The sequence below is a fragment of the Hydrogenovibrio crunogenus genome (genome assembly GCF_004786015.1).
GTDB classification, from domain to species: Bacteria; Pseudomonadota; Gammaproteobacteria; order Thiomicrospirales; family Thiomicrospiraceae; genus Hydrogenovibrio; species Hydrogenovibrio crunogenus.
This window is the reverse complement of record NZ_CP032096.1, coordinates 1,728,759-1,785,972: the sequence shown is the minus strand read 5'-3', so window position 1 is coordinate 1,785,972 and position 57,214 is coordinate 1,728,759. Positions and strand designations below refer to the sequence as shown.

Here is a 57,214-nt window from a genome sequence, read left to right as displayed (position 1 = left end):
TTCAGGCTTAGGTTCAGGTTGTGCAACGAACATGGCCGTGGTTACAGCAACGGGCATCAATTGGCTGCTTTGTTGTTGTGACTGAAACGTATGCCAAAGAAAAAAACCGATGATACTGTAAATACTTGCCGTAATGCCGAAAGCCAGCACGCCTGGTTTATCCATTCTGCTTCCTTGTCAGAATGTTTAAGTTGCTTAAATGGTGTTTTTTCATTAGGTCTATGAGATTGGTGAAGTGTCCAAATTCGGCTTTTTGATCCACACGTATTTCGATGGCGTCATCTGGGTTTAGGTGTCGAAGTTCAAGATTGAGTGCTTCAAGTGTTGTTGTTTGATCGTTCAGAAACAGTTGGTTGTCTGCATTGATAGCAATGCGAAGCGAGACGTCATTGTCTGGCTTATAGGTGCTGGTTTGTTTGGTTTCAGGTAATTCTATATTCAGTTTGTCTTGAACGATGAAGCTAGCAGAGGTCAACACGATGGCTAATAAAACCAGCATGACATCAATCATCGGAATAACATTGATTTGATCAAATCGTTTCATAAGACTGTGGTTCCAGGAAAAAGCATTTTAAGAGTGCGAAGAGGCCGATTTTTTTTGATGTGCTTGATATTCAAGTTCAATCACATCGACTTTTCGTAACAAGCCGTTGTAGATAATAATGCTTGGAATTGCCAGTGCAATGCCTCCTGCGGTTGCTTTTAGGGCGAGTGCTAATCCCATCATGATTTGTCCAGTCTCAATCTGGTTGTTAAGCCCTAATTCATAAAAGGTTACCAAAATACCAAGTACGGTTCCTAATAAGCCCACATAAGGAGCATTGGAGCCAATGCTGGCTATGGTTGTTAAGTTGTTTGTGCTGGCCACTTTCAGCGCTTCCAAACTGTCATATTGATTGAGTTCTATGCGTGAGAAAAACAGCTTACGCTCAATGGCTAGCCAAACCATAATAAAGCTCATCAAGCCTAATAGGCTGAAAACGGTGATGTCTAAGTACAGTTTTAAAAATTCCATAATGTTTGCCAATTTGCCATGTAAGGTACGTGAATTAAGCCCATCATTATAAAGTAAATTACTGGGCATATTTTTGAGAAAACTTGAAGTTTACAAACACTGTTATTTTAATGAAAAACACTAATGGCAGTGTAAAGGGGCTTTGACTATAATAGTGCCCCACTAGATTATTTAAAATGATGGGTGCAGATTTTGGCTTGTTTTTGTGTGTGATTGAAAACAGCGTATCGAGCAGTACGAAGGATAAAAGGAAAATATTATGAGTGCAATGGGACGTCGTGACTTGTTAAAAGGGATGTTTGGGGTGTCGGTCGGGATGGTCGGAATGTCGGCTTTAAATCCTTTATATGCTAATGGACTGGCTGAGTTTAAAGGCCCTGCAGTACCGGATGTAGATGCAGTAAAGGTCAGTGACCGCTGTTATTATATTCCAGCAATGGGATCCGAGCCGACACCGGATAATTTCGGTATGTTTAGTAACCCTGGGTTTGTTGTGACATCTGAAGGTGTGGTTGTCATTGATACGGGTAGTTCTGTTCAAATCGGTGAAATGGTTTTGCGCCAAATCAAAAAAGTAACAGATAAACCGGTTATTAAAGTAATTAACACGCATTATCATGGGGATCACTGGTTAGGAAACCATGCGTTTGTTGCGGCCAATCCTGATGTTGATATTTACTCGCATCCGGCTTGTCAGAAAGTGCTGAAATCAGGTCAGGATAAGTTTTGGTTTAACTTTATGCAGACCAATACCGATAATAAAATTACCGGAACGGTTATTACCCTACCAACTAAATCATTAAGCGGAGGGGAAACCATTAAAGTGGGGGATACGACGTTAAAGATTCACCACTTTGGTAAAGTGCATACCGAGTCGGATATTGCGATTGAAGTTGTTGACGACAAGACGATGTATATGGGGGACATGGTAATGCGCCGTGTTGCTAATATGGCCGATGGCTCTTTTGTTGGGTCGATTAAAGCGTTAAGTGCCGTTGAAAAAATGCCAATTGACAACTTTATTCCGATGCATGGTAAGCATGAAGATGTTCAGCTGATTAAAGATGGTAAAGACTTTATGGATATCATTTATACAAAAGCCGGTGAATATTATGAAGAAGGGCTGTCTGATTTTGAAATGAAACCTAAGATTATGGCAGAACCATTTATGAAAGAAGTTGCGAGTCAATGGCCAGGCTATGAATCCACAATTGGTAAGTTTGTGGTGGTCGCTATTCAAGAATATGAAAAGAATTTATTTTAAAACTTGAGTAAATTGGCTTGAATATTAAAAAACCGACTTTATTCAGTCGGTTTTTTTATGTCTTGAGTTTGATTTTTACGCTAAAAAATCCAATACTTTATCTAGTCCGCCACGATTGATGGCGACATCTGATTGCGTCTGTACTTTCGGTTTGGCATGGTAAGCGATGCTTAAGCCCGCCTCATTCATCATCAGCAAGTCATTGGCACCATCTCCAATGGCGATGGTTTGATTCAAGCTGATGCCTAGTTCGTTGCAAATTTCTTGTAAAAAAGCCGCCTTGGCTTCAGCACCAACAATGTCACCTTGGATTTTTCCTGTTAAACATCCTTCTGCTTCATCAAGAATGTTGGCTCTTGCATAGTCGAGTTCCAGTTGTTTTTTCAAACGATCGGTGAAAAAAGTGAACCCTCCAGAAACCAAAGCAAAGGCAATATTTTTTTCTTTCAACCCTGCAATCCAAGTTTCGGCCCCTGGGTTTAGAAATAGCCGTTCATCAAACACTTTTTGCAATGCTGAGGTATTCAAGCCTTTGAGTAAGGCAACGCGTTTAGTCAAAGAAGATTCAAAATTAAGCTCTCCCCGCATCGCTGCTTCGGTAATTTCCGATACCTGAGGTTTTAAATCCATCATGTCGGCGATTTCGTCAACACACTCAATGCCGATAAGGGTTGAATCCATATCGCTGATGAGGAGCTTAATGTCGCCAGCATTAAAATGCTCAGGTAGGATATTCATGTCGATGGACAACTTTTCCGACAACTCAGCAATTTTTTCGGCAGAACATTCGTCTACGGTCACGCGAAAATGGTTGTCTACTTTTTCGGGAACCGCTAGGGCACGCTTGATTTGATTGCTTTGTTCGAAGGTTAAAGCGTTTTCATGAATAATAATTGTCGTCATTGAGCGGATTCCATTTTTTGAGAGGGCACTATTTTAGTCTTTGAAATCAAATCCTGCAAAGTTTGCTTTTGTGGGGAGAGAAAAAGTCCAATCCAGCCAATAGGGAAAAGTAAGATTCCTGTAATAAATCTCAGGTTGGCATTATGTCGTGTCATGATGTAATTGTCTTGACGAATCAATCTTAAATGCCACACTCTTAAGCCTGGTGTTTGTCCATTTAAAACCCAGAAATAGGTGAGGTAAACATAAGTGATGGCCAATAAATACACTTGGAATGCCAATAACGCAGTCGGTCTTTCTTGGAAACCTGGGCCTTGCCATAGGACGAACGGCAGGGTTGCAATGAACCAGACAGCGCATAGTAATAATAGATCGTAAAGGAACGCAAAGAGGATTTTAAAAGCTTGCATAGAACTAAATTGAAAACTCTGTTTTGGGTAAAGGTAGAATAATAATCTATTTGAGTGGTTTTCTCAGTAAGATATAAAGAATTTCGTAATGAATTGAGGTGTGTTATGAATCTTCAAGATGACGGACTTTCATGGATTTGGCTCTTGAGTGGAGGGGTGCTCTATTTTCTGGCTATGGTTTGGAGTTTAAAAACGGCACCTTGGCATAAAGTTCTGGATAAAGAGTCGCAACATGTTTTTCTTGGCGCAACCGTCATTGTCTTTCTTTTATGGAATTCTGGCGCTTCTATTGGTAGCGGATTAACGTTTCATTTGTTGATGGCCGCTCTAATCACCTTAATGTTTGGCGCACAATTTGCGATGATTTCGATGAGTTTTGCCTTGTTGGGCGTAACCGTTTTAGGGAATGCTGGGGAGTTGGCTTTTGGGCTTAATGCTGTTTTGATGGGAGTGATTCCGATACTTGTTGTTTGGTGGATTGCCATTTGGTCCTATCGTTATCTGGAGCGCAATTTCTTTGTCTTTATCCTGTTAAATGGATTTTTGGCTGCCGGTATCGCGTCGATTGTGACGTTGGCATTGTCAGCTGTTGTGATGACATGGAGCGGTGTTCAGTCGATTGAAACGCTTGAACAGTCTTTTATTCCTTATATTCCTTTGATGGCTATACCGGAAGGCTTTGTGAATGCAATGTTGCTGTTGGCTTTAGTGTTGATGAAGCCGGAATGGGTCAGCTGTTTTACCGATGAACAGTACTTAAACGGAAAGTGAAACGATAGACATAAAAAAACCGCCAGGCCTGGCGGTTTTTTCAGCAATGATGAATAGAATTATTTAATCCAAGCAGGTTTTAAGTCTGCATATTCTTTCATTTGGTGAACTTCTGCTTTAGCTGTCTTAAGGGCTTCATTCGCATATTTCATAGCGGCTTTGTCATCCCCTTTTTTCTTAGCTGCTTCAGCTTTAGCGATGTAGTGGTCAACATAAGCTTTTTTCATTTTCTTCTGTTTCCAAACATAACCATTTTTCTTAGCAATAGCATGGGTAGAAGTTGCTTCAGAAATAACGCTATCATAAGATGAAGCGGATTTTGATTGGTTACTTGAACATGCGCCTAAAGACAAAGTTGCAATAACAGCAGCACTCACTAGTAATTTTTTCATGTATATCCTCCAAGTTGAATAAGCTTATTTTATTAAAATTCTTAAGCCTGGACTTATTCTAATCATATTCTCGCACGAATAAAAGTTAAAAAACGTAGTTTTTATATCGTTTTTTTACAAATTTCGTATGGGTGTATAACTTATTAAGTTTACCCAGACGCTGTCAATCCTTATAATGTACACTATCAAGTTAAAAATCGTATTTTATTTAGGTTTTTTATTTAAAAAACGTTTCTAACACAATGTTTTTATTTAAAAAGTTAGAAATTTATTTGTTTTGACCTCAGGCGAACAAAAAATACTAATTGACCTATAAATTTTATAAAAGGTAGAAGAATATGCGCATCCTGCAAGAAGCCCTTACTTTTGATGATGTTTTATTGGTGCCAGCACACTCGAATGTGTTGCCATCAGATGTTTCATTAAAAACTCGTCTGACTCGTAATATTGAATTGAATATCCCATTTGTATCGGCTGCCATGGACACGGTGACAGAAGCGCGCTTAGCCATCTCAATGGCACAGGAAGGTGGTATCGGTATTGTTCATAAGAATATGACAATCGATGAACAAGCAGATGTGGTGACTAAAGTTAAAAAATATGAGCACGGCGTGGTTTTAGAACCGATTACAGTTCAAGTGAACGACACGGTTCAAGAAGTATTGGAAAAAACCAAGCAAAATCGAGTGTCTTCTGCGCCAGTCATGGACGGCGATGATCTGGTCGGAATCGTGACCAGTCGTGATTTAAGATATTTGGTTGACTTAGCACAGCCTGTTTCTCAGATTATGACGCCGAAAGACCGTTTAGTGACGGTTAAGGAAAAGGTAAAGCGTGAAGAAGTTTTAGAGTTATTACATCAACATCGTTTAGAGCGTTTATTAGTGGTGGATGATAACTTTAAGTTAAAAGGCATGATTACTGTTAAAGACATGGAAAAATCATCTGAGCATCCTTATGCGGCTAAAGATTCTAATGGCCGTTTGCGTGTGGGTGCTGCAGTTGGAACAGGTGCTGAAACGTATGATCGTGTGGCGGCTTTAGTGAAGGCTGGTGTTGATGTCATTATTGTCGATACAGCCCATGGTCACTCACAAGGCGTACTCGATAAAGTGAAATGGGTGAAAGACAATTATCCTCAAATTGATGTTGTTGGCGGGAACATTGCGACAGCAGAAGCTGCTTTAGATTTGGTTAAAGCGGGTGCGGATGCGGTTAAAGTCGGGATTGGGCCTGGGTCGATCTGTACAACGCGTATTGTTTCGGGGGTTGGGGTTCCTCAATTGACTGCCATTTCCAACGTTGCAGAAGCATTGAAAGACAAAGGCATTCCATTAATTGCAGATGGCGGGATTCGTTTCTCAGGTGATGTGGCAAAAGCCCTTGTATCTGGTGCATCAGCCGTGATGTTAGGCAGTATGTTCGCAGGAACTGAAGAGTCTCCAGGTGAGGTGGAATACTACCAAGGTCGTGCCTATAAGTCATACCGTGGTATGGGATCTTTAGGTGCTATGTCACAGAAACAAGGGTCTTCAGATCGTTATTTCCAATCATCCAACGCGGCAGATAAACTGGTTCCAGAAGGTATTGAAGGGCGAGTCGCTTATAAAGGACCTTTGGCACCTATTATTCACCAGTTGGTAGGTGGTATCCGATCCAGTATGGGGTATACCGGTTGTAAGGACATTAAAGAGTTTAATACCAAACCTTCTTTTGTTCGTGTATCCGGAGCGGGCATGGCAGAAAGTCATGTACACAATGTTCAGATTGTTAAGGAAGCACCTAACTACCGAGTCTAATAGATTATTCGACTCAAATTTTTACGACAAGAAACACGATTACTTTATTTTTACTGGATAACTTATGTCACAAAACAACATTCATGAACATCGCATTTTAATTCTAGACTTTGGATCTCAATACACACAGTTGATCGCTCGACGTATTCGAGAAATCGGGGTGTATTGTGAAGTAGAGCCATGGGATATTGATGTTGAGGATATTGTCAAGTTTGGCGCAAGAGGTATTATTTTATCTGGTGGTCCAGAAACCGTCACAGGTAACGATGCTCCAGTTGCGCCCACAGAAGTGTTTGAGTTAGGTGTACCTGTCCTAGGGATTTGCTACGGTATGCAAACCATGGCTGAGCAGTTAGGCGGGAAAGTGATTAATGCTACTGAACATGAATATGGTTATGCTCAAGTTCGAGCTCACGGACATACTAAGTTATTAAAAGATATTGAAGACCATGTTACACCGGAAGGTTATGGCATGTTGGATGTTTGGATGTCTCATGGTGACCGTGTGGATGTACTGCCAGAAGGGTTTAAATTGATGGCTTCAACAGGCAATTGCCCGATTGCCGGTATGGCTAATGAAGAAAAAGACTTTTATGGTATTCAATTTCATCCGGAAGTCACTCATACCACACAAGGCCAACGCATGATTGAACGTTTTGTGGTTGACCTGTGTGGTTGTGAAAAACTTTGGACAACTGAAAACATCATTGATGACAGCATTGCGCGTATTCGCCAACAAGTGGGGTCTGATGAAGTGTTGCTAGGACTGTCTGGTGGCGTGGACTCTTCGGTGGTGGCCGCCTTGTTGCATAAGGCGATTGGTAAGCAATTGACGTGTGTTTTTGTCGATCACGGTCTGTTACGTCATAAAGAGGGCGATCAGGTGATGTCCATGTTTGCTGAGAATATGGGGATTAAGGTGATTCGTGTGGATGCGGAAGATTATTTTATGAACGCATTGGCCGGAGAAGCGGATCCTGAGAAGAAGCGTAAGATTATTGGGCATGCATTTATTGAAATGTTTGATCAAGAATCGGCTAAATTGACTGGTGTGAAATGGTTGGCTCAAGGAACGATTTATCCGGATGTTATCGAATCGGCTGGCTCGAAGACTGGAAAAGCCAAAGTCATCAAATCGCATCACAATGTGGGTGGTTTGCCAGAGGATATGAAACTGGAGTTACTGGAGCCTTTGAGAGAATTGTTTAAAGATGAGGTTCGTAAGTTGGGGGTTGCGTTAGGCTTACCTTCAGATATGGTTTACCGCCATCCATTCCCTGGTCCAGGTCTTGGGGTTCGAATTTTAGGTGAAGTTAAAAAAGAATATGCTGACATTCTGCGTTTAGCGGATCATATCTTTATTGAAGAGCTCAGAGCCGCTGACTTGTATGATAAAACTTCTCAAGCATTTACCGTTTTCTTGCCTGTTAAATCTGTTGGCGTGGTTGGAGATGCCCGTCGCTATGATTATGTGGTATCGCTAAGAGCTGTTGAAACAATTGATTTCATGACCGCTCGTTGGGCTCACCTTCCTTACGATTTCCTGGAAAAGGTTTCTAACCGTATCATTAACGAAATTCCTCGTATTACACGAGTAACGTATGATATTTCCAGTAAACCGCCTGCCACGATTGAGTGGGAATAATCTTGAAAACGCCTCTTAGAACACTTGTTTTAAGAGGCGTTTTTTTTAAACACCGACTTTATTATTCTTATGTTAACCGTTTCTGAGACACTTTCTGCTTCTGAACAAGATGTTTTCTGGATGACTCATGCGATGTCATTAGCTAAAAAAGCCGAACAACAAGGTGAAATCCCTGTAGGTGCGGTATTGGTTAAAGATTTTGAGTTGATTGCTGAGGGATGGAATCAAACCATTCAAACTCATGACCCGACAGCGCACGCTGAAGTGGTCGCTTTACGGAAGGCTGGAGCAGAAGAAGAAAACTATCGTTTAAATGATTTAACCTTATATGTAACATTAGAGCCGTGTCCGATGTGTGCCGGCGCAATGGTTCATGCTCGATTAAAAAGGTTGGTCATTGCGGCTAAGGATTTCAGGACAGGGGCGGCGGGTTCTTTGATCAATTTGGTGCAAGAACCAAGGCTAAATCACCAAGTTAAAACAGACTTTGGCGTTTTAGAATCCGAAGCCAGTGAAATGCTGAGTGGATTCTTTCGTAGAAGGCGTCTAGAAAAGAAAAAAGCTCGCTAATTTTCGTAAAAGTCGTGAAACAAATACTTGCCACTTATGGGAATAAATGCGAGTATAACTGTTATAAAAAGAATAAAGATAAAAGCAAAAATTAATCGCAGATAGGTTTTGCCGAATTATGCAAAAAAGTGTGGATCCAGCTGAAGGAATAACAACATATAAGATTTTGCCGGGTGAATTTTACGTTACCAAAGATAATGAACGTATAGAAACGGTGCTGGGTTCCTGTATTTCTGCTTGTGTCAGAGACCCCGTCACAGGCGTCGGTGGAATGAATCATTTTATGTTGCCTGTTGATAAAAACTCCACAGGTGCTTCTGAACTATCTGATGCGAACCGTTATGGCAACTATGCCATGGAAAATTTAGTCAACGCGTTGCTTAACGCAGGCGCTAGAAGAGAACGGCTTGAATTTAAATTATTTGGTGGGGGACGCATCATGAGCTCCACTACCAATATCGGTTGGTACAATATTGGCTTTGCTTTTGATTATATCTATACCGAAGGGTTTAAAATTGTTTCGCAGGATATCGGAGATGTTTATCCTCGAAAAATTTTATATTATCCAAACTCGGGTAGAGTTAGAGTTCGGCGTTTGAATGCGATGCACAATCAATCATTAGCTGCTGAAGAAAGCCGTTATATTAATAATATTGGATCAAAACCTGTTGAGGGTGATGTAGAACTTTTCTGAGGAAACCATACTATGGACATGATGGAAACTTTTCGCCAGACTTACCTAGAAGAAAGTTTTGAAGGACTGGATGTGATGGAAGCCGGCCTTCTGGACTTGTCGCCAGGAACGCCTGATAATGAAAAAATTAACGAAATTTTCCGTGCAGCGCACTCAATAAAGGGTGGAAGTGGTACCTTTGGATTCACTGAAATTATCGACTTCACGCATGTTTTAGAAACGCTCTTAGATGAAATGCGTGACGGCCGTAGGGATGTTACTCAGGAAGCAACAGATACGATGTTACAAGCAGTCGATGTACTTAGAGACATGATGACGCGCTTGCAGAACCATGAAGAAATTGATGAAGCCCGAGCCAGTGAAGTCCAAAAAGACATGGAAGCCATTTTAAATGGCGGAAGTGTCGATGCTGGTTCAGAGCCGTCGTCTCCTGAAGCGCAATCGCCTGAAGAAAACCAAACGAATGCCTCTACAGGTACCGGTTCTTGGGTCATTGATTTGGTTCCAGAAAAAGAATTGTTGCAGACAGGAAATGAACCGATTCGTATTTTCCGAGAACTGGAAACGTTAGGTGATATCTCGGTTACTGTCGATGATTCTGCATTGCCTGATGTAAATGAATTAAACCCTGAAGATTTGCACTTGAAGTGGCAAGTTACCTTAACAGGTGAGGGCATTGATGAAGAAGATGTCAAAGAAGTATTTGAGTGGATTGACGGGGATGGTGCTGAAGTCAGAATTACGGCTCCTTCTATAACCGCATCCGAGTCAACGACGGCTAATGCAGAACCTGCAACGCAAGCTACCCAACAAAATGTTGCCACCGAAACGGCAGCTTCTGCAACACCGAAAACAGAAGTTAAGAAACCCGCATCAGCGGCCAAGCCTGCTCAAGCGGCGAGTGCGCCTAAGCAAGACAGTTCGATTCGTGTCGATTTAAGTAAAATTGATCAACTAGTGAACTTGGTTGGTGAGCTGGTTATTACACAATCAATGCTAAGTCAGTTTGGAGAGCAAGCTGAACAAAATGAAGATTCTGATTGGGCCGATAAGCTTAAAGAAGGGTTGACCCACCTCGAACGACATACGCGAGACCTCCAAGAAAGTGTGATGAATATTCGTATGTTACCAGTGAGCTTTGCGTTCAACCGTATGCCTCGTATTGTGCATGATGTCAGCAAGAAGCTAGGAAAGTCAATTAACTTGGTGATGGAAGGGGAAAATACCGAACTGGATAAAACCATGTTGGAAGCCTTGACGGACCCTTTAGTACATATCGTCCGTAATTCGATTGACCATGGTGTGGAGTCCCCAGAAGTTCGATTGGAAGCCGGTAAAGCTGAAACTGGCACTGTAAAAATGGCCGCTTTCCATCAAGGTGGCAACATCCTGATTCAAATAACAGATGACGGTGCCGGGATCAATGCTGATAAGGTTCGCCAAAAAGCGATTGAAAAAGGGGTGATTGAAGAAGATCACAAGATGTCGGAAGAAGAGATTATTGATTTGATCTTCCATCCTGGTTTTTCAACTGCAGATGTCATCAGTGATGTATCCGGGCGTGGTGTTGGTATGGATGTGGTTCGTCGAAATATCCGAGGGCTAGGCGGCTCAGTTGAAGTGAAAACAGAAAGAGGACATGGAAGTGTCTTTACGATTCGTTTACCTCTAACACTGGCCATTTTGGATGGGCAGTTAGCGAAAGTTGGATCAGAGACTTATGTCTTCCCGCTGGTTTCTATTGTTGAATCGATCCAGGTTGATAAATCTTTGGTGAAAGGTATTGCTGGTCAGACTGAGCTTTATAAGTTAAGAGATAGCTATATTCCGGTTATTCGTCTGCACCAAAAGCTTGGTATTAAAGATGCCAGAACAGATTTAGAAGAAGGACTGCTTGTTGTGGTTGAAGATGGCGGCAAACGTGCCGGTATTTTTGTGGATGATTTGCTTGGACAACAACAAGTCGTGATTAAAAGTTTAGAAAGTAACTTTATGAAAATCAGCAGCATTGCCGGTGCCACTATCTTAGGGGATGGAACGGTTTCATTGATTTTGGATGTCACTGAGACACTGGCTTCCCACAAGGGTGGCAATCTACAATCAAATGCTGCATAAAGTTAACGATAATAAAAAGAATAAGAGAGTTTAGAGAGTTTTATGCCATTCGCATTAGGTGCAAAAGAAGTTCAAGAAACCATTATGGTTTTAAATTTATCGGTTGCTCAGATAGAGTTGTCCATTTCAGAGGGAGATAACTCGGTTAATACCTTGATTGATTCTTTTACATATATGTCTGAACACATCGAGGCGATTGAGTTATCGAGCCAAAAAATTGCCGAGATGTCGAATGATGTTGCGGGTATTGCAGAGCACAACCAGTCTTTATTGGTTCAAACCGGTGACTTGGCGCAAAAAATGCAACAAGCGATTATTGCCTTTCAATTTTACGATAAATTAAGCCAACGATTGAATCATGTGTCGCATGGCTTATCAGGCCTGGCTGAAATTGTATCGCACGAAATGCATGCTAAAGATGAAGCGCAGTGGGAAGCGTTTAAGTCAGAAGTTCGTAAAGGCACCACGATGCGTGAGGAAGAAGAGTTGTTTGAATTGATTTTTGATGAAGAAAAACCTGCGGAAGAAGCGATTGAAATCATGAAGACGCGAATGCGCGATAGAATGAATGTCGCAGAAGAAGTTGAAGAAGAAATTGAGTTTTTCTAAGCATTAAACAATTTTGCATTATTTTACGTAAAGCGCCTTATTAGGCGCTTTTTTTATTCATTCAGAAAAATATATTAGCATTTTACGATTTTCTTAATTTGACCATAAATAAATTGAATTTTTAATCCATCAAAAAATTTATAAAAATAGAGACCCTTTTAAAAGATAAATGGATACTCTACATGAAAATTAAGTCTTTTTGGTTAGCAGGTTTGCTAACGGCTTCTTTAATGGCAAGTTCAGCATCGGCCTTTGCTGCAAATTATATGCCTTTTGTTCTAGGGACAACCTCCTCTGACTCTGTTTCAGTGGTCGCTGATAAAACAAAATCCGCGTTGACAGAAAATGGATTTGAAGTGGTCGGAACCTATAAACCAAATGCTGATACCGAAGTGATTGTGGTCACTAACGAAACCTTAAAGCAATTGGCGGCACAGTCTAAAAATGGTGGCTTCGGTGCCATGGAGCGTGTTTCGATTGTAAAACGTGGTGGTCAAACAGAAGTGTCTTACACCAACCCAGTTTATATGTGGAATGTTTATCGAATGGAAGGGAACATTGAACCTGTTCAAGCAGCAATGGAAAAAGCACTAGGTAAACAAAAAGAATTCGGTGCAGAGTCTGCATTAAGTGCTGAAGAATTAAGAGAATATCATTATAAGTTTATGATGCCTTATTTTGATGACATCGATGAGCTGGCTGAATATGGTTCTTATGATGAAGCGATCAGCACGATTGAATCCGGTCTATCAGCAGGTAAAGGTGGTGTTACAAAAGTTTACCGTATTGATATTCCAGGTAAAGAAATGTCTGTTTTTGGTGTGACGTTTGCAAAAGGCGAAGGCTCTGATAAAAATATCCTAACGCAAATCGATCAGAATGGAACTTCTCATGCTGCGCACTTGCCTTATGAAATCTTAGTGAATGAAGATGAAGCGATTGCTTTGAATGGTAAGTTTCGCATCGCGATTAATTGGCCGAGCCTTTCTATGATGGGGTCAGGTAGTTTTATGTCAATTGCTAATGCCCCAGATGAAATTAAAGCGGCTTTAGAAACGGTAACGGAAAAATAAGCCCCCATTTTTTCTTGTTATGTCGAAAAGCACCTTTTTAGGTGCTTTTTTGTTTTCAGGCAAATTAAACGAAAAAAAATGACCGTTTATACTTGAAAATACTCCTTCCTGTCCCCATTTATATCCTAAATTTTCAATCAATGGTTATATTCAAATAACCGTCTTATTCATTCATGATTTATGCTTAAACGTTAAGTTAAGGAGAAATATTCAATGAGCCATACGGAAACTCATGCGTTTCAAACTGAAGTGAATCAGTTGCTAAAACTGATGATTCATGCCCTGTACAGTAATAAAGAGATCTTTTTACGAGAGTTGGTTTCAAATGCCTCTGATGCATTGGATAAATTGCGTTTTGAATCAGTGTCAAATGATGCCTTATCAGAAGGGGAGTCAGAGCTTGCAATCCAGGTAGGGTTTGATAAGGAAGCTAGAACCGTATCGATTATTGACAATGGGATTGGGATGACGCGTGATGAAGTCATTGCTAACATCGGTACCATCGCAAACTCCGGAACAAAAAAGTTTCTTGAAAATATGACGGGCGACCAAGCCAAAGACAGTCACTTGATTGGGCAATTTGGGGTTGGTTTCTATGCGTCATTCATTGTTGCAGATAAAGTGACGTTGACCACGCGTAAAGCAGGGGATGAAAAATCAGAAGGAACCCGTTGGGAATCGACAGGCGAAGGGGAGTATACGCTTGAAACTGTTGAAAAAGAAACCAAAGGAACCGAGATCACGCTTCACTTGAAAGAAGACATGGATGAGTTCTTAGATGACTTCAGATTAAAGAACATTATCACGACGTATTCTGACCACATTAATTTCCCAATTAAAATGTGGCAAGTTAAGTTGGATGATGAAGGTAAAGAAACCGAAGAGAAAACATTAGAGCAGGTCAACAAAGCAACTGCGATTTGGACGCAGCCTAAATCTGAATTATCGGATGAAGACTACAATAACTTCTATCAAACCGTTTCGCATGATTATGAAAACCCTTTAGCTCATATTCATAATAAAGTGGAAGGAACGCTGGAATATACTTCATTGCTTTATCTTCCTAAAAAAGCACCGTTTGATTTGTATGATAGAGATCGCCGCTACGGACTAAAACTGTATGTGAAACGTGTCTTTATCATGGATGATGCCGAACACCTGATGCCGACGTACTTGCGTTTTGTTCGTGGGGTTATTGATTCAAATGACTTACCGTTGAACGTTTCACGAGAGATTCTACAAAGTAATCGTGTGGTGGATAAAATTCGTTCAGCATCGGTTAAGCGTGTCCTTGACCAGTTAGCCAAAATGGCAAAAGCGGAAGATCAATCTGATTATGAAACGTTCTGGGATCAGTTTGGTAATGTCATGAAGGAAGGGATTATTGAAGACTTTGCGAATAAAGATAAAATCGCGAAATTGCTTCGTTTTTCTTCAACGCATGAATTTTCTGGACCGGCTCAACGAGTGTCTTTACAAGATTATATTGATCGAATGGGAGAAGACCAAGAGGCCATTTACTACATTACAGCAGATACGTATGCTGCCGCAACCGGTAGCCCTCACTTAGAAATGTTCCGTAAGAAAGGCATTGAAGTCTTGTTGTTGACGGATCGTATTGATGAGTGGTTGGTTTCTCACCTGACAGAGTTTGAAGGCAAGCAGCTGAAATCCGTGACTTCTGCAGACTTAAAAGAGTTTGATGAAGAAGCAGAAAAGGAGTTGTCTGAAGAAGATAAAAAAGCGCGTGAAGCTTTAACAGAGAAAGTGAAAAAAGCGATTGAAGATCAAGTTTCCGATGTCAAAATCACACACCGCTTAACCGATTCACCGGCTTGTGTGGTGTCTGCGGAAGGTGATATCTCAGCGCATATGGCGCGCATGATGGAGCAAATGGGACAAGCGATGCCGAAGCAAAAGCCGGTGTTGGAATTGAATCCCGAACACGCATTGGTGAAAAAGCTGGACAGCTTAGAAGATGAACCGAAAGTGAAAGAGTGGTCTTTGTTCTTATTGGAGCAAGCGCAATTAGCGGAAGGGGATCAGTTGGAAAAACCAGCGGACTTCATTAAACGAATGAATGCGTTGTTAAGTGAAGTGATTTAAAACTATCCATCCGATCAAAAATAAAAAAAGCCCCAACTTGTTGGGGCTTTTTTTTAGAAAGTCGTTTTAAATTGCAGTGCGATATTTTGATCAAATTTATCTGAATAGGCGCTGACTTTGAAATGAGGAAGATTCAGATAAACCCCTTTGGCAAAGTTATCTTGTGATTCTTTGAGCGTTTGACTTTGATAATACAACCGGCCATCTCCTATGGAACGAGGAAGCGTCATATCAATGTTTAAGTCAGAAATGGTGTACTTTCCAATTACCCCAGCCTGTATGCTGGGAGCATGTAAAAAGTCCAGTTTTAAAAAAGCCGCTTTTTGATTGAGGGACATGGTATCCAATAAACCGCTCCCTTGATATTTTTCGATAGAATACTCAATTCCCGTTTTGACAAAGTCCGATTGCAGAGTGGCTTTGACGCCATGAGCAGTACGGTTGTTGGCACCATAAAAAGCGTTTGTCTGGTCCTCGCTGGAGGCAAAGTACGTCAGCGCAATGTTTTTATATTGTAATGACGTGATATACCCAGCAGCATCGTCTAACGTTGAGTTGACCTTTTGGCTATTATATTGATTCATTACATTGGTACTGAACCCAATTTGATAAGTATCTGTTGTCAACAGAATGGTTTCTAGTGTTCTATTTTGTGAAAATAAATTATGAGCAAACCCGTTAAATCCGAGTATGGGACTGTCGACATTATAACGAGAGGTTTGTTGCTTGAAACCAAGCTGCATGCCGTTTTTTAAATGCATAATACTGAGAGGTGGTGGTGACACCATTTCAATTAGTTTTTGAGAAAAGTCTGTTTCAGGTCGAGCTGTTTGGGTTGAAAAAGTGGCTTCAAAATCTCGATGATATTGATCGACAAAGGCGGCATTAAACTGTAGCGTTGAAAACCCAGCAGGTAAAGTGATTGCCGCTGCCTCTAACGGTAACGACGCAGTGCTGGTGTCAAAGCTGGCTGTACCAACCGGAGAGTAGGCGGCCTCTAAATCAACCATGCCTTGCCCATGTGTGGCTGGAGAATAATCGGGAATGTTTTTATTGGCAGTGTCCAGTAATATTTGTGCTAAGTCATTGACGCCAGTCGTAGACCATCTTTGTTTCATCAAAGCCAAAGCGCCTGATACGTTGGCAGTCGCACCAGAGGTACCTATAGAAAGCCCTCCGACAATAGTGCTGTCACCTGGCGCCACTAAAAACCGATTTTGATATTCGATGCTACTCCCTGGTGTATTGGAATAAGAAGCCAACGTGGCATCTAGATTGACAGCACCGACAAATAGAATGTTATCTGGTTGTAAGACAACGATGTCGGCATAAGTGCTTTCATTAATCGGGGCATCGAAGTCAAGGCCTTCATTACCGGCAGCATGCACAATCACCGTATTGGTGGCATCAATCTTATCAATGACGGCTTTTAATGTATTACTGAATGTGTCTGAGCTGTAGTTTTTGGGGAAGATAATTGGGGATTGGGAGAAAGAAAGATTAACAATCCGGGCATTATGATCAATGGCCCAATCAGTTGCCATGACCTGATCACCCATGTCGGTATAGCCATCTTTTGAAATCACGCCATGTACCATCGTGGCACCTGGGGCAATTCCGACAGACTGAGAGCCGATGATTTCAGCCATATCCTGACCGTGATTATTTCCTCCGGTGTCATAGGTATAAGTATCCGAAGTTTTTGCCAGCTGGTCATCATAGCGCTGGTTTTCAAGTACAGAGACATCAAAATCGACCGAACTGGGATCCGCAATCCCCGTATCGAGTACCGCAACAGTGACGCCAGAGCCATCATAACCATTATCCGACCAAACAGCGGATTTAATGAGTTCTTTGTTATCTGCAGCAACCGGGTAAGATATTGGTGTGGTTGGAATGGTGCTGGAAGACCCGCCACTGCTACAGGCTGTTAATAAACTCAAGCTGCTGAAGCAGACAAGAAGCAGGGAGTAAGCTCTGTTTGGATAGGTGTTCATAGAAACCTTTTAATACTAACAAAAACCATTAATCTATTATTGTATCGGGTTTTGAGGATGTGAATATTAAGCTTTATTTATCCTCACACAATACACAACGATCATGTTTAATGTTCTGTTGCTGATAATCCAGAATATTCTCAATGGTGGTTCGGGTAATATTCGTTAAGGCTTCCTGAGTAAAAAATGCCTGATGCCCCGTGATTAATACATTCGGAAAAGTGACTAAGCGTTCAAAAGCATCATCTTGAATGATTTCCTCAGAATGATCTTCAAAAAACAGGTTTTCTTCCTGTTCATATACATCAATCCCCAAATAACCAATTTTTTCGGATTTAAGCCCTGCGATTAAAGCATCGGCATCCATTAAAGCGCCGCGACTGGTGTTGATGAGCATCACGCCAGATTTCATTTGATTAATGGCCTCAGCATCAATGATATGGTGCGTTTCAGAAAGTAATGGCATATGCAAAGAAATAATGTCACTTTGCTGGTATAAAGTTGCCAAGGAAACATATTCGGCGCCATATTCAATCGCCTGCTGGTTTGGGAAAGGGTCATAAACCAATACATTTAACCCTAAGCCCGTTAAGATGCGAGTCATTTCCAAGCCAATTCGCCCAGTGCCCATAATGCCTGCGGTTTTTTGAAATATATCAAAGCCTAACAAGCCTTCTAAGGTAAAGTTGCCGTCTCGAATACGATTGTAAGCACGATAGGTTTTTCGGTTCAAGCTCATTATGAGCGCTAAAGCATGTTCTGCGACAGCCATCGGTGAATAGGCCGGAACGCGTAATATGGTGAGCTTGTGTAAGCGTGCGGCTTCAATATCTACATTGTTAAAGCCTGCGCATCTCAAAGCAATCAGTTTGACGCCATAAGAGGCCAGCTGTTGAATCACTGCTTCTGAAAGATCATCATTCACAAACACGCAAATGGCTTCAAATCCTTGCGCAAGCGGTGCAGTTCTTTCTGATAAATGTGCTTCCAAAAATACAAATTCAAGCGGGGCAGCTTGACTGTTGTTGGCAAAGAAATTCTTATCAGTTTTGGTTGCACTGAAGAAGGCTACTTTCATTGGCTTTCCTTTCTGACTTAACAGGCTGTTTGACGGTTTAAGGATGTTTGGCATTGCTTAAACCGTCCGTAAAGGTTTGATAGAAGCTATCGCCTTGTTTTTAATCTCAAAAAACAGCCAGGCCTGGTCGTTTTTTACCACGATTTATGCCACAATAGCGCTCAATTTTATCTCGCTGTCTTTTCTATTGGCACAGCACTTTATATCTTTAAGGATTTTGTTTTGATTTCAACTGCAAATATTACCATGCAATTTGGCGAAAAGCCGCTTTTCGAAAACATCAATATTAAGTTTGGTAACGGTAATCGTTATGGTCTGATTGGGGCGAATGGTTGTGGGAAATCAACCTTTATGAAAATTTTAGGGGGGGATTTAACGCCCAGCTCTGGTCAGGTGATGTTGGATCCGACCGATGTTTTAGGGAAGTTGAAGCAGGATCAGTTTGCTTATGAAAACTACTCCGTCGTGGATACCGTGATTATGGGAGACACGGAACTTTGGGAAGTTAAAAAAGAACGTGATCGTATCTACAGCTTGCCGGAAATGTCTGAAGAAGATGGTATCAAAGTCGCTGAGCTGGAAGTCGCTTTCGGTGAAATGGATGGGTATACCGCGGAATCTCGCGCAGGGGAACTTTTACTAGGATTAGAAATTCCGGTAGAGCAACATTTTGGGCTGATGTCCGAAATAGCCCCTGGTTGGAAGCTGCGTGTTCTATTAGCACAAGCATTATTTGCCAACCCGGATATTTTGTTGCTTGATGAGCCGACCAACAACTTAGATATTAATACCATCCGTTGGCTGGAAGGAGTGCTGAATGAACGTAAAAGCACCATGATTATTATTTCGCATGATCGTCATTTCTTGAACTCAGTATGTACGCATATGGCTGATTTGGATTATGGTGAGCTGAATATCTATCCAGGTAATTACGATGAATACATGTTTGCTTCGACCCAAGCGCGTGAACGTTTGTTAGCCGATAATGCGAAAAAACAGGCTCAGATCAATGACCTTAAAAGCTTCGTGAGTCGTTTCTCTGCAAATGCCTCAAAAGCCAAACAAGCCACATCGCGCCAAAAACAACTGGATAAGATTGAACTGGAAGAAGTGAAGCCTTCTAGCCGGGTCAATCCTTTTATTCGCTTTGAGCAGGATAAGAAATTATTCCGTTTGGCTTTAGAAATTGAGCACTTAACTAAATCTTATGATGAACTGACCATTTTCAAAGATATGAATATGATGCTTGAAGCGGGTGAGAAACTTGCTGTATTAGGTCCTAACGGGATTGGTAAAACGACTTTCTTGAAAACCTTGGTGGGGGACACTGATATTGATTCAGGCAAAGTGAAATGGTCAGAGAATACACAGATTGGTTATTATGCCCAGGATCACGCCCATGATTTTGAGGAAGATTTAACCTTGTTAGATTGGATGTCACAATGGAAAGCTGAAAGTGATGACGAACAAGCTGTGCGAGCGGTTCTAGGTAAGATGCTATTCTCCCAAAAAGAAATTGATAAGTCTGTGAAAGTGCTTTCAGGGGGCGAGCAAGGTCGCATGCTGTTTGGTAAGTTGATGCTACAAAAACCTAATGTGTTGATTATGGATGAGCCAACCAACCATTTGGATATGGAATCGATTGAGTCTTTGAACCAAGCTTTGGAAGAGTTCGAAGGGACGGTTATTTTTGTATCTCATGACCGTGAGTTTGTTTCCTCTCTGGCGACCCGTTTATTAGTGATGTCTCCAGATGGGATAGACATTTATCAAGGCAACTATGAAGCGTATTTAGAAGAAAATACTTAATATCCTGTGAATAGAGGCAGGGACTGCTTGCTTCTTAATAAAAAAGCCGCGAACATGAGTTTTATGAACGCGGCTTTTTTGCGTTTGAAACAGAAAGATTCTTTTCTTACTTTGTCGTTGAAGGTGGATATTGCTCTAATAATTTTTGTACCACTTTATTAACCAACTCAGTGGTTTCTTCTGAATTCAGATGGTCTTCAATATAAGTTGTGCTGGTTCCTCGCCACAGCAATTTTTGATTGGTATCTAGGATATCAATCACCAACCGGCCTTCTTCATATTGCTCGACATCGGGTGAAGTCTGAATCCCTATTCCTCCATAGCTGCCACCGCCGAAGGTGCCAAAACCAATTGAAGTGGTAACCGGCTGTGAACGAATTTTTGATTTTGTACCGACGTGATAGGTAATAAAAGCATCCGGATTTTCAGTGACAAACTGATGGCCTTTCGCTTGCATTTCAGTCGTAATGGCTTTATCAATGCGTTTTGCAATTAAAGGGTTTTTCTTAGCAAATTCTGAAGCTTTCGGATCAATCTGTTTGTCCTTAGGCACCCACTGCAATGTTTTGATGGCTGTAAAGTTAGCGTTATCATCATAGTCCTGGCTTACTTGAATGCCGGAACAGGCACTCAGTAGTCCTAGAAAAGATAATATCCATACGGTGTTTAATATTTGTTTTTTCATGCTCGAAAGTCCTTTAGTGTCTTTTTTATTTTAATCCAACTGTCGGCCTAAGCAAATAGGGGCAGACTTAAAATACCCTGAAGGTCTGTTTATCGATTTATTGGAAGCTGTTTTTGGGTAATAAAATAGCTGCCAATAACGATAGGCAGTCCTCCTAATATCTGCGTCCAAGTCGGTGCGTCATCCAAATACCAATAAGCCAGTAATAACGTTAATAAAGGGGAAAAGGCATACAGTGCATTTACCTTGGTGATAGGAAGGAGGTGCAACGCTTCAACCCAAAGCATCTTAGAAATAAAGAAGACCAAACCGCCGGTTAAAACAATCCACAGCCATTGCGCTTGAATCATCTCCCAACTAGGGGCAGGTTCAAAATATAGTGCCAGTAAGTAAATGAAAGGCAACGCGATTAAGGTTCGAATCATTAAAATGGTTTCGCTAGAGACGAATGATCGGGCACGTTTTTGGTATAAGTTGGCAAACGGCGCAATGATGGCGGCCAATAATGCCAATCCATCCCCTAAATTGAGGGTGAGCTTGTTAGGGAATAAAATGACGACCGCCCCTAAAGTCATTAATACCACACCAACCAAATGACCTTTGCCCAGGGTTTCTCCCGGTTTTCGACCTAGAAATAAATAACTGAACAGCACCTGTAAAAAAAGAATAATTGCCACGTGACTGGGAGAGGTCGTTTGTAAAGCGAGAAAAATCAAACTGAATAAACTGGTGATGAATAAACTGGTGAGCGCTAAGTTTTTATAGGCCTCGGTGCGTTTTAACTCGCTGAGTTTTCCACGTATCAAAAACCAGCTCACTAACAACACGGCGGCGACAATTAAGCTATAAAAGTAGGCGTGTAATGCGCCTAATGCCACAACCGTAAAAAAGGCAAAAATTGGAAAGTGTGCTTCAATGATTGAGAGTAAAAGGGTGTATGCTTCCCCTTTAACTTGGGATTTATTGTGCGGTAGTGAGATGTTGGAATGAGACATTAAAGTATTTCTGTTAAGTGTTGATGCCGGAATTGTTGGAAAGACTTAACAATATCATATTGCTCCGCATTCGGTCGACTGTTGTTTGTCCAAAGGTGGCGAATTTCCTCCTGGGTTATCACCTTTTGAAGTGCATTCACCCAGGCCTGGGTATTATTGGCTTCAATAACTTGACCACTGTTCTCATGAAGAAGGCTTTGTGGCCCACCTTTATCCGAAACCAAACACCCAATTCCACTGGCCTGCGCTTCCATAATAACCTGCCCTAGCGTGTCTGTGGTGGAAGGAAAAATAAAGCAATCAGAAGATGCGTAAAGTTCTGAGAGCGCTTGACCTTGAATGGGGCCGAGAAAGTGGATATGAAAAGGGCGCATTTTATTAGCCCATTTTCGGTAACGACCTTCTCCTACCAGAATTAAGTCGGCTTTTAAGTCAGGGTTCTTTTGATAGAGCGTTTGCCAAACTTCCAGTAAAAAAGGGATGTTTTTTTCGATATTGATTCGACCAACATACAGTATTTTTAAGCGTTGGGGAGATAAATTAAATTTTTTCCAAATAGAAGGGGTTTGATAATCTGGATGGAACCGTTGTAAATGAGTGCCAGGAAAAAGGGTGGATGTTTTATTTTTAGACAGTTTAAGATCTTTTTGCAGGATGTCGAGATAGGTATCCGATCGAGAGAAGATGTGTTCAAAGTTCTGATAAAACCGGGTCATGGTTTTATCAGTCTGTTTTTTGACCCAGTTTGACCGGGTTAAATCGTATAGATAGGCTGGAAAATCGGTGTGATAGGTGCCAAACAATGGAATTGACAGTTTTTCAGCCTCTTTTTTGGCTGCCCAACCAAAAGGACCGGGAGTTGAAATGTGAACATGATCGGGTTGTTGGTCGATTAAGAATTGACGAATGGCTTTGCGACAGGGCAATACCAGATCTAGCTCTTGATAGAAAGGCATCGCCACTTTAAAGCGATAGGGCAAATTATGGATGTAAGAGGTATCCGGAATGGGTTTTGAGGTTGATGTGGCGATGTGTAGTTGAAAATTAAATTCTGGATGTTGATTTGCTTGCTCCCCCATGTCTTGAATGAAACGGGAAACACCATTCAAATCGCCGAGCGTATCGGTAAATAAACACACCTTCATGCTTTCATGTCCTTCCAAAATCAACTCGAAAGGCTTTATTTTAGAAGGTTTTAAAAAAACAATATGACAGCTTGTTGAAAGCTTTTTGACAGAAAAATCACCAGGCTTCGTTTATGGAGACCTTTCTTTTTAGATTAAAAGGGGAAGATTAAGTCACCAAATCCCCAGATAAAAGTACCTAAAATGACGGTGACATGCGTCATTTGAAATTTTTTACGATGCCATCTTGAGGGGCTTAAATCGGGGATATCATCCTCTGCAGAAATTTGATCCAATTTGGTATAAAGCCGAGCAAGTTCACCATGCAGTAAAGTGTACTCACTCATAACAGCCAATAGCACCACCAGACTGCCAAAACGACTGAACCAGGTGGGGTCAAACAGTAGTCCTAACAAGGCACCGATAAATCCAACGACCCAAGCGGCAACTAACAGAAGTAAGGCTTTATTCTTTGGCATTGTCATCTCTTTAGATAATGGTGAGAGCTTTATTCTAAAGAAATGTCGTACCGTTTTGTAATAATTTAAGTTTCTTTAGTAATGATGGCCAAGTGGTTCAGAAACTGCTGCGTCGCGGCTTGCCAGGTATAGTCGGGAATGGAGTTGGCAATGCTGTTGGGAGTCTTCAATAAACTCGCTTTTTCAATAGCGGTTTTCAAATCGTGATCTAGAACTCCGTTGACACCTTGAGTAATGATGTCTTTTGGCCCTGTTACCGGGAAAGCAGCTACAGGCGTTCCTGAGGCAATCGCTTCTAAGTTAACCACGCCGAAGGTATCCGTCAAAGACGGGAATACAAACACGCTGGCATTGGCGTAATATTCTGCCAGTTCCGATCCTTCTTTTGGGCCAACGAAATCAACATCAGGATAAGTCTTTTTCAGGTTTTCCAGATCGGGGCCTTTTCCTACCACAATTTTTTGTCCAGGAAGCTCAAGGTCTAAAAAGGCCGTGATGTTTTTTTCCGGTGCCACGCGTCCTACATATAAATAGCAAGGTGTTTGCTGTGATTGCTTCTGGTTAAGCGCTCGGTTCGGATTGAATAGTTCAGTATTGACTCCGCGGGTCATTAATACAAGATGAGGAAACCCTTTGCGTTTTAATTCATTCAAGATCGAAGGGGCGGGTACAAACGTGTTATAAGCAGGTCGATGAAACCATTTTAAAATATGGTATATCCAACGAGCTGGGATAGGAAATCGTTCGTGGATATACTCCGGATATTTGGTGTGATAGGCCGTAGTAAAAGGTAGCCGGTTTTTTAAGGCAATGCGCCTGGCTCTCCAGCCTAAAGCGCCTTCTGTGGCAATATGTATTGCGTCTGGATTAAAGCGTGTCATTCGTTTTTCCAAGTCTTTTGCTCGCCATACAAACGGAATTTCAGGGTAGGTGGGTAAGGGCATTGTGGCGTAATCGTTTGGGTGAATGACATCAACTTCAACCCCCGATTTATGCAGTTGTTGAACAAGTTGAGTCAGCGTGGTCACCACCCCATTCATTTGCGGCTGCCAGGCATCAGACACCAGAGTAAGTCGCTGAATACCTCTGGCATTTAATGAACTTGTTTGTTGAGTGTTTTGGTTGTGCGTATTGATCATAAAGCCACTTTTAAGAATCGTTGAATTAGTATGTTGATGGACGATTGCATTTCCTTTTACCGTAATGTGAGTATTTGAATGTAAGATGAATAAAATATGAAAAATACTTTATTTTCAGTCATTTAATTGTCACTAAAGCGTCATTTTTAAATAGATCGGCCTCGCTAAACTTGCCCAGAATTATCAAAAGTAGATGGGTTGTTTATGAAAGAGATGCCTTTGTCAAGCATGCCAGACTGGATGGAGAATATAGAAACTGATGATTTAATTGTTGCAGAAAACAATCATCAAACCTCTCACTATCGCAGTATTTTTATTTCCGATGTCCATTTAGGGTCGCGTGGTGCCAAAGCCGATTTCTTATCGGAATTTTTAAAATACAATCAATGTGAAAAACTGTATCTGGTGGGCGATATTATTGATGGCTGGCGTCTGAAAAAACGAATCTATTGGCCACAGGAACATACCAATGTGATCCGTCGCATTCTCACCAAAGCCAAGCGTGGCACGGAAGTGGTGTTTGTGACAGGAAATCATGATGATTTTCTGCGCCGTTATTCAGGGGTCGATTTTGGTAATATCTTGTTAACCGACGAAGCCGTGCATCAAACGGTTACTGGAGATAGCATTCTGGTGATTCACGGCGATAAATATGACAGTGTCATTCAAACCCAAAAATGGCTCGCGGTAATTGGGGACTGGGGGTACGAAAGTCTGGTTGTTTTGAATCGTTATTTCAACCGTATTCGACATAAGTGTGGTTTGGGCTATTGGTCTTTATCAGCATTTATTAAACAAAAGGTCAAATCGGCAGTTTCTTTCATTACCGCCTATGAAGAGGTCGTGGTGCAAGACTGTAAAAAACGAGGCTATAAGGGCGTGATCTGTGGTCATATCCATCATCCAGAAATTCGTGATATTGAAGGGATTGAATACTTAAATTGCGGTGATTGGGTCGAGTCTTGCACTGCCATTGTCGAAACTCAGGACGGTGATATGAAATTATTGCAATGGGTCGAAATTGGTCACCAGACGAACTCTTGATAGGGTTGATAATTGATTAAGGAGTATTGAATGAAACCTGGTCACAGGGGATTGGTTCGAATTTTTAAAGCCGCGGGCTATTCATGGCAAGGTATAAAAGCGTGTTATCAAAATGAAGCAGCCTTTCGCCAGGAGCTTTTATTATTGTTGGTACTAACGCCAGTAGCCATGTGGCTGTCGAATGAAGCGATTGAATTTATTCTGCTCATTGGGTCGGTCATTTTATTACTGGTGGTGGAATTATTGAATACAGCGATTGAAATGGTGGTGGATCGGCATGGTCAGGAGTGGCATGAACTTTCTGGACTGGCGAAAGATATGGGGTCTGCCGCTGTTTTTGTGATGATGGGATTTTGTTTACTGGTATGGGGAACTTTAATTCTGTCTCATTTACACTGGAGTTTATTTTAAAAGGGGGTCCCCCCAGGTTATTTTCGGTCGGTAATCCAAATTAAGTGGTAGCCAAACTGAGTTGGTATCGGTCCGTGTACTTCACCAATGGTTTCATTAAAGACGATTTGATCAAATTCGGGTACCATTTTTCCGGGACCAAAAATACCTAAGTCGCCACCCACTCGTCCGGAAGGGCATAAAGAATACTCTCTGGCAAGTTGGTCAAACGTTTCAAAATCGTTGATCTGTTGTTTGAGTGCCAGGCATTCCGCTTCGGTTTCCACGAGGATATGGCGTGCTTTTGCTTTTGTCATTGAGGTTCCCAAATCTAATGCAATTCAAGCCTCATGCCGGTTAAAAAATAACCAGGCCTGGGCAAAAATGACTGTTATTCCTCACCGTAAGTTTCAGCGTGTCTGAATTCACTGATACGTTTTAATAGGAATTCCAGCTCGGCATGTTTTTCTTCTTTTTCATTCACTTTTTCTTCGATAAAGTCGACGACATTTTTATGAAGCTTAACTTTGTTCAAGGCATTCACATTCGTAATCCCCCCTGGATTCAATACGTTTACTTCCAGGATTTTGTCGCCAATCATGTCGACACCGACAAAATATAATCCGTCCGCTGCCAGCTTGGGGCCGATTTTTCGACAAATCGCCATTTGAGAGTCGGTCATTTTATATTTGTGAGCGGTGCCACCAATCTGAATGTTGGCCCGCACGTCGCCTTCTGGAGGCTTACGATTATAAGCACCAATGAACTTACCATTCAGCATTAAAACTCGAACGTCGCCTTCTTCTGCGCCTTCAATATACTCTTGAACAATCACATAACTTTTATTCTGGCTGTCGATATAGAAGTCCAGAATCGAGTTGATACTGGTTTGAGCATTTTTTTCCAATACAATCACGCCATGCCCGCCAGAGGCATTTAACGGTTTTAGAATGACCTTGTCCCCAGGCATGTCATCAATGCGTTGGCGAATATATTCCTTGCTTTTAGAAACATGGGTAATCGGTAAAAAGTTGTTATTCGGATCATTGAATGTCGTGGTGTATAGTTTGTTGTTCGCTTTACGCATTCCGTCCACATCATTGATGATGACCACTTCATTTTTAACCGAATCCAAGAAGTTGAACACCATTGGATCAATTGGTGGATCACGACGAAACATAATGCAATCCAAGCCGTGTAGCGGCATCATTTTTTGTTCGAATTTTACTTTCTTGTAAAACTGTAAGATATTGTCTGGAATTTTTTCCATTGGCAAAATACGTTTCACATAACCATGAGTGACATTGTTGCGAACGGTTAGATTGCTCGGATAAAGAATCGAAACCTTATGACCGCGTTCTAAACATTCTTTAATAATGCGTAATGTTGAATTTTTGGCTGGGGTAATTGTTTCCCATTCTTCAAAAATGAAACCAAGATTCATAAAAATGTCCTTACAGTTAGGTTAAGTCTGAACTTGAAAAGGTTCGACTTGATTGAAAATGATTCGCCTTTTTGCCAAAAAGCTGTTTTGTGGTGGTTGGATAAAAGCCGGTTGCCCCGTGCATTTCCGACAAGTTTTGTTTTGTTTCTTAATGATGGATTTTGACGGCTTTTAATTGAAATGTAAACCTTAATTTTGGGAAAATGACATGCAAACGTTTATAGAGAACGTTTGCATGTCATTACTTTGAAAAACAAAAGCTTAGGTGTGGTTTAGTCTTCAGAAACCGACTGGATGAGGGCAGAACCTGAAAAATTTTCAGGAATTTTTTCGGGGTGCTGAAATAAATTCGGAATGTCGGACGCCTTGTGATGAGATTGGTCATAAACAAAGATACCGATTTGGTCATCCGCTTTCAAAAAACCGGTTTCTCCAAATTCGGTATAACGGGTGGCGCCTAACGTGACAATCAACTGTTCCGGATAATTTGCTTCTTTTAACAAGTCAGTGAGATTTTCCAGCGGGCCAAAATCTGATTGTGAGTTCAAGGTTTTGACAATCCACTGAGAAAGTTTCTGATAAAAGTAGTTATAGCCGAGAACCGGACTGTCGACCCCGTATTGTTTGATTTCATCCCCACGTTTCAAATAGGACGCAATATGGTAGTTGTCTAAAATACCCCCTTTTTCAAAACGATCAATTTCAATCCATTGGTTAGACAAGCCTGTGCATGCTTCCCCCCAGTTTTTTTTCTGACTGATTTTTTTGGCATTCGGACGTCGAATAGAACAGTCGTTAAAGGCGGAAAACGCTTTTGCTTCCACTTGGGTGACCTGTTTTTGCTCGTTGTAAGACACATCGAACAAAACACAAATTTCCGGTTCCATCTGCAAGTTAATGGGGTGCGAGAAATCTGCCTGAATGGTTTGGTTGGAAAGTGGATAAGTCCCTAAAAATGTTGGATTGCCCGGGATGTAGATGGGAAACATGCCTTTGGGCGCATTCTCTTCTTCAGTCTGAATGTCGACAAAATCAGCGTCTTCTCCTGCCTGACCTAAATGCTCGGCAAAGTTACCGGCAATACCAAAAACGGGAAGGGCTTGGAGTTGTTGTTGCGTAAGGGTCATGGGGCTCCTAAAAAAGTAAGTTCTGTAATTGTCGACGGTAGGTGTTTACCAGTTCAGGGCGCTCATCTTGTAACATTTCAAACGTTTCAATCAAGGTCTTTTTCGCCACACCATCTTGATAGTCGGGCGCCACTGAGAAGAGTTTGAGTAAACAGCTCATCGCTTTGTCGGGATGATTGTGTAGCATCAGATACCCCGAAAGATGATAAAGTGCTTCTGCATTGTTCGGGTCGTTCTGTAACGTTTTTTGTACGGTTTCAATGTCATCTGCGTTTGCCACAATTTGCGTAAATTTAAATAACGCTTGTAAAGATTTTCCTTCCTTTGATTGTTTGGCTTCATCCGGTAATTTTTCCATTAAGGCTTCGGCCTTGTCCAAATGCCCGCTTTGGAAGTACATTTTCGCCAAGTCTAAATGAATGCGGAAGTTATTTGGGTTGGCTTGAGATGCATCTCCCAGTAATTTGATTGCCTGATCATACTCACCCGCATTAAATGCTTGTTGCGCTTGCTGTCTTAAATCTTCAGACAAGTCTGGTTTTAAGTAAGGCTCTAACGCTTCTCTGAAAGCAGAAGCGGTTTGTGCGCCTTGAAGTTCCTGAACCATTTGGCCTTGGTGGAAAATTTTAAAACTTGGGATGCTGCGAATCTGGTATTTGTTCGCCAGCTCTTGTTGTTCCTCAGTATTCACTTTTGCCAGGATGAATCGTCCAGCAAGGTCATGCGCGAGTTTTTCCAGCATCGGCATGACTTGTTTACAAGGCCCACACCATGGGGCCCAGAAATCAACCAGAACGGGAACATGCATGGAGTTGTTTAATACCATTTCGTCAAAATTGTCCTGAGTGACATCGATAATCATTGCTTCCATTTTGTTTATCCTTAGGTTGTTATTCTGTTATTCGGATGCGTTTTTAACTGTATTAGTGACTTCATACAATTTTTCAAGCGCTTGCCTCGGGGTTAAATCGTCAACAGATAAAGTTTTCAGATCTGCCAGCATCTTTTCTAAAGCTTCCGGTAAAGCGGGTTGGGCGAATAGGTCAAACTGCTGTACCGGCTCTTCTGTTGAAGAGGCTGTACCAGAGGGTTGTTGCTGTGTCGCGGTTTGATTTTCTAAACGATGCAGGTGTGTTTTAGCTTTTTCAATCACGGTTGCCGGCACACCCGCCAAAGCCGCTACCTGTAATCCGTAACTTTGAGAAGCCGGACCTTCTTCGACTTGGTGCATAAAGACAATTTTATCTTGATGCTCTATGGCACTGAGATGGATGTTGACTGTATTGTTGAACTGCTCTACCAGTGTCGTGAGCTCAAAGTAATGGGTGGCAAACAGACAATAGCCCTGAATGCTTTGTGCTATCTGTTCAGCAATGGCCCAAGCGAGTGCCAGTCCGTCAAAGGTCGAGGTGCCCCGTCCGACTTCGTCCATCAGAATTAAAGATTCCGGCGAGGCATGGTGAAGAATGTTTGCGGTTTCTGTCATTTCCACCATAAAAGTGGAACGTCCCGACGTCAGATCATCTGAAGCACCGATTCGCGTGAAAATACGATCTATCGGCCCAAGCGTTGCGGATTCAGCAGGCACAAAACTTCCCATGTACGCCATAATCGCAATCAAAGCGGTTTGGCGCATAAAAGTTGATTTCCCCCCCATGTTGGGCCCGGTGATAATTTGTAGACGGCGCTGTTCATCAAAACAGGTGTCGTTCGGAATAAAGGGTTGATTTGATAACGCTTCCACAGTTAAGTGTCGACCCTGTTTGATATCAATGCCAGGTTCCGCGCTTAAAGTCGGACGTGTTAAGTTTAGGTTAATGGCTTGGCGGGCTAAAGATACCAGCACATCTGTTTCGGCCAGTGCCGCTGCGGTGCGTTGTAGTACTTGTAAATCTTGATTTAAGCGTTCCAATAATTGTTGGTACAACCACTTTTCGCGAGCCAGTGCTTTTTCGTTCGCACTGAGCACTTTATCTTCGAATTCTTTCAGCTCGGGGGTGATATAACGTTCTTGTGCTTTTAAGGTTTGGCGTCGGACGTAATCTGCCGGCACTTTATCCGATTGTAGTTTACTGACTTCGATGTAGTAGCCATGCACTCGGTTGTAGCCCACTTTTAAAGTGGTAATGCCTGTGCGTTCTTTTTCTCGTGCTTCCAATGCCAGTAAATAATCTCCGGCTTGGTTTTTAAGGTTACGGAGTTCATCCAGTTCGCTGTCATATCCTTCGGCAAAAACGCCGCCATCTCGCATTAACATCGGGGGAGAGTCAACCAATGCTGTTTCCAGCTGACTCGCCAGTTCGGGGTATAGGCTAAGTTGTTTAGACAAATGCTGCCATTTATCGGCTGTTTGTTGCTTCAATAAGGCTTGAAGTTCAGGAAGTTGGTTTAAAGATCGCCCTAAATGCAAGATGTCACGAGGTCGAGCAGAATATAAAGACACCCGGCTTAGAATGCGCTCCAAATCTCCAATGGGTTTTAAGGCGTCCCGAAATGCTTCGTGACTATGTTGCTCGATGATGTCTTCAATCGCATTGAAACGATCATCGAGAATGTCTCGATTACGTAAAGGTTGGTTGAGCCAACGGTTCATCAAGCGACTGCCCATTGCTGTGGTCGCATTGTCTAAAATGGAAAACAGGGTATGGTTTTTACCACCGGTCAGATTGGTGTCGAGCTCTAGGTTACGTCGGCTCATGGCATCCAGTGCCAGCGCATCATCGGTTTGATAAGTTTGTAGGCTGAATACATGGGCCAGCGTATTTTGTAGCATGGCTTGAGCATAATGCAGAATGACGCCAGCGGCGCTAATCACTGCTGGAAGTTGGTCGCAACCGAAGGCCACTAAATCCTGTGTACCGAAATGATCAATCAAGCGTTTGCGACAGCTGTCTTTTTCGAAGTGCCAGCTGGGATAATCGACCAGGCCTGGTCGGTTTTGGATGCTTTCAGGCAGGTTTTGTTTAAAGAGAGGGTCGTCCGGTAAGATGATCTCAGCCGGTTTGAGCCTTTCTACCTCGGCACTTAATTGTGAAGGGGATGGCAACAAGGTGGCTTCAAAGCGGCCACTGGCAACGTCCAGTGTCGCCAGGCCATACTCGTCTGCCTGTTGGAAAATGGCCGCGAGTAAGTTTTCAGACTTGTCTTCTAATAACGCGTCCTCTACTAAGGTTCCCGGTGTGATGACACGCACCACTTTGCGTTCTACCGGGCCTTTTGATGTCGACGGATCTCCAATTTGTTCACAAATCGCAACCGATTGCCCAAGCTTTACCAACTTAGCCAAATAGCCTTCAGCAGAATGATGGGGAATGCCGGCCATGGGAATGGGGTTACCGCCAGATTTACCGCGCGCTGTGAGTGTGATTTCCAATAACTCAGAGGCTTTGACGGCATCTTCATAAAAGAGCTCATAAAAATCCCCCATTCGATAAAACAATAATTGATTTGGATAATCTGCTTTAACAGCAAGGTATTGCTGCATCATGGGAGTGTGCTTGATTGTGTCAGCCATATTGCTCTTTGTTGATGAATTCGGTTTAAGGGTGGACCGTTGATGGTCCGGATACGATTATTTCAAACAGTTCATTTTAACGGAAAAACACTTCTTTTATATCAGATTATGCTTTTTAACCTCTGTAAAAAATGTGCAAAAAAAGGTATGCTAATCGATAAAGTAAATTCTATCAATAAGGAGCCTTCTCCATGGTGAGCCGTTCTAGTCTCGAATCTTTGGTTGCAGAAGTCGGGAATGCGTTAAAACAACATAATAAACTGATTGTAACGGCGGAATCGTGTACAGGGGGCTTGATTGCGGAAGCTTTGACCAGTGTGGCAGGCAGCACGGCTTGGTTTGATCGCGCTTACATTACTTATAGTTATGAATCCAAACGGGAAATGCTCGGCGTGCATGAAACTACGATTCAGCACAAAGGGGCGGTCAGTCAGGAGTGTGTTGAAGAAATGGTGATTGGCGCGCTTCAAGAGTCTCATGCCACCGTGAGTGTAGCTTGTAGTGGGATTGCAGGCCCTGGCGGCGGTACACCGGACAAACCTGTAGGCACGGTGTGGATTTCATGGGCGGTGCAAGGTCACGATGAAGTGGTTTCCAAACTCTATCATTTTGATGGGGATCGTAATGCGGTGCGTCTGGCATGTACGGTAGAAGCTTTGAAAGGGGTTTTATCCATTTTAGAAGAAGTCTAAAGTCTAAGATAAAGCTTGATAATATCGATATAAAAAAGATGTCAAATAGTCCTATTTATGGGATAATCATTGCCCAATAAATTTTGAACCTTTGTGTTTGTTTTTGATCAAAAATTAAGGTTTTTGAAAAAGCAAAGCAAAGGTTTTTTAATGTGGTTTTTCAGCGAAGGTGTCAATACTTAATCTTGAATTAAAGTTGTCGCCCTAAAGATAACAGGAACGGTGAACAGGAATGGATGAGAATAAAAAGAAAGCGCTTGAAGCGGCTTTAGGTCAAATTGAAAAGCAGTTTGGTAAAGGTTCCATCATGCGAATGGGTGATCAAGGTGCCGTTCGCGATATTGATTCTGTTTCGACTGGTTCTTTAGGGTTAGACGTGGCATTGGGTATTGGCGGGTTACCGCGTGGCCGTGTGGTTGAGATTTACGGCCCAGAATCTTCCGGTAAAACGACGCTGACTTTGCATGCCATTGCAGAAATGCAAAAAATGGGCGGCACAGCAGCTTTTGTGGATGCCGAGCATGCGTTAGACCCGATTTATGCAGAAAAACTTGGGGTGGACATTGATAATCTCTTGGTCTCTCAACCTGATACGGGAGAACAGGCACTGGAAATCACCGATTCTTTAGTGCGCTCCGGTGCGGTGGATATCGTCATCGTGGATTCGGTTGCCGCTTTAACACCGAAAGCGGAAATTGAAGGTGATATGGGTGATTCTCATATGGGGTTGCAAGCCCGTTTAATGTCGCAAGCCTTGCGAAAGCTAACGGCTAACATCAAGCGTACCAATACCTTGGTGATCTTCATTAACCAGATTCGTATGAAAATCGGCGTGATGTTTGGAAACCCTGAAACCACAACGGGTGGGAATGCATTGAAATTCTACTCTTCCGTTCGTTTGGACATTCGTCGTATAGGGGCGATTAAAAAGGGTGATGAAATTCTTGGAAATGAAACACGCGTTAAAGTGGTTAAAAACAAGGTTTCTCCACCGTTTAAACAGGTTGAGTTTGATATTTTATACGGCCAAGGGATTTCTCGTGAAGGCGAAGTGATTGACTTGGGTGTGAAGGAGAAACTGATTGAAAAAGCCGGTGCTTGGTATAGTTATCAAGGTCAAAAAATTGGTCAAGGTAAAGACAATGTGCGTCAGTTCTTGAAAGATAATCCTGACATTTATGAAACCCTTCAGGTTCAGATTAAAGAGCGCTTGATGCCGAAGCCGAATGCGGCTAAAGATTCTGAAGCCTTAGACGAAACCGGCACGGACTAAACCGAACGTGACTCTTCTCATTTGAAGAGAGACCGAATGGAAAGCGAGCAAGACATTCGCCAGGCGTTGGCGCAACAATTGGAAAGCAGGGCCGTTTATCTGCTGTCGATGCGTGAGCATGGCCGAAAAGAGTTGGCGAATAAGTTGATTCAAAAGATCGCAGGAGTTGAAGATTACCCAGGCCTGGTCGATTTTGTGCTCGATAAGTGTGCTGAAAATAACTGGTTGTCGGATGAACGCTATATCGAAACTTATGTTCGACAAGCCATGGAAAAAGGTCAAGGGCCTTATAAAATTCGACAGACGTTACGGCAACGAACCCATCGTGAGGATTTGATTGAAGCCTATTTGGCGATGGAGGATTCGGATTGGGCTGATTTGGCAAAAGAAGCCTTACTGAAAAAATATGGAGAGTCAGCTCATTCATTAGAACGAAAAGAGCAGGCCAGAAGAATGCGGTTTCTTCAATCACGTGGTTTTAGTCAATCACAGATATGGAAAGCGTTGAATTAAACACAATAATAAGATTGCACTCTGAGCGTAGACAAATAAGATCATAATAATCACGTTGGCGCAATCTTGAAGCTCATTAGAGCACGACACTATTTTAGATTTAGACCCTTAGGAAACTTAATATGACCAGTGCAGAACTCAGAAAAGCATTTTTAGACTTTTTTGTTAAGCAAGGCCATACAGCTGTGCATTCAAGCCCAGTCGTGCCAGGAAATGACCCAACGTTACTGTTTACTAACGCAGGAATGGTTCAGTTTAAAGAAACCTTTCTAGGTCAGGAAACCCGAGAATATAAACGTGCAACCAGTGTGCAACGTTGTATCCGTGCGGGTGGAAAACACAATGATTTGGAAAACGTGGGGTATACCGCCCGTCACCATACTTTCTTTGAAATGTTAGGTAACTTCAGCTTTGGGGATTACTTTAAGCGTGAAGCCATTCAGTACGCCTGGAAATTTTTGACTGAAGAACTCGGTCTGCCCGAAGAAAAACTTTGGATTACCGTGTTTGAAGAAGACCAAGAAGCAGAAGATATCTGGTTGAAAGAAATGGGTGTCAGTGCCGAGCGCTTTTCTCGTTGTGGTGCCAAAGACAATTTCTGGTCGATGGGTGATACCGGACCTTGTGGGCCGTGTTCTGAAATTTTTTATGACCACGGTGCTGATGTGGCGGGTGGTCCTCCTGGATCCCCAGACGAAGATGGCGATCGCTATATCGAGATCTGGAACCTGGTTTTCATGCAATTCGATCGTTCGGAAGATGGCACTTTAACGCCGCTACCAAAGCCCTCTGTGGATACTGGCATGGGATTGGAACGCTTAGCTGCGGTCATGCAAAATCAGCATAATAACTATGACATTGATTTATTCCAAGCCATTGTTAAAAAAGCCTCTGCGCTGACTGGAGAAAAAGATTTAAGTAACAGTTCTTTACGCGTCATTGCAGACCACATCCGTTCTTGTGCCTTTATGATTGTGGATGGTGTGTTGCCTTCCAATGAAGGACGAGGCTATGTGTTACGTCGTATCATTCGTCGTGCCATCCGTCATGGTTATAAGTTAGGACAAACTGATATCTTCTTCTATCAGTTGGTGCCGACATTGGTAGAACAAATGGGGGATGCTTATCCTGAGTTAGTCAAGGAACAAGCTAACGTTGAGCGTGCCTTAAAGTTAGAAGAAGAACGTTTTGCGGAAACGCTTGAAAACGGCATGAAGATTCTGGAAGAAGACATCGCTCAGTTAAGCGGTTCTGTGATCAGTGGTTCAACGGCATTCAAGCTGTACGATACTTATGGCTTTCCACTCGACTTAACGGCTGACGTGGCACGTGAACGTAATTTAAGTGTTGACGAGTCTGGCTTTGAGCAGGAAATGGAAGCGCAAAGAGCCAGAGCGCGTTCGGCTAGCAACTTTGGTGCTCAGAGCAAAAATAAAGTGGATTACACAGGAACTACTCACTTTATTGGTTATGAGCAGGATGAAGCTGAAGCGGAGATTGCAGCTATTTTTGTTGATAACGTTTCAGTGGATAAGGCTTCAGAAGGTCAAGAAGCGATTGTGATTTTGAATCAAACGCCGTTTTATGCCGAATCAGGTGGTCAGGTAGGTGATCAGGGCAGCCTGACCGAAGGCATGAATAGTTTTCATGTGGATAACTGTCAAAAGCAAGGCGCCGCTTTTCTGCATATTGGTAAGGTGACGGCAGGTTCTATTTCGGTAGGGCAAACGATACTTGCACATATTGATGTGAAAGCCCGTCGTGCTTCCGAGCGTAACCATTCCGCAACGCATTTATTGCATGCTGCATTAAGAACGGTGTTAGGGACGCATGTAGGACAGAAAGGGTCGTTGGTACAGCCAGAAAGATTGCGGTTCGATTTTTCACACTTTGAACCGATTTCTGCCGAGCAATTACTTGAAATTGAACAGTTGGTGAACCATAACATCATGCTGAATGCTCAGGTGATGATGGAAGAAATGGATATTGAAGCCGCCAAAGCCAAAGGTGCGATGGCATTGTTTGGTGAAAAGTATGGCGATGTGGTCCGAGTAGTGGATATGGGCGACTTTTCCATCGAGTTATGTGGTGGAACGCATGTGAATTGGACAGGTGAGATCGGTCCTTTCCGTATCACTTCCGAAAGCGGGATTGCTTCCGGAGTGCGTCGTATCGAAGCGGTTACGGGCGAAGCAGCCTGGCAAACGATTTATGACATGGAAAAAAGTTTGTTAAACATTGCGGCCAACCTCAAAACCGATAAACCACAAGTTGAATCGAAAGTGGTTCAATTAGTGACAGAACAAAAAGAGCTTGAAAAGCAGTTAAAGCAATTGCAATCTAAATTGGCTTCTTCTCAAGGTGGTGATTTGGCCAGTTCCGTAACAGAAGTGAATGGGGTGAACGTGCTGGCTGCCGAGTTAGAAGGAGCGGACGTGAATACGCTTCGTGAAACCCTTGATAAGTTAAGAGATAAGCTTGAACCGGCTGCCATCGTGCTTGCCGCCGTGGATGGTGAGAAGGTATCTTTGGTCGCGGGTGTCAGTAAGTCCATTACTGGAAAAGTGAAAGCTGGAGAGTTGGTGAACCATGTGGCACAACAAGTCGGTGGAAAAGGGGGCGGACGCCCTGATATGGCACAAGCCGGCGGCAAAGATCCGAGTAAATTAAAAGAAGCTTTGGCTTCAGTAAAAGAGTGGGTTGCAACAGTCGCTTAATGGTCATGTATGTTTCTTTAGTAAGAGACAATATGATTTAATTTATCGAGGTTGAGACCTTTGGTTTAATATAAGAAACCTGATACATATAAAAGAGACCAGAAGCAGTTTTGCTTGACCGTCAAAAACCGCTCAATAGCTTAGCTGTTGCGCGGTTTTTTAGCTAAAGTCATTCTTCTTTTTGATCATTTATTTGAAATAGGGTTTTAAAATGGTTTCGTTAAGAAGGCATCATTATAAATGGCATTAATTGTTCAAAAATATGGCGGTACCTCAGTTGGTAACGTCGAGCGCATCCAAAATGTCGCCGATAAAGTCGCAAAATTTATTGATGAAGGGCATCAGATTGTCGTCACTCTGTCTGCAATGAGTGGTGAAACAAATCGTTTAACAGCACTTGCAAAAGAAGTACAGGATCAACCGTCACGTCGTGAGATGGATGTGTTGTTAACGACAGGTGAGCAAGTAACGATTGCATTGTTAAGTATGGCATTGCAACAAAAAGGTTATGACGCCATCTCTTATACCGGGTGGCAGGTTCCCATCAAAACTAATGAAATTCACTCCAAAGCACGAATTGAAGAAATTGATTCCGATAAAATTCGAAACCAACTGACCCAAGGAAAGGTTGTAGTGGTTGCTGGGTTTCAAGGCGTAACGCCTGAGGGTGATATTACCACGTTGGGGCGTGGAGGGTCGGATACGACAGCCGTTGCCTTAGCAGCCGCTTTAAAAGCGGATGAGTGCCAGATTTATACCGATGTCGATGGCGTTTATACAACCGATCCTCGTGTTGTGCCTGAAGCAAAACGATTAGATGTTGTGACATTTGATGAAATGCTTGAGCTGGCTAGCTTGGGAGCCAAGGTACTGCAAATTCGTTCTGTTGAATTTGCCAGTAAATATAAAGTGCCTTTAAGAGTGCTTTCATCAATGAAAGAAGGGGGTGGGACGCTTCTCATCTCAGAAGAAGATTTTGAGGATTTAGACATGGAAAAACCATTAATTTCAGGGATTGCATTTAGCCGAGATGAAGCAAAGCTAATGATTTTGGGTGTACCCGATAAGCCAGGAGTCGCTTATCAAATTCTAGGACCAGTTTCAGATGCAAATATTGAAATTGATATGATTATCCAAAACCAAAGTGTTGATGGCACCACTGATTTTACGTTTACGGTTGCTCGTGGAGACTTGAATGCAGCCCAGAAAATTCTGGAAAAAACAGCTGAGTCATTAGGTGCAAGAGAAGTTCTTTGCGATGACACGATCGTGAAAATTTCAATGGTCGGTGTCGGCATGAAATCGCATTCCGGCATTGCCAGCACCATGTTTAAAACATTGGCAGATCATAATATTAATATTCAAATGATTGGTACCACAGAAATTAAAATCTCAGTGGTGATAGAAGAATCTTATTTAGAAGAAGCGGTTCAGGCGCTTCACGCCGCATTTGAATTAGATAAATAAAAATTTATTGCGTTTATGAAAACCCGGCTATGCCGGGTTTTTTTATGTCTGAGGTTTAAAAAATAAACCTTATTTCTGTTAATAGAATTAATTGAGATTAATGAAACTTGGGGTGTGATAAAATTAAGCTATAATATTTATAAACACATAAAAAAGGATTGAGCATGTTGGTATTAACACGTCGAGCTGGCGAGACGTTGATGATTGGTGATGATATTAAACTGACTGTAGTGGGGATTAAAAGCGGTCAGGTTCGGCTTGGCATAGAAGCACCGAAAGATGTTCAGATCCAGCGAGAAGAATTGCTTCTGAAAAGTGAAAAAGCTGAAAACAAGGCTGATGAGCCGTCAGGGATTGAGATTGTCAGCGCAGATTAGTTTTTCGATTTAAAAAAACGAAATCAATCGGCTTTCTATGTTTACAACCTCTCTAAATCAAGGTATCATACGCGCCACATTAGCACATTAAGGCAGTCTGCTTTGATTTACTATACGGTGAAGTGGCCGAGAGGCTGAAGGCGCTCCCCTGCTAAGGGAGTATAGGGTTTATCCCCTATCGAGGGTTCGAATCCCTCCTTCACCGCCATTCATTACATATTCTTGAATATATAAAACCTTTCTGACCCCGGTATTCCGAAAACGTACACGAACATTCTGAAAAGTTACTGAATGGTTCCATTTATTACTGACACAAGTATAATTCTTTATCAGATGACAATCCCGATGGGGTTTAAGCAATATGATTCGAATTATTAATAAAATTCAAGCATCAAGAAAACTTAGAGTGGCTCAGAATGAGATTGAAGATTTCATTGATCTGGTCGGAGACTTATCCATGAATGATATTAACGACATGCGTTTTTGGTCTGCCAAGATTAGAAAAACGTTGAGCCTTAAAAGTGAATGTATTGAAAAGCTATATAAACATCCCTTGGATGAGTTGAATTTTTCTATGTCGGTCAAGTTGATCAATACCTTTCTGAGAAGGAATAGTATTAAGCAGGATCTAGAAAAGTTATATGGAACAAGGCTGTTGCTTAATAGTGTCTACGCATTGCATTATCTTTCATTGAGAGAAAAAGGCGTGGAAATATGGGAAATGGTAGATAAAGCGCTTCACTATAAAGCTCATTTTTATCAATCCAAAATCAATCAAGGCTATGAGTTGACTGATGATTTTATATCCTTAATGATTCCTCCAGATGTTTTAATGACTCAAGTTATTGATTATAATGAGTTATTTAATATGAATACTATCGGGAAGAGTGATTAAGACTCACTTTTTTTGCTCAAACTACTTATGCACATAATATAGAATTTTGTTGTTGAAATTCATTAGTTAATTTCATTAAACCGTCTTTCATCGCCATTCTTGTTTTTTTTGATTCCTCTCAAAATAATGTTTTCAATTTGCTAGTTTAATCAGATTGGTCTGATAGAAGATGATTGGTGCCGAAAAGAGAAGAAGGGGAGTATTTATATAAAAAAACCGAGGAGACCTCGGTTTTAGTAACGGTAAAGTCTACAGGTCGAGTCTTAAAAGTCGTAGACAAGTGTGATGAGCGTTTCCGTGTCTTCTTTTTTCTTACCGTCAGCAGGGTTGTCGTTAAAGCGATACTTAAAGGTTGCTTTCATGCTCAAGTTACCGTTTAGCTTAACTTTTAACCCAGTGTTGGTTTCATAGTGGGTTTGTCTTTCACCCGCATAAGCCGCGGCATCTTGTAAGAAACGAACATTGGAGTTAAAACCATATTCAAAGTTACCGTACAGTTTACCAATCGTTTGTGAAAAGTCTTTATCGGTGCTTTCTTTGATATAGTCAGTTGATTGATTACCGATACCCGCTTCAGCTGTCAGAATTAAATCTTTTTCTTGAATAAAGTTATACCCTAAACCGACTAACAAGTATGTGTTTAAATTGATGGATGCGAAACGATCATTCTCTGCACGAAATTGACCAAATCCATAAGCATCTTGATAGTCTGAAAAGAATTTATTGCCTTGGAAATCCCCAACATAACGCTCTTGGGTGCGGACATTATTTTCTTTTTTATTTTGCGCTTCGATAAGGCCTTTAAGTTTATAGGTTTTTTGCGTGTAGCTCGATTTTAGCGATGCAAACAACGCTTCTGTATCCGTGTTACCGGTTGTGTTTGAATAACCGGCTTCCCCAGAACCACTCAGTCCGAGTTCCTGTGGCTTGGCAATACTTTGTTGAGCTGTAAGAGCGGATGTAAGTGCGACAAGGATAAATCTTTTTTTCATTAATACACCTATTGTTGTTTTCTTTATTTTGAATTTGATTCGTTGGAAAGTTGAGTCATGTGAACATCCATTTGAGGGTAAGGGATGTTGATGTCAGCGTCATCAAACGCTTGTTTGACCTTTTCATTCATATCCCATTTAAGAGCCCAGTAATCGGAAGCCTTGACCCAAGGTCTGACAATAAAGTTCAGACTGGATTCTCCCAATTCAGACAAAGCAATAACCGGTTCAGGTTCTTTTAGAACGCGGTCATCTGCTTCAATTAATTGCTGTAAGATTTTTTTGGCTTGCTGAATGTCATCATCGTAACCAATACCAAATTCCATATCGACACGTCGAGTGTCTTTGGCTGAATAATTGGTAATCGTTCCTTGGTATATTTTGCCATTTGGAATGATCACCTCTTTATTGTCACCAGTGCGGAACTGCGAACTGAAAATACCAATATTCTCAACAATGCCTGCTGTACCGGCGGCTTCGACATAGTTGCCTATCTTAAATGGCTTGAAAATAATTAACATGACCCCTGCAGCAAAGTTCTGCAAAGAATCTTTCAATGCCAGCCCAACCGCCAGTCCCGCTGCAGCAAGTAGTGCGACAAGAGAAGTGGTATCAACGCCCAGTTGGCTTAGAGAAGCGATAATGACAAACAATAACAATAACGCATTCAGGATGGACAGGATGAAGTTGACGAGCATGGCATCCATATGGGACTTATTCAGCAATGTTTTGGTACCTTTGCTGATTAGCTTGGACACAAAGCGTCCTATGATGAAGGTGATAATGGCTAAAAAGAGATTCGTTCCCCAGTCAACCACAAATGTTTCCCAAAATGTCGTCATGTCAAAGCTGTCAAAATTCATAAGAACCCTTCACTTAATGCGTTATGTTTTATTTTTACAGAAGATAGTGTAATGGATACCATGCCAATATGAACAGAAATTGTCTGCATCAACCCGTTTTTACCCCATAAAAAGCAGGGGGTTGTGACAGGGGAAAAACAGCCAGGCCTGGCTGTTTTTTATTGGTGACTTATTTGATGGCTTTATAAGCCGAAAGCATAGGAGAGACTAAGTCAAAATGAATCGGCGCGATATCTGGTAAGCCGTTATAGAATTTGACCGGCCTTTCACCTTTGATTAGCGGTTGAAGGTAATCAATAGCCTCTTGTGTAATGTCCATGCCATCATCGGTTAAAAAGGCATCCGGCACGCGTTTTTCTAACTCGGCAACTTGATACAAATCTACATTCTGATAACGCCATTCGAGCGGTGAATGGCTGGTGACGTCAATGGTGGGTAGGACGCCATGATGTCCATCTAAAGCCGCTTGAACGGCTGCTTTCCCCGCGCGATAAGCCATTTCCCAGTCAGTCTCCGAGACCATATGGCTCGCTGAGCGTTGCAAGTAGTCCGGTACCGCGCTGTGGGTTTTACAATTGAAAGTATTCGCCACTAAGCCTGATAAAGAGTGGGCAACGCCTCCCAGTTGGGTGTAGTCATTGTGTTGGGTGTGTTCGATGTTTTCAATGGAAATGTAGTTGCCATCAGCATCAGTCAGACCTTCTGAAACAATACAGACGCAATATCCTTGTGTTTCAATTAAGGTTTCGACGCGCTCAAGAAACGCCTTTTGATCAAATGCGCGCTCGGCAGGTAACACAATGAGGGGAACGTCTGGTAACACGGTTTTGATCAACCCGCCGGCAATGGTGAGCCAGCCTGTGTTTCGTCCCATCGCTTCTAAAACAAAAAACTTTGTTGAGGTGTTGTGCATGGAAAATAAATCCATAGTGGCTTCCAGTAGGCTTGTGGCAATATATTTTGCCGCACTGCCAAAGCCTGGGCTGCAGTGTGATAAGGCCAAATCATTGTCAATGGTTTTCGCGACCCCAATACAGGTAACAGGGTGCCCATGATCGGAACAATAATCGGCAACCTTTTGAGCTGTAAGCATAGAACCATTCCCACCATTATAAAAAAAGTAACCGATGTCATAGGCGCGGAAGACTTCTAAGACGCGCTCATACTGTGCTGGGTTTTCATCAATGGTGTCTAGGTCAAAGCGGCAGGCCTGAAAAGCTGCACCAGGTTGTGTTTTTAAACGATTGAGGGCGGCTTCATCAAGCTCTGATGTGTCGACCATGCGTTCTTCAAGCACACCGACAATGCCGTTGATCGCAGCGTAGGTTTTTCCAAAGGTTTCAGGGTGATGCCTGGTCATTTCGATTACGCCGGCTGCGCTTGCATTAATGACTGCTGTGACACCGCCTGCTTGAGCATAAATCACATTTTTAGGGTGTGACATGGTTTAAATAATCCTTTTGAGTGGCTTTAATGCGTCGGGTTGAAAAAATTCAACTGATGGTGACTGAAACGAATAGGCTAGATTATAAGAGATATTAATAGGCGTTTGGGGTGAAAGTTTCTTGAACTAACTTTCCTTGCTTACAGCTTAAAAGCATCTGGTTCTGTAAAAACTGAGTAAAGGGTTTGCCCAGTAATAATCCGCGCCAACCAACTAACGTAAAGCTACTTGACTGAATCATCTTTAAAAGGTCGGATTTGTTGGCAATATTGTTTGGATTGACGTTGTAGTCAATGGCAATTTGTTGAATGAGCGCAAACCCAATAGAAATTAAAACCTCATCTTGTGGCGTGGCGGGTGCAGAAGAGACCGTCGGTTTTGGCCAATCATCTGGCGACTCAAAGACTTCGTCAATTAACGCAACCCATTCTGCCCCGTAATTTTTTACAGAAGAGGCTTTGATGTGAGGGACTTTGTAAAGTGCTTCGGGGGTTTTCGGTGGGCGTTTTGCGATGGCAACCAATACCTCATCCGACATGACCCAGCGTTTTGGTTTGTTGTGTTCAATCGCAAATTGCTCACGCCATTCCGCCAGTTTGTACGCAATGGCTTTGTTTTTACGGGAAAGTTTTTTGGTGGCTTTGATTTTTTTACCAGCAGATTTGACATCGATTTTATATAAGTCTTCATTCAAAAGAGCTTGAAAGTCTTCTTCTAAAGCTGTTTGCTGTTGTTCTGTCAATTCAGTTTGTAGCTTTTCGTAGAGCGGTGCCAAATAACGGACATCATTGATGGCATATTCCAATTGTTTGCAGGTGAGAGGACGTTGTCGCCAGTTGGTTCGTGTCTGGTCTTTTTCCAAAGTAAAGTTGAGCTCTGCCTTAACCACTCTAGCCAGGCCTGCCAAATCGCCATGTTGTAAGAATAAGCAGGCGATTTGGGTATCATAAATTGAGGTCGGCATTTGACCAGAGACTTGATACAATACTTCTATGTCTTGACGCGCTGAGTGGAAGACTTTTCGGATATTCGGGTTGCTGATAATCGACCATAAAGCCGTTAAATCTTCGATTGCCAATGGGTCAATAATCGCGGCTTGGCCATCGTGGGTTTGAATTTGAATTAAGCTGAGAATAGAAAAATAGGTATCTGTTCGAACAAATTCAGTATCGAGGGCAATCCATGGGCAAGTCTTAAGCTGCTCGCAAAAGGCGTCTAAATCGGCTTGTTGGTCAATTATTTTATAATCCATAGCCGGAAGTTTAAGGGCTTGTTTGTGTTTGAGCAAGCAAAACTCATTGGCTTTTGAAGAAATCTTCAATAAGATACGCTTTAGTTGAAAAAAAGAATACAAAAGTAGCACATTATGAGTGCTGATTTAAAGGACTGTCGTTGAAAATTCATATCTTAGGTATTGCGGGTACTTTCATGGGGGGAATCGCGCAGCTTGCCAAATCAATGGGCGTGAATGTCAGCGGATCTGATACGGCCATCTATCCTCCCATGAGCACACAGCTTGAACAAGCAGGCATTCCCGTTTCAACTTATGAAGAGGCTTTTCTCTCACAAACGCCCGATGTGGTTGTGATTGGCAACACTTTAAGCCGAGGCCATGCCGCGGTTGAAGCAACCTTGAACGCACAACAGGTTTATACCTCGGGCCCTCAGTGGTTGGCAGAAAATATTTTAAAAGATCGTTGGGTGGTGGCTGTTGCTGGCACACACGGTAAAACGACGACCGCTTCAATGGTGGCCTGGATTTTAGAGCATGCTGGTTTGCAGCCCGGTTTTTTGATTGGAGGCGTTCCGGAAAACTTTGGGGTATCAGCTCGATTGGGAGCCTCCCCATTTTTTGTGGTCGAAGCCGATGAGTATGACACCGCCTTTTTCGATAAACGTTCTAAGTTTGTGCATTATCACCCTCGTACTTGTGTGCTGAATAATTTAGAGTTTGATCATGCCGATATTTTTGATGACTTGGCAGCCATTCAAAGGCAGTTTCACCATTTGGTTAGAACGGTGCCTGGCAATGGCTTAATTATTCAGCCATCCGATGAAACGAATATTGATGAAGTCATTCAGCAAGGCTGTTGGACACCGCTGGAAGCGCAGGGTAGCCAGTCGACACAGGCCGATTGGACTTATCAACTGTTATCAGATGATGGTACCGCCTATGAAGTCTATTATCAGGGGCAGTTCAGGGGGAAGGTTCATTGGTCCATGACCGGACTGCATAATGTCCGTAATGGATTGAGTGCGATTGCTGCTGCTCAGCATTGCGGGGTTCCGGTGGAAGAAGCAATTCAAGGGTTGTGTACTTTTGAAGGTGTGCGTCGAAGAATGACACAAGTTGGTACCGTCAATGACATTGTGGTTTATGATGATTTTGCACATCACCCCACTGCAATTCAAATGACCTTGTCGGGGATGAAGTCGCAATTAAAAGCGCAGTCGACGACGGGACGATTGATTGCCGTGTTTGAACCGCGCTCCAACACCATGCGAATGGGGGTTCATCAGAACACGTTACCGGCAGCCTTTGATGAGGCCGATGCTGTTTATGCCTTTATTGACCCTGATTGGAACTGGACAATGCCAATGGATCTTTTTAAAGTTCCCGTCAAGGTCGCCGATAACTATGATGATTTGCTTGATCGATTGGTGGAAGAACTTTTACCGGAAGATACAGTCGTGATTATGAGCAATGGTAGTTTTGGTGGCATACACCAGCGACTATTAACCGCTTTACAGCAAAAAATTTCGGTTTAATGTGCTTTATTGACAATGAGGCGAGAAGCTGACCTTATGTATATGAATTTGACGCTAGAAGGATGAGTATGAATCACCAAGTTATCGCTAGAAAAGCGATTGAGCATTTAACGAAGCATAATATAAAACCATCCCCAGTAACGTTTAGCATTTGGTTTCTTTATTATTTGGGTCAAAATAAAGCTCTCATTTCACGAGTGAAGTCTTTACTTTCCACCGGTCAGGAAATTTCAGATGCCTCCTATGAAAAGCTTTATGAAGTATATGTTTTAAAAGAACATTTTAGAGACTCATTAGGCATTAATCGAAATACCAGTCAAATCATTAATAAAGCGAATGATTTAAAAGCCAAGATTCACGAGTTTGTTGAAAGTATTCGAGGTCATAAAGATACCCTGGGTGACATGCGTGAAAGTCTAACGGTGGCTGAAACCCGAGAGGCAATCGAGATTATTTTATCGGAAGCGATTATGGAGCTTAAAACCGTTGAAACCGACTCGGTTGAAACCACGCTTTGGATGCAAAAAAATGTCAAAGAACTGGAATCGGTTCAAAATGAAGTCATTGAAATAGAGCAGAGCATGAGTCGTGACTTCTTAACGGGGTTACCTGATAAAACCTATTTTGAAAAGACGTTGATGGAATTTTTAAAAGAATCGATGTCAGGCGTGATTTCGAAAAGACATTTTATCGTGTTCGATATTACCGATCTAGATTATTATAACGAAGCATTTTCTTGGTTGTTAGGTGACAGTATTATCCGTTTGGTGGTGAAAATCATTCAGACTGAAACGGATGAAAACTGGGAAATGATGCGACTTAGCGAAGATGAATTGGCTGTTTTCCCACCGCCATCTTTCCCGATTCATAAAATTCCAGATTATATTGAGCGTATTCGAACCATTATTCACAGTAAGAAGGTAGTCGTAAAAAATAAACAGCAGGAAATTAAAAATATTTCATTGAGTGCTGTGATTGTGAAAGTCGCGGTTTATGATGATGTGGAGACGGTCAATGATAAAATTCAAAAAGGGTTGGATATAATCAAGGAAGGTCAAAACGGAAAAGTTATCAAAATTGACGAGTAAACTATGTGGGCCTTCATTGAAATCGGTTTGTTTGTTTTATTGATGGGATTACTCGGTTGGGCTATTTTTAGCAAGCCTAAAAAATAAGCATTGAACACGTGATATGCTTTTAAAAACGGCCAGGCCTGGCCGTTTTTTGATTAAGAACACAATAATTTTCCGTTATGATTGCGATTTTGTTCAGACTTCTAACTCTTTTTTACGTTCTTCAAACTCTTGTTTTGAAATTTCACCTTTAGCATACCGTTTCTCTAGTATTTCCAAGGCGGTTTCATTCGGTTTGCCGGCGTTATTGGTAACGGTATTAAAGACTTTAATCAGTAACAGAACAACGATGATGAAAATCAGCCAGAATATCCACATACCGCCGCCCATAAAGCCCCACATTGTGTGATCGTTATACATCATGTCCCTCCTTTTCTAGGAGCCATTTCGTATTTATCATCTCATCGCGGTTGCTTACCACTAGACTCGTTCGAACAAATAGAGAATGCAGTGTTTTTCACTGTTTTCTTTTATTCTAGTCCTCCGTTTTAAAAAACGCTAATTAATTAGATTAATGTCCTTTGTATGGTGGAGAGAGCAAGCGTCAGTCTGGAAGCTTAAATAGAGTTGCAGACAGTTGGTATTCAGGTTGATAGTGGTCTAGCAAAACTTGAGACCATATTTGAGCATCTTCTGGCAACCCTTGGGTTAGATAACTGTCTATTTGTTTTAAAACATTTTTCTGAAAGGATTTAGAGGGGCTCGCATTGCCTGTTAAATTGTCTGCGCTGAACACAAATGGAAAGCCAGCTGACATTGAAAAGATCCATTCAAGTGCTTGAGGCTTTATCTCGACTTTTTCAAACTCAGCTTGTTGTTCGGGTGAGCGTCCATCGGGTTGATACCAGTAACCAAAGTCTTCTAATAGACGTCTTTCAGAGCCTGCGACACACCAGTGTGCAATTTCATGTAAAGCAGAAGCAAAAAAACCATGAGCAAAAACAATTCGATGATGGGGATGATTGTTCCCTGGGTCGGCAGGACGATAAATCGGCTCTTCTTCACAGCAGACCAATTGTGTATTTCTTAACGGTAGAAAGGTTTGGTTGAAAAGTGAAATTAGCGTGCCTTTATCAAAAGAAGTATTCATGATTAGAAAACAGTGGCTCAAAAGATAAGCCACTGTATGGATATGTTGGTTTAAAGGGTGGCCATGACTTTTTTCGCAGCGGCAATGGTGTTATCAATATCCTGGTCAGTATGAGCAGAAGAAACAAAACCAGCTTCAAAAGCAGAAGGGGCTAAGTAGATCCCTTCATTCAGCATGCCGTGATAGAAAGCTTTAAATCGATCCATATCGCCTTTCGCAACTTGTGCAAAACGTCGAATATGCTTTTCCTTTGAAAAGAAGAAACCGAACATCGCACCGACTTGGTTTGTTGTGAAAGCAATGCCAGCGTCATCTGCTGCTTGTTGAAGTCCGTTGACCAGCTTGGTTGTTTTAGCTTCCAGAGCTTCAAAAAAACCTTTTTCACTGATGAGTTCCAGTGTTTTGAGTCCTGCTGTCATGGCGATGGGGTTACCTGATAAAGTCCCTGCTTGATAAACAGGCCCTAGAGGGGAGATATGTTGCATCACTTCTTTCTTACCGCCAAAAGCACCCACTGGCATGCCGCCACCGATGACTTTTCCGAAAGTGGTTAGATCAGGTGTTACGTTATAACGGCCTTGAGCGCCTGTTAAGCCAACACGGAAGCCACACATGACTTCATCAAAAATTAAAACGGTGCCATTTTCATCACAGACTTCACGAAGTGTTTCAAGGAAACCTGCTTCTGGTGGAATGCAGTTCATGTTACCGGCAACAGGTTCGACAATGATGCAGGCAATTTGATCACCGATTTCAGAGAAGACTTTTTTCACTTCATCTGAATCATTATGCGTGAGTGTCAACGTTTCTTCTGCTAAGCAAGCCGGCACACCTGGAGAAGAGGGAACCCCTAATGTTAATGCGCCTGAACCTGCTTTCACCAATAAAGAATCAGAATGTCCATGATAGCATCCTTCAAATTTAACGATTTTATCACGCCCAGTATAGCCCCGAGCTAAACGAATGGCTGTCATTGTCGCTTCCGTGCCTGAGCTCACCATTCGAACCATATCCATTGAAGGAATCAAATCACAAACCATATCGGCCATTGTGGTTTCAATTTCCGTCGGCGCACCGAAAGACAGTCCTTTTTCAGCTTGTGCTTGAACAGCTTTAATCACATCCGGATGCGTATGCCCTAGAATAGCAGGCCCCCACGAAGCCACATAATCAATGTATTGTTTACCATCCACATCGGTTAAATAAGCCCCTTTTGCCGATTCGAAAAAGACAGGGTCTCCGCCCACGCCTTTAAATGCTCTAACGGGTGAATTAACTCCGCCTGGAATATGGGCTTGAGCGGCTTCAAATAAAGTATGAGAATTTGACATGGTTTTTCCTGTTGATGTGTGTTGTGCAATAAATTGAAATGGCCGTTAAATTAATAACGTTGAATGACGGTTTTTATAAATCAGGTGTCATTTTCTTGATACGTTCCGTAACGATATCAAAGTCAACTTCACCGATTTTTTGATAAACAATGTTGCCATTTGGCGCAATTAAGAAACTGGTCGGTGTTAATAGAACCCCACCAAATGCTTCGGCTATCTTGCCATCGGAGTCTTTCACAAATGAAAACGGGTAAGGGTTTTTTGCGATAAACTTTTGAACTTGCTCGGCAGGATCATAATTCATTGATACAGCCACGAGTTCGAACTTATCGCCAAACTTTTGTTTCATCTGTGCCAGGTGAGGCATTTCTGTAATACATCCAGGACACGTGGTGGCCCAGAAGTTCACTAAAACCGGTTTCATGGGTTTATTGAGTTGAATGGTTTCACCTTGCGCGGTCTTAACCGTGATGTCAGGTGCTTTTCCCAATCCATCTGAAAAAACAGTCAGATACAGTAAAGTACCGAGTAAGACTAAAACGAGGATGCCGAATAGCTTGCTGCCGATTTTATTCATTTCAATGCCCTGGTTACAGAAATAACATGACTTCAACATGATTTATTGTCACGTCGAAGCCTTGGACGCTTGGTTTAAGCTTTGATGGTTTCAACGCCGTTGGCAGTACCACATAGGAAGATGTCTGCGTTACGTGCTGCAAACAATCCATTTGTTACTACGCCGACGATGCTGTTCAATTCAGTTTCCATCGCAACTGGGTCTGTGATCTGCAAACCGTGGATGTCTAAAATGACATTGCCATTGTCGGTTGTAAACCCTTCACGCAAGACGGGCTCACCACCGAAACGTTTAACAACTTCACGGGCAACATAACTGCGTGCCATCGGGATGACTTCAATTGGAAGTGGGAATTTGCCTAGCACATCGACTTTCTTGCTGTCGTCCGCGATACAAACAAATTGTTTCGCCACGGCCAACACGATTTTTTCACGTGTTAATGCGCCGCCGCCACCTTTGATGAGATTTAATTTAGGGTCCGCTTCGTCGGCACCATCAATATAAACAGATAACTCATCAACAGAGTTGAGTTCCATTACAGGGATGCCATGACCTTTCAAACGCTCTGCGGTTGCTTCAGAACTAGCGACAGCGCCTTTGATTTTGCCCTTGATTTTAGCAAGCTCATCAATGAAAAAGTTTGCTGTAGAACCTGTTCCTACCCCAATAAAAGTGTCAGGAACGACATATTCGATTGCCGCAATAGCAACTTGTTGTTTTAATTCATCTTGTGTCATGGTGTTATTCTCTAATTCATTATTAATGATGGCGCATATTTTAATCACTTTAGTGTAAAAAGTATAGATTAAGTATGGCAGCGAGGAAGCGGTCAGCTTTTTTGAGTGACGTCTTGTTGGGTTTGAAGTCTATTCAGGGTAGTTTTAAAGCCTGAATAGACTTTGAAAAGCTTATTGGTGGTGCATAGGTGTGCCGCCAGGTGACTGGTAGATCACTGGAGGAGCTTGAGTCTTTGGTTTTTCATGAATCAATTTAGGCGGTAGTTCGCCTTCTTTGCGTTCATATTTTTCAACCACCATGCCCATTTGGGTCACATAGTAATGGGTTGGGTAGACATGAACCACTTTGTACACCATTGGGCGTAGTTGTTTTCCTTTCTCAGCCATTGGCTTTCCAAGCGTCATATACATGCCGCACATGGTCGAACCGTTAACGACTTGTTTTTTTGCAAAATTGTCATGATCTTGGACGCTCAATTGTCCACGACGATCAAGTTCTTTCATGTAAGAGGCTTTATCTGCCTCAGATGTTAAAGTGCTGTAATCGACACATAGCTTGAGTGTTTTAACGTCGTCCAGTGGATTTTTTTCATCCGCATAAGACGCTGTAGAGAAAGACAATGCGGTTGTTGCCGCCAGTGCTAAAAGGGCGAAGTTTTTACTCATCATGAACTTGAGGCCTTTATTTTTTAATTTTGGTCTGATGAGTATAGAGATAAAGGTTTTTTTTTCAAGAGATAAGTCTGAAAAGAGTATGGATGAGTGATTGCCTGTTGAGGCAACTCACTCTGATAGAGGGGCTAGTGATGGTGGTGCATATTGTTCATATTACCCATGGGATTCATGACCGATTTAACCGGAACCGCTAATTCTTTTTGGCTGCCATCTTTGAATTTGAGTGTCACTGGAATGGTCTGACCTTCTTTCAATTCTTTTTGTAAGCCGATGAACATAATATGAAGTCCGCCTGGTTGAAGTTTGGTTTCTTGGTGTGCGTCAATTGAAATGTATTTGATCTGACGCATTTTCATAACGCCGTTATCATTGATATGCGTATGAAGCTCGACTTTTTTGGCGGCGTTGGAGGTCGCACCAACTAAGCGGACTTCTTGGTCGCTGTTATTTTTAAGGGTTAAAAAACTACCGGTTGCCATGGCACCCGGAGGCACTTCACGAATATAGGCATTATCTACATCAATGGACGAAGCATCATTGGCGAAAGCATTGAAACTCAATATTGAAAGACATGCTGTTATAAAAGTTGAGGTGACATTGAATTGAAAACGCATTTTTATCGCTCCAGTTTTAGGGATGTTGTGTCATGAAATGACGGATTTGCTGTGTAAAAATATCCGGGCTGGTGGCGTGAGGCAATTGCTTCACCAGTTCGCCTTGGGAATTAATTATATAAGTAAATGCCGAGTGATCAACGGAATAAGTTGTATCATCTGGCTTTTCTCGATGAATCGCGTAAACCACGCCATAACGATCTGTAATGTCATCAATGATCGCTTTTTTACCCGTTAAACCGACCATACCACTGTTAAAGTAGTCAGCATATTGTTTCAGCCTGGTTGGCGTGTCTCGATCAGGGTCGACCGAAATGAATAGGATTTGGAGTTGATCTTGTTCTTTGGGCGTTAACTGCTGATACGCCATGGCTAAGTTGCCTAGGTTGGTAGGGCAGATGTCTGGGCAAAACGTATAACCAAAATAAATCAAGACCAGTTTGCCTTTGTAATCCGACAAGGAAACTGGACCAGATGCAGAGGTTAACGTGAAATCACCCCCTTGGGGTTCTTGGCTTAAAGAAGCCGTTGTTATTTTGGAGTCTGCAGACGTCAGAAACTGAATCGGAGGCGTTAACCATATAATGACACTCACTCCAATAACCAAGAGGGTGATGAGGATTAAGAAAATACTTTTTTTCATAAAATTAAGAAGTCTTTGAGATCTCTTTTTGTCAAAAAAAGGGCGCTTAGCGCCCTCTATAGATTAATAACCTGCTAATTAAAACTTGGCCGTCACTTTTGCCCAGTAGTTGCGCCCCGGCTCATTGTTTTTATAAATGGTTGGGTCGACAGGATCATAGCTTAAGTGATCATAATAAGCGTGATCCATTAAATTGTCGATTCCTGCATTAATTTGCCAGGTTTTAGATAACTGATATCCTCCGTAAATGTCTAACGTGCTCCAAGCTGGCGTTTCGCCATGGTTTGCTTCAGGCGTATAGGCCTTATCAATATCAGTTTGTTCTAGTGCAAAGTTAAAACGTCCCCCTAAGTGCCAGTTGCTTGGACGATAGGTTGCGTGTAGTGACCCTGTTGGAGCAGAAATCATTGCAATATTACGATTGTCGGTCGTGTTACGACCTTTCGTCAAGCTGAATTGTCCTCCTGCAGTAAACGCGGATGTTATTCTATAATCTGCTTCCAGATCGGCCCCATACAGTTCAGCGTCGACATTCACGTACACTTCAGTTTGATCTTTAGCGGTTGTTTTAATGCCATTGTCATATTGATTAGTGGCTAAATCTCTCAAGATATAATCATTGACCTTGTCATACCATACCGAAATATTCCAATTCAATTGCGCCGTTTTTTGCCCAAGGCCTAAATCGATTTGGTTATGTTGTTCGGGTTTGATATTCGGGTTTCCAACCCAGCTGGTTTGGGTACCACTCATCATGCCCCATTTTGACATGAATCTTTCGGTCGCATCGGCTGTTCTTTTCGTATGGCTAGCACCTAAATACCATTTATAGTTTGATGCGAACGTATTCTCAAATCGAAGTAACCCACTTAAATTATCTTCATTTGCTGTGCTTTCACCGTTGTAATCACTGTAGGTTTTTGCATAGACCAAGCTTGGCATGTTTCCAGGTGCACCGGTTGGTGCTTGGTTGATGTCATTCGCTTTAACATCAATCTGGTCATAACGCAGCCCGAAAATTAAATTGCTTTGTTGTGAAAGTAAGGTATTGGTCTCTGCAAACAGACTTTTGGTCGTGTTTGTCACATCTGGCCACATATAATTTAGGGAAGTGTTCGGAGTCACCGAGCGATTCCAAAGCGTTGCCTCTTTATTGACGCTTTCCAATTGCATTCCGTAGTCAAACTGTGTTTTGCCAATATGGCTGGTTAATTTAACTTTTGCGCCATTCGATTCTGTTGAGGTTGGCGTTTCTCTTTTCATCATGGCAGAAGGCGGGTTTCTGAGATCAAAATTATTCATGACATGATCCACCGTAGAGCGGTATAAGTCTATATCTACGTCGGCAATGGCTTCGGACAGTTGACGGCCTTCATATTTCAAGCGCAACATGGTGCCTTCTGTTTCTGGGGCATCCATTGCAGCACCCGGATATAGAGCATCTTCTGTTCGACTTTTCTCGGCAGACAATTTTAAGTGATGGTTGTCGCTTGGTGTCCAACCCAAATCAATATGACTTTGGTTTGTGTTATAGCTAGATTTAACGACATCGCCATTGCCGTCCGTGTAATTGTTGGCGTCTTTACGAGAGCCTTGAACCACAACATAGCCTGTTTTACCCACCGCTTGAACTTCAGCGTTGGTTTCATAATTTAAAATATTCGATTTCCCAACAGAGACTTCTCCTGAGGTGGTTTTTTTCAGGATTATAGGTGGGTTTTTGACGGTTAAATAAAATGGTTCCGCCGCTTCCACCCGGACCATTTAAAACGCTGTTGACGCCACGGATTACCACGACTTCATCATAAGACGATACTTCGGAGTAAGACGTCGGTGGATCCATTCTATTCGGGCATCCGCCTTCAATCTTGGCACCATCTAAAAGAATGTTAAGTTGAGAGTATTGTTGTCCTCTAATTTGAGGGTCTAAGCCATGTCCGCCTTTTCTTGCCGCAGAAACTCCGTTGACTTGGCGAAGCACATCTCCAGTTTCACTATTACCATTGTCCAGCAGCTCCGCACTCGTGTGAGTATCTTCTTGCGGTGCCGCTTCCTCTGCGGTTGCGGCAACGGTTATTTTTTTCAACTTATCCGTTTCGGCATAAGTCGTTGAGCTAAGAGTTGATGTGGATAAAGCTGCTAATATAGCGATATAAAGAGGTGACTGATTCATTTCTAAAGTTCCTTAGGGAAAGGGTTGTTTTTCTAGGGTTGATGGCCCAAATGATGTTTTATCTAACATTCTTAGAGGGCTTATATTATTTGAGGGTATTGTATGTAATAAATTTTAATTAAAGTCTTAAGAGAGTGTGGTGAATTTGTCTAAAGACTTGCTACAGGATTGAGGAAATCTTAAGTCTTGATCTGGAATAATTTTCGTGATGTTTTGAAATAAAAATATGTAAAGACGAGTGGCGATGATAGGAAATTTAACCGTCAATTTAAAATAATGTTGGGTGGCGGTTTTGTTATGCTTCAATACCGTCTAAAATGTGTTTAAATGATTTTCAACCATAAGGAATCCTGAATGCCTGAAACAATTCTGCGTCGAGTTTTAAAAGCCCCTGTTTACGATGTGGCTGAACAAACGCCTTTAGAAAAAGCTCCGCTGATTTCACGTCGGGTTCGTAATAATATTTGGTTGAAACGTGAAGATTTACAGCCGGTTTTTTCATTTAAATTAAGGGGGGCATATAACCGCCTTTATCATTTAACAGATGCAGAAAAAGAGCGAGGTGTGATTGCGGCTTCAGCGGGAAACCATGCACAAGGGGTCGCATTGTCTGCGACAAAAATGGGCATTAAAGCCGTTATTGTCATGCCAAGAACGACTCCGGCGATTAAGGTAAATTCAGTTCGAAACTTGGGTGGGGAAGTCGTGTTGCACGGTGACGCCTACGATCAAGCAGCAGCGCATGCTAAAACATTGTGCGAAGAAAATGGTTATACCTATATTCCGCCTTATGACGATGTAGATGTGATTGCTGGTCAAGGCACGATTGCATTGGAAATGTTGCGCCAAAGCAAACCTTTTGATGTGATTTTCGTTCCGGTCGGTGGTGGAGGGTTGATTGCAGGTATTTCAGCGGTTATTAAGCAAGTGTCTCCTGAAACCCGCATTGTCGGCGTTGAGCCAGAAGATGCTGCTTGTATGACCGAAGCCCTTAAAGCGAAAGAGCGGGTCAAACTTAATTCGGTTGGTATTTTTGCAGATGGCGTGGCTGTAGCACAAGTCGGTGAGATTCCATTTCGTATTGCGCAAACTTGTGTGGATGAAATGGTGACCGTTAAAACCGATGAGATTTGTGCTGCGGTTAAGGATATTTTTGAAGACACCCGTGCGATTGCCGAGCCAGCAGGCGCACTCGCATTGGCGGGAATGAAAAAGTTCGTGGAAGAAAAAGGCGTGGCCGACTTGAATATGGCAGTGATCGTCAGTGGTGCGAATATGAATTTTGACGGTTTGCGCTATATTTCCGAACGGACAGAAATCGGTGAAAAACGCGAAGCCATTTTTGCGGTGACCATTGATGAAAAACCAGGAAGCTTTAAACGCTTCTGTGAGTTACTTGGAGATCGCCGTGCAATTACAGAATTCAATTATCGTTATTCAGATCGTCAAAAAGCGGTGGTTTTTGTTGGCGTGAGAACCGAAGGCGGCACGGCTGAAAAAGAATCGTTGATTAAGCAATTAAAGCAATGCGGCTATGAGTTGGAAGACCTGAGTGATGATGAAATGGCTAAATTGCACTTGCGATTTATGGTCGGTGGCCATGCAAAAGGGGTCGAGAATGAGTTGCTGTATCGTTTTCAGTTTCCAGAACGTCCCGGCGCATTGTTGCAGTTTTTAATTCAAATGAGTGAAGAATGGAACATCAGTTTATTCCATTATCGAAACCATGGCGCTGCTTATGGTCGCGTGTTGGTCGGGGTGCAGGTTCCTCCGGAACAAAAGCCCGCATTTGAAGCGTATTTGGATAACTTAGGTTATCGTTATTTCTCAGAACAAGACAATATTGGGTATCAATTATTTTTAAAACCGATTGAATAGGTTTTAAACACAATTCATCCGGTTCTAAAAATGACCAGGCCTGGTCATTTTTCATTCAAAACGTGTAGAGATTCTTTTCAGTGACCAGTCCTTCTAAAGGAATGTCCCAAGGCTCGGGTTGGATGTGTTCCACTTTCTGACACTCGTGTGCCCATCCAATCAGTTTTGGT

At 42.2% G+C, this 57,214-nt stretch carries 56 protein-coding genes and 1 tRNA gene (2 of these 57 only partly in view); 24 read left to right on the top strand and 33 right to left on the bottom strand.

Annotation, left to right across the window (positions count from 1 at the left end):
- The 3 genes in view from GHNINEIG_RS08540 to exbB are tightly spaced (at most 27 nt apart) and all read right to left on the bottom strand, a layout consistent with a single transcriptional unit that may run on beyond the window.
- A protein-coding gene (locus GHNINEIG_RS08540; protein WP_135796255.1) for an energy transducer TonB crosses the window boundary here: on the bottom strand, positions 1–165 show its 5' portion. 789 nt of this gene lie to the left of the window's left edge; only the first 165 of its 954 coding nucleotides appear in the window; its start codon is at positions 163–165; its stop codon lies off the left edge, out of view.
- Positions 158–544, bottom strand: a complete 387-nt coding sequence (locus GHNINEIG_RS08535; protein WP_135796254.1) for a biopolymer transporter ExbD — start codon at positions 542–544, stop codon at positions 158–160. Before GHNINEIG_RS08535 ends, GHNINEIG_RS08540 begins: the two co-directional genes overlap by 8 nt.
- Before the next feature lie 27 nt (positions 545–571).
- On the bottom strand, positions 572–1,015 hold the full coding sequence (exbB, locus tag GHNINEIG_RS08530; protein ID WP_189636864.1) for a TonB-system energizer ExbB: 444 nt from the start codon (positions 1,013–1,015) through the stop codon (positions 572–574).
- Positions 1,016–1,274: 259 nt separating this feature from the next.
- On the opposite strand from exbB, the gene GHNINEIG_RS08525 reads away from it, so the two are divergent.
- Positions 1,275–2,279 (top strand): MBL fold metallo-hydrolase, encoded by a 1,005-nt coding sequence (locus GHNINEIG_RS08525; RefSeq protein WP_189636863.1) that lies wholly within the window; start codon positions 1,275–1,277, stop codon positions 2,277–2,279.
- 75 nt (positions 2,280–2,354) lie between these two features.
- Here GHNINEIG_RS08525 and serB read toward each other — a convergent pair whose 3' ends face one another.
- Positions 2,355–3,182, bottom strand: a complete 828-nt coding sequence (serB, locus tag GHNINEIG_RS08520; RefSeq protein WP_135796251.1) for a phosphoserine phosphatase SerB — start codon at positions 3,180–3,182, stop codon at positions 2,355–2,357.
- Positions 3,179–3,592 carry an RDD family protein gene (locus GHNINEIG_RS08515; protein ID WP_135796250.1) on the bottom strand — a complete coding sequence of 138 codons (414 nt, stop codon included), beginning with the start codon at positions 3,590–3,592 and terminating at the stop codon, positions 3,179–3,181. Before GHNINEIG_RS08515 ends, serB begins: the two co-directional genes overlap by 4 nt.
- A 105-nt stretch (positions 3,593–3,697) precedes the next feature.
- On the opposite strand from GHNINEIG_RS08515, the gene GHNINEIG_RS08510 reads away from it, so the two are divergent.
- Positions 3,698–4,363 carry an energy-coupling factor ABC transporter permease gene (locus GHNINEIG_RS08510; RefSeq protein WP_135796249.1) on the top strand — a complete coding sequence of 222 codons (666 nt, stop codon included), beginning with the start codon at positions 3,698–3,700 and terminating at the stop codon, positions 4,361–4,363.
- A 59-nt stretch (positions 4,364–4,422) separates the two neighbouring features.
- Here GHNINEIG_RS08510 and GHNINEIG_RS08505 read toward each other — a convergent pair whose 3' ends face one another.
- Positions 4,423–4,755, bottom strand: coding sequence for a hypothetical protein (locus tag GHNINEIG_RS08505; protein ID WP_135796248.1), 333 nt, complete (start codon positions 4,753–4,755; stop codon positions 4,423–4,425).
- A 338-nt stretch (positions 4,756–5,093) separates the two neighbouring features.
- Between GHNINEIG_RS08505 and guaB the strand changes: the two genes are divergently transcribed.
- The 8 genes from guaB (at position 5,094) to htpG (ending at position 15,366) form a co-directional block, all read left to right on the top strand.
- Positions 5,094–6,554, top strand: a complete 1,461-nt coding sequence (gene guaB / locus GHNINEIG_RS08500) for an IMP dehydrogenase (protein WP_135796247.1) — start codon at positions 5,094–5,096, stop codon at positions 6,552–6,554.
- A 64-nt stretch (positions 6,555–6,618) separates the two neighbouring features.
- Positions 6,619–8,199: a glutamine-hydrolyzing GMP synthase gene (guaA, locus tag GHNINEIG_RS08495; RefSeq protein WP_135796246.1), complete on the top strand. Its 1,581-nt coding sequence runs from the start codon at positions 6,619–6,621 to the stop codon at positions 8,197–8,199.
- A 69-nt stretch (positions 8,200–8,268) separates the two neighbouring features.
- A complete protein-coding gene (gene tadA / locus GHNINEIG_RS08490; protein ID WP_135796245.1) occupies positions 8,269–8,769 on the top strand; it encodes a tRNA adenosine(34) deaminase TadA in 501 nt (166 codons plus the stop codon).
- Between the two features lie 118 nt (positions 8,770–8,887).
- Positions 8,888–9,463, top strand: a complete 576-nt coding sequence (cheD, locus tag GHNINEIG_RS08485; RefSeq protein WP_135796244.1) for a chemoreceptor glutamine deamidase CheD — start codon at positions 8,888–8,890, stop codon at positions 9,461–9,463.
- Positions 9,464–9,475: 12 nt separating this feature from the next.
- A complete protein-coding gene (locus GHNINEIG_RS08480; protein ID WP_135796243.1) occupies positions 9,476–11,578 on the top strand; it encodes a chemotaxis protein CheA in 2,103 nt (700 codons plus the stop codon).
- 42 nt (positions 11,579–11,620) lie between these two features.
- On the top strand, positions 11,621–12,187 hold the full coding sequence (locus GHNINEIG_RS08475; protein ID WP_135796242.1) for a hypothetical protein: 567 nt from the start codon (positions 11,621–11,623) through the stop codon (positions 12,185–12,187).
- 182 nt (positions 12,188–12,369) lie between these two features.
- Positions 12,370–13,260 carry a hypothetical protein gene (locus GHNINEIG_RS08470; RefSeq protein WP_135796241.1) on the top strand — a complete coding sequence of 297 codons (891 nt, stop codon included), beginning with the start codon at positions 12,370–12,372 and terminating at the stop codon, positions 13,258–13,260.
- Between the two features lie 213 nt (positions 13,261–13,473).
- Positions 13,474–15,366, top strand: a complete 1,893-nt coding sequence (gene htpG, locus GHNINEIG_RS08465; RefSeq protein WP_135796240.1) for a molecular chaperone HtpG — start codon at positions 13,474–13,476, stop codon at positions 15,364–15,366.
- A 53-nt stretch (positions 15,367–15,419) separates the two neighbouring features.
- Here htpG and GHNINEIG_RS08460 read toward each other — a convergent pair whose 3' ends face one another.
- Together GHNINEIG_RS08460 and GHNINEIG_RS08455 are read right to left on the bottom strand one after the other, a co-directional pair.
- Positions 15,420–17,309: a S8 family peptidase gene (locus GHNINEIG_RS08460; protein ID WP_189636862.1), complete on the bottom strand. Its 1,890-nt coding sequence runs from the start codon at positions 17,307–17,309 to the stop codon at positions 15,420–15,422.
- Positions 17,310–17,436: 127 nt separating this feature from the next.
- Positions 17,437–18,441, bottom strand: a complete 1,005-nt coding sequence (locus GHNINEIG_RS08455) for a 2-hydroxyacid dehydrogenase (RefSeq protein WP_135796238.1) — start codon at positions 18,439–18,441, stop codon at positions 17,437–17,439.
- A 222-nt stretch (positions 18,442–18,663) separates the two neighbouring features.
- Here GHNINEIG_RS08455 and GHNINEIG_RS08450 point away from each other — a divergent pair, with 222 nt between their 5' ends.
- On the top strand, positions 18,664–20,250 hold the full coding sequence (locus GHNINEIG_RS08450; protein ID WP_135796237.1) for an ABC-F family ATPase: 1,587 nt from the start codon (positions 18,664–18,666) through the stop codon (positions 20,248–20,250).
- Between the two features lie 106 nt (positions 20,251–20,356).
- On the opposite strand, the gene GHNINEIG_RS08445 is transcribed toward GHNINEIG_RS08450, so the two are convergent.
- From GHNINEIG_RS08445 to GHNINEIG_RS08425, 5 genes are all read right to left on the bottom strand, one after another.
- Positions 20,357–20,935: a DUF4136 domain-containing protein gene (locus GHNINEIG_RS08445; protein WP_135796236.1), complete on the bottom strand. Its 579-nt coding sequence runs from the start codon at positions 20,933–20,935 to the stop codon at positions 20,357–20,359.
- Between the two features lie 89 nt (positions 20,936–21,024).
- Positions 21,025–21,930: a DMT family transporter gene (locus GHNINEIG_RS08440; RefSeq protein ID WP_135796235.1), complete on the bottom strand. Its 906-nt coding sequence runs from the start codon at positions 21,928–21,930 to the stop codon at positions 21,025–21,027.
- Complete coding sequence (locus GHNINEIG_RS08435; RefSeq protein WP_135796234.1) at positions 21,930–23,075, bottom strand: glycosyltransferase; 1,146 nt, start codon at positions 23,073–23,075, stop codon at positions 21,930–21,932. Before GHNINEIG_RS08435 ends, GHNINEIG_RS08440 begins: the two co-directional genes overlap by 1 nt.
- A 134-nt stretch (positions 23,076–23,209) precedes the next feature.
- Positions 23,210–23,533, bottom strand: a complete 324-nt coding sequence (locus GHNINEIG_RS08430) for a hypothetical protein (protein WP_223260866.1) — start codon at positions 23,531–23,533, stop codon at positions 23,210–23,212.
- A 65-nt stretch (positions 23,534–23,598) separates the two neighbouring features.
- On the bottom strand, positions 23,599–24,672 hold the full coding sequence (locus tag GHNINEIG_RS08425) for a glycosyltransferase family 4 protein (protein ID WP_135796232.1): 1,074 nt from the start codon (positions 24,670–24,672) through the stop codon (positions 23,599–23,601).
- Between the two features lie 204 nt (positions 24,673–24,876).
- Here GHNINEIG_RS08425 and GHNINEIG_RS08420 point away from each other — a divergent pair, with 204 nt between their 5' ends.
- Entirely contained in the window at positions 24,877–25,716 is an 840-nt protein-coding gene (locus GHNINEIG_RS08420; protein ID WP_135796231.1) for a UDP-2,3-diacylglucosamine diphosphatase, read from the top strand.
- Positions 25,717–25,746: 30 nt separating this feature from the next.
- Complete coding sequence (locus GHNINEIG_RS08415; protein WP_135796230.1) at positions 25,747–26,127, top strand: diacylglycerol kinase; 381 nt, start codon at positions 25,747–25,749, stop codon at positions 26,125–26,127.
- Positions 26,128–26,144: 17 nt separating this feature from the next.
- On the opposite strand, the gene GHNINEIG_RS08410 is transcribed toward GHNINEIG_RS08415, so the two are convergent.
- The 5 genes from GHNINEIG_RS08410 to mutS form a co-directional block, all read right to left on the bottom strand.
- A complete protein-coding gene (locus GHNINEIG_RS08410; protein ID WP_135796229.1) occupies positions 26,145–26,423 on the bottom strand; it encodes a peptidylprolyl isomerase in 279 nt (92 codons plus the stop codon).
- Positions 26,424–26,497: 74 nt separating this feature from the next.
- Positions 26,498–27,550, bottom strand: coding sequence for a glutathione synthase (gshB, locus tag GHNINEIG_RS08405; RefSeq protein ID WP_135796228.1), 1,053 nt, complete (start codon positions 27,548–27,550; stop codon positions 26,498–26,500).
- A 272-nt stretch (positions 27,551–27,822) separates the two neighbouring features.
- Positions 27,823–28,677: a DUF5718 family protein gene (locus GHNINEIG_RS08400; protein WP_135796227.1), complete on the bottom strand. Its 855-nt coding sequence runs from the start codon at positions 28,675–28,677 to the stop codon at positions 27,823–27,825.
- 7 nt (positions 28,678–28,684) lie between these two features.
- Positions 28,685–29,548 (bottom strand): thioredoxin, encoded by an 864-nt coding sequence (trxA, locus tag GHNINEIG_RS08395; RefSeq protein WP_135796226.1) that lies wholly within the window; start codon positions 29,546–29,548, stop codon positions 28,685–28,687.
- 27 nt (positions 29,549–29,575) lie between these two features.
- A complete protein-coding gene (mutS, locus tag GHNINEIG_RS08390; protein WP_135796225.1) occupies positions 29,576–32,191 on the bottom strand; it encodes a DNA mismatch repair protein MutS in 2,616 nt (871 codons plus the stop codon).
- A gap of 191 nt (positions 32,192–32,382) precedes the next feature.
- Here mutS and GHNINEIG_RS08385 point away from each other — a divergent pair, with 191 nt between their 5' ends.
- From GHNINEIG_RS08385 to GHNINEIG_RS08350, 8 genes are all read left to right on the top strand, one after another.
- Positions 32,383–32,883 carry a CinA family protein gene (locus GHNINEIG_RS08385; RefSeq protein ID WP_135796224.1) on the top strand — a complete coding sequence of 167 codons (501 nt, stop codon included), beginning with the start codon at positions 32,383–32,385 and terminating at the stop codon, positions 32,881–32,883.
- A 232-nt stretch (positions 32,884–33,115) separates the two neighbouring features.
- Positions 33,116–34,156: a recombinase RecA gene (gene recA, locus GHNINEIG_RS08380; RefSeq protein ID WP_135796223.1), complete on the top strand. Its 1,041-nt coding sequence runs from the start codon at positions 33,116–33,118 to the stop codon at positions 34,154–34,156.
- 36 nt (positions 34,157–34,192) lie between these two features.
- On the top strand, positions 34,193–34,669 hold the full coding sequence (locus GHNINEIG_RS08375; protein ID WP_135796222.1) for a regulatory protein RecX: 477 nt from the start codon (positions 34,193–34,195) through the stop codon (positions 34,667–34,669).
- 122 nt (positions 34,670–34,791) lie between these two features.
- Positions 34,792–37,386, top strand: a complete 2,595-nt coding sequence (gene alaS, locus GHNINEIG_RS08370; protein ID WP_135796221.1) for an alanine--tRNA ligase — start codon at positions 34,792–34,794, stop codon at positions 37,384–37,386.
- 240 nt (positions 37,387–37,626) lie between these two features.
- On the top strand, positions 37,627–38,853 hold the full coding sequence (locus GHNINEIG_RS08365) for an aspartate kinase (protein ID WP_135796220.1): 1,227 nt from the start codon (positions 37,627–37,629) through the stop codon (positions 38,851–38,853).
- 164 nt (positions 38,854–39,017) lie between these two features.
- The gene (csrA, locus tag GHNINEIG_RS08360; RefSeq protein WP_135796219.1) at positions 39,018–39,230 is read left to right on the top strand and encodes a carbon storage regulator CsrA; all 213 of its coding nucleotides are present in this window, start codon (positions 39,018–39,020) and stop codon (positions 39,228–39,230) included.
- Positions 39,231–39,346: 116 nt separating this feature from the next.
- Positions 39,347–39,438 (top strand) — tRNA-Ser (locus tag GHNINEIG_RS08355).
- 153 nt (positions 39,439–39,591) lie between these two features.
- The gene (locus tag GHNINEIG_RS08350; RefSeq protein WP_135796218.1) at positions 39,592–40,125 is read left to right on the top strand and encodes a hypothetical protein; all 534 of its coding nucleotides are present in this window, start codon (positions 39,592–39,594) and stop codon (positions 40,123–40,125) included.
- A 263-nt stretch (positions 40,126–40,388) separates the two neighbouring features.
- On the opposite strand, the gene GHNINEIG_RS08345 is transcribed toward GHNINEIG_RS08350, so the two are convergent.
- From GHNINEIG_RS08345 to GHNINEIG_RS08330, 4 genes are all read right to left on the bottom strand, one after another.
- On the bottom strand, positions 40,389–41,117 hold the full coding sequence (locus GHNINEIG_RS08345; RefSeq protein WP_135796217.1) for a DUF481 domain-containing protein: 729 nt from the start codon (positions 41,115–41,117) through the stop codon (positions 40,389–40,391).
- Positions 41,118–41,140: 23 nt separating this feature from the next.
- Positions 41,141–41,980: a mechanosensitive ion channel family protein gene (locus GHNINEIG_RS08340; protein ID WP_189636861.1), complete on the bottom strand. Its 840-nt coding sequence runs from the start codon at positions 41,978–41,980 to the stop codon at positions 41,141–41,143.
- Between the two features lie 169 nt (positions 41,981–42,149).
- On the bottom strand, positions 42,150–43,424 hold the full coding sequence (locus GHNINEIG_RS08335) for a 6-phosphofructokinase (protein ID WP_135796216.1): 1,275 nt from the start codon (positions 43,422–43,424) through the stop codon (positions 42,150–42,152).
- A gap of 94 nt (positions 43,425–43,518) precedes the next feature.
- A complete protein-coding gene (locus GHNINEIG_RS08330) occupies positions 43,519–44,745 on the bottom strand; it encodes a ribonuclease D (protein WP_135796215.1) in 1,227 nt (408 codons plus the stop codon).
- A gap of 71 nt (positions 44,746–44,816) precedes the next feature.
- Here GHNINEIG_RS08330 and mpl point away from each other — a divergent pair, with 71 nt between their 5' ends.
- Complete coding sequence (gene mpl, locus GHNINEIG_RS08325) at positions 44,817–46,193, top strand: UDP-N-acetylmuramate:L-alanyl-gamma-D-glutamyl-meso-diaminopimelate ligase (RefSeq protein WP_135796214.1); 1,377 nt, start codon at positions 44,817–44,819, stop codon at positions 46,191–46,193.
- A gap of 68 nt (positions 46,194–46,261) precedes the next feature.
- Entirely contained in the window at positions 46,262–47,281 is a 1,020-nt protein-coding gene (locus tag GHNINEIG_RS08320) for a GGDEF domain-containing protein (RefSeq protein ID WP_135796213.1), read from the top strand.
- 180 nt (positions 47,282–47,461) lie between these two features.
- On the opposite strand, the gene GHNINEIG_RS08315 is transcribed toward GHNINEIG_RS08320, so the two are convergent.
- From GHNINEIG_RS08315 to GHNINEIG_RS11765, 10 genes are all read right to left on the bottom strand, one after another.
- Positions 47,462–47,689 (bottom strand): SHOCT domain-containing protein, encoded by a 228-nt coding sequence (locus GHNINEIG_RS08315; RefSeq protein ID WP_223260865.1) that lies wholly within the window; start codon positions 47,687–47,689, stop codon positions 47,462–47,464.
- A 181-nt stretch (positions 47,690–47,870) separates the two neighbouring features.
- Positions 47,871–48,416: an elongation factor P hydroxylase gene (locus tag GHNINEIG_RS08310; RefSeq protein ID WP_135796212.1), complete on the bottom strand. Its 546-nt coding sequence runs from the start codon at positions 48,414–48,416 to the stop codon at positions 47,871–47,873.
- Positions 48,417–48,466: 50 nt separating this feature from the next.
- Complete coding sequence (gene hemL / locus GHNINEIG_RS08305; RefSeq protein WP_135796211.1) at positions 48,467–49,747, bottom strand: glutamate-1-semialdehyde 2,1-aminomutase; 1,281 nt, start codon at positions 49,745–49,747, stop codon at positions 48,467–48,469.
- Between the two features lie 73 nt (positions 49,748–49,820).
- Positions 49,821–50,324 carry a peroxiredoxin family protein gene (locus GHNINEIG_RS08300; protein WP_135796210.1) on the bottom strand — a complete coding sequence of 168 codons (504 nt, stop codon included), beginning with the start codon at positions 50,322–50,324 and terminating at the stop codon, positions 49,821–49,823.
- A gap of 74 nt (positions 50,325–50,398) precedes the next feature.
- The gene (gene rpiA, locus GHNINEIG_RS08295) at positions 50,399–51,061 is read right to left on the bottom strand and encodes a ribose-5-phosphate isomerase RpiA (RefSeq protein ID WP_135796209.1); all 663 of its coding nucleotides are present in this window, start codon (positions 51,059–51,061) and stop codon (positions 50,399–50,401) included.
- Between the two features lie 171 nt (positions 51,062–51,232).
- Positions 51,233–51,730, bottom strand: coding sequence for a hypothetical protein (locus tag GHNINEIG_RS08290; protein WP_135796208.1), 498 nt, complete (start codon positions 51,728–51,730; stop codon positions 51,233–51,235).
- A 131-nt stretch (positions 51,731–51,861) separates the two neighbouring features.
- Positions 51,862–52,350 (bottom strand): copper chaperone PCu(A)C, encoded by a 489-nt coding sequence (locus GHNINEIG_RS08285; protein WP_135796207.1) that lies wholly within the window; start codon positions 52,348–52,350, stop codon positions 51,862–51,864.
- A gap of 16 nt (positions 52,351–52,366) precedes the next feature.
- A complete protein-coding gene (locus GHNINEIG_RS08280; RefSeq protein WP_135796206.1) occupies positions 52,367–52,993 on the bottom strand; it encodes an SCO family protein in 627 nt (208 codons plus the stop codon).
- A 78-nt stretch (positions 52,994–53,071) separates the two neighbouring features.
- A complete protein-coding gene (locus GHNINEIG_RS08275; protein ID WP_223260864.1) occupies positions 53,072–54,757 on the bottom strand; it encodes a TonB-dependent receptor domain-containing protein in 1,686 nt (561 codons plus the stop codon).
- A complete protein-coding gene (locus GHNINEIG_RS11765; RefSeq protein ID WP_223260863.1) occupies positions 54,639–55,166 on the bottom strand; it encodes a TonB-dependent receptor plug domain-containing protein in 528 nt (175 codons plus the stop codon). Before GHNINEIG_RS11765 ends, GHNINEIG_RS08275 begins: the two co-directional genes overlap by 119 nt.
- Positions 55,167–55,520: 354 nt before the next feature.
- Between GHNINEIG_RS11765 and ilvA the strand changes: the two genes are divergently transcribed.
- Positions 55,521–57,044 (top strand): threonine ammonia-lyase, biosynthetic, encoded by a 1,524-nt coding sequence (gene ilvA, locus GHNINEIG_RS08270; RefSeq protein ID WP_135796205.1) that lies wholly within the window; start codon positions 55,521–55,523, stop codon positions 57,042–57,044.
- 55 nt (positions 57,045–57,099) lie between these two features.
- Here ilvA and GHNINEIG_RS08265 read toward each other — a convergent pair whose 3' ends face one another.
- Positions 57,100–57,214: the 3' end of a 5-formyltetrahydrofolate cyclo-ligase gene (locus GHNINEIG_RS08265; protein ID WP_135796204.1), read on the bottom strand. It continues 464 nt past the right edge of the window; 115 of the gene's 579 nt are visible here — the last part of the coding sequence; the start codon falls outside the window, past its right edge; the stop codon is at positions 57,100–57,102.

Excerpts from the sequence above, each read along its gene's own strand:
- GHNINEIG_RS08535 (WP_135796254.1), bottom strand. The coding sequence starts at position 544 with ATGAAACGATTTGATCAAATCAATGTTATTCCGATGATTGATGTCATG.
- exbB (WP_189636864.1), bottom strand. The coding sequence starts at position 1,015 with ATGGAATTTTTAAAACTGTACTTAGACATCACCGTTTTCAGCCTATTA.
- GHNINEIG_RS08525 (WP_189636863.1), top strand. The coding sequence starts at position 1,275 with ATGAGTGCAATGGGACGTCGTGACTTGTTAAAAGGGATGTTTGGGGTG.
- serB (WP_135796251.1), bottom strand. The coding sequence starts at position 3,182 with ATGACGACAATTATTATTCATGAAAACGCTTTAACCTTCGAACAAAGC.
- GHNINEIG_RS08515 (WP_135796250.1), bottom strand. The coding sequence starts at position 3,592 with ATGCAAGCTTTTAAAATCCTCTTTGCGTTCCTTTACGATCTATTATTA.
- GHNINEIG_RS08510 (WP_135796249.1), top strand. The coding sequence starts at position 3,698 with ATGAATCTTCAAGATGACGGACTTTCATGGATTTGGCTCTTGAGTGGA.
- GHNINEIG_RS08505 (WP_135796248.1), bottom strand. The coding sequence starts at position 4,755 with ATGAAAAAATTACTAGTGAGTGCTGCTGTTATTGCAACTTTGTCTTTA.
- guaB (WP_135796247.1), top strand. The coding sequence starts at position 5,094 with ATGCGCATCCTGCAAGAAGCCCTTACTTTTGATGATGTTTTATTGGTG.
- guaA (WP_135796246.1), top strand. The coding sequence starts at position 6,619 with ATGTCACAAAACAACATTCATGAACATCGCATTTTAATTCTAGACTTT.
- tadA (WP_135796245.1), top strand. The coding sequence starts at position 8,269 with ATGTTAACCGTTTCTGAGACACTTTCTGCTTCTGAACAAGATGTTTTC.
- cheD (WP_135796244.1), top strand. The coding sequence starts at position 8,888 with ATGCAAAAAAGTGTGGATCCAGCTGAAGGAATAACAACATATAAGATT.
- GHNINEIG_RS08480 (WP_135796243.1), top strand. The coding sequence starts at position 9,476 with ATGGACATGATGGAAACTTTTCGCCAGACTTACCTAGAAGAAAGTTTT.
- GHNINEIG_RS08475 (WP_135796242.1), top strand. The coding sequence starts at position 11,621 with ATGCCATTCGCATTAGGTGCAAAAGAAGTTCAAGAAACCATTATGGTT.
- GHNINEIG_RS08470 (WP_135796241.1), top strand. The coding sequence starts at position 12,370 with ATGAAAATTAAGTCTTTTTGGTTAGCAGGTTTGCTAACGGCTTCTTTA.
- htpG (WP_135796240.1), top strand. The coding sequence starts at position 13,474 with ATGAGCCATACGGAAACTCATGCGTTTCAAACTGAAGTGAATCAGTTG.
- GHNINEIG_RS08455 (WP_135796238.1), bottom strand. The coding sequence starts at position 18,441 with ATGAAAGTAGCCTTCTTCAGTGCAACCAAAACTGATAAGAATTTCTTT.
- GHNINEIG_RS08445 (WP_135796236.1), bottom strand. The coding sequence starts at position 20,935 with ATGAAAAAACAAATATTAAACACCGTATGGATATTATCTTTTCTAGGA.
- GHNINEIG_RS08440 (WP_135796235.1), bottom strand. The coding sequence starts at position 21,930 with ATGTCTCATTCCAACATCTCACTACCGCACAATAAATCCCAAGTTAAA.
- GHNINEIG_RS08435 (WP_135796234.1), bottom strand. The coding sequence starts at position 23,075 with ATGAAGGTGTGTTTATTTACCGATACGCTCGGCGATTTGAATGGTGTT.
- GHNINEIG_RS08430 (WP_223260866.1), bottom strand. The coding sequence starts at position 23,533 with ATGCCAAAGAATAAAGCCTTACTTCTGTTAGTTGCCGCTTGGGTCGTT.
- GHNINEIG_RS08425 (WP_135796232.1), bottom strand. The coding sequence starts at position 24,672 with ATGATCAATACGCACAACCAAAACACTCAACAAACAAGTTCATTAAAT.
- GHNINEIG_RS08420 (WP_135796231.1), top strand. The coding sequence starts at position 24,877 with ATGAAAGAGATGCCTTTGTCAAGCATGCCAGACTGGATGGAGAATATA.
- GHNINEIG_RS08415 (WP_135796230.1), top strand. The coding sequence starts at position 25,747 with ATGAAACCTGGTCACAGGGGATTGGTTCGAATTTTTAAAGCCGCGGGC.
- GHNINEIG_RS08410 (WP_135796229.1), bottom strand. The coding sequence starts at position 26,423 with ATGACAAAAGCAAAAGCACGCCATATCCTCGTGGAAACCGAAGCGGAA.
- gshB (WP_135796228.1), bottom strand. The coding sequence starts at position 27,550 with ATGAATCTTGGTTTCATTTTTGAAGAATGGGAAACAATTACCCCAGCC.
- GHNINEIG_RS08400 (WP_135796227.1), bottom strand. The coding sequence starts at position 28,677 with ATGACCCTTACGCAACAACAACTCCAAGCCCTTCCCGTTTTTGGTATT.
- trxA (WP_135796226.1), bottom strand. The coding sequence starts at position 29,548 with ATGGAAGCAATGATTATCGATGTCACTCAGGACAATTTTGACGAAATG.
- mutS (WP_135796225.1), bottom strand. The coding sequence starts at position 32,191 with ATGGCTGACACAATCAAGCACACTCCCATGATGCAGCAATACCTTGCT.
- GHNINEIG_RS08385 (WP_135796224.1), top strand. The coding sequence starts at position 32,383 with ATGGTGAGCCGTTCTAGTCTCGAATCTTTGGTTGCAGAAGTCGGGAAT.
- recA (WP_135796223.1), top strand. The coding sequence starts at position 33,116 with ATGGATGAGAATAAAAAGAAAGCGCTTGAAGCGGCTTTAGGTCAAATT.
- GHNINEIG_RS08375 (WP_135796222.1), top strand. The coding sequence starts at position 34,193 with ATGGAAAGCGAGCAAGACATTCGCCAGGCGTTGGCGCAACAATTGGAA.
- alaS (WP_135796221.1), top strand. The coding sequence starts at position 34,792 with ATGACCAGTGCAGAACTCAGAAAAGCATTTTTAGACTTTTTTGTTAAG.
- GHNINEIG_RS08365 (WP_135796220.1), top strand. The coding sequence starts at position 37,627 with ATGGCATTAATTGTTCAAAAATATGGCGGTACCTCAGTTGGTAACGTC.
- csrA (WP_135796219.1), top strand. The coding sequence starts at position 39,018 with ATGTTGGTATTAACACGTCGAGCTGGCGAGACGTTGATGATTGGTGAT.
- GHNINEIG_RS08350 (WP_135796218.1), top strand. The coding sequence starts at position 39,592 with ATGATTCGAATTATTAATAAAATTCAAGCATCAAGAAAACTTAGAGTG.
- GHNINEIG_RS08345 (WP_135796217.1), bottom strand. The coding sequence starts at position 41,117 with ATGAAAAAAAGATTTATCCTTGTCGCACTTACATCCGCTCTTACAGCT.
- GHNINEIG_RS08340 (WP_189636861.1), bottom strand. The coding sequence starts at position 41,980 with ATGAATTTTGACAGCTTTGACATGACGACATTTTGGGAAACATTTGTG.
- GHNINEIG_RS08335 (WP_135796216.1), bottom strand. The coding sequence starts at position 43,424 with ATGTCACACCCTAAAAATGTGATTTATGCTCAAGCAGGCGGTGTCACA.
- GHNINEIG_RS08320 (WP_135796213.1), top strand. The coding sequence starts at position 46,262 with ATGAATCACCAAGTTATCGCTAGAAAAGCGATTGAGCATTTAACGAAG.
- GHNINEIG_RS08315 (WP_223260865.1), bottom strand. The coding sequence starts at position 47,689 with ATGATGTATAACGATCACACAATGTGGGGCTTTATGGGCGGCGGTATG.
- GHNINEIG_RS08310 (WP_135796212.1), bottom strand. The coding sequence starts at position 48,416 with ATGAATACTTCTTTTGATAAAGGCACGCTAATTTCACTTTTCAACCAA.
- hemL (WP_135796211.1), bottom strand. The coding sequence starts at position 49,747 with ATGTCAAATTCTCATACTTTATTTGAAGCCGCTCAAGCCCATATTCCA.
- GHNINEIG_RS08300 (WP_135796210.1), bottom strand. The coding sequence starts at position 50,324 with ATGAATAAAATCGGCAGCAAGCTATTCGGCATCCTCGTTTTAGTCTTA.
- rpiA (WP_135796209.1), bottom strand. The coding sequence starts at position 51,061 with ATGACACAAGATGAATTAAAACAACAAGTTGCTATTGCGGCAATCGAA.
- GHNINEIG_RS08290 (WP_135796208.1), bottom strand. The coding sequence starts at position 51,730 with ATGATGAGTAAAAACTTCGCCCTTTTAGCACTGGCGGCAACAACCGCA.
- GHNINEIG_RS08285 (WP_135796207.1), bottom strand. The coding sequence starts at position 52,350 with ATGCGTTTTCAATTCAATGTCACCTCAACTTTTATAACAGCATGTCTT.
- GHNINEIG_RS08280 (WP_135796206.1), bottom strand. The coding sequence starts at position 52,993 with ATGAAAAAAAGTATTTTCTTAATCCTCATCACCCTCTTGGTTATTGGA.
- GHNINEIG_RS08275 (WP_223260864.1), bottom strand. The coding sequence starts at position 54,757 with ATGGTCCGGGTGGAAGCGGCGGAACCATTTTATTTAACCGTCAAAAAC.
- GHNINEIG_RS11765 (WP_223260863.1), bottom strand. The coding sequence starts at position 55,166 with ATGAATCAGTCACCTCTTTATATCGCTATATTAGCAGCTTTATCCACA.
- ilvA (WP_135796205.1), top strand. The coding sequence starts at position 55,521 with ATGCCTGAAACAATTCTGCGTCGAGTTTTAAAAGCCCCTGTTTACGAT.